Raw genomic sequence first — 57,671 nt, 5'->3', positions numbered from 1 at the left:
TGTGGGCCCAATGACGATCAACACCCTGATTTATCAATCCGTCGATTCAGGCGAAAAGAAAATACTCTGATCGGATTGAAAATACACAGGGGCAGCAAGATGCAAATCCTGCTGCCCTTCCTCCAAACCAACCACTACAGACCAACCGGCTCGGAGTCCCATTTTGACACCTGCGGAAACCCTTCCGGTCATCTATCAGGACCAGCACCTGATTGCTGTCAACAAACCCACCGGGCTGCTGGTACATCGCAGCGAAATTGACCGCCACGAGACCCGCTTTGCCCTGCAAATCGTCCGGGATCAAATCGGACAGAGAGTCTACCCAGTTCACCGACTTGATAAACCCACTTCGGGTGTATTGGTCTTTGCCCTGGACTCTTCTTCTGCTCGTTCAATCAGTCAGGCCATTGAAGATAAGGCCGTCCGTAAAACCTACCATGCGGTAGTCCGTGGTTATATCGACCATCAGGGGCAGATCGATTACGCGCTGAAAGAAGAGCTGGACAAGTATTCGGACAAGAAGGCACGTCAGGACAAAGCGCCACAAAGTGCGCAGACGGATTACCGTCGGTTGGCGACCATAGAATTACCCGTAGAAATCGAAGGCTACCCGCAAAGCCGCTACTCTCTGGTGGAATGTCTGCCTGCAACCGGCCGCAAACATCAGATTCGACGCCACATGAAGCACATCAACCACCCGATTATTGGAGATGCCAAACACGGGCGTGGTCGACACAACCGCTATTTCAAAGAAGCGCTCAATGCCGGGCGCCTCTTGTTGCACGCCAGTCAGATGCAGGTGCCACACCCTGAGACTGGCGAGACTTTGGTGTTCAACGCCCCCGTTGATGAAACACTACACCAGCTTCTGGAACGGTTTGACTGGCTAGAGGCTCTTCCCAAGCAATGGCACAAAGAACAATTAAGGAATTGAACCCATGCGTTTAGATAAATACGTCAGCCATGTCAGCGACCTGTCTCGCAAGGAAGTCAAACGCCTTCTTCGTGCTGGCTATATCACTGTTGATGGCGAGGCCATTAAAGACCCCTCCACTTACATCAGTGAAACCATGGAAGTCTGTGTCGACGGGGAACCCTTGGAAGCCCCCCGCCCTCGTTATTTTATGCTTCACAAACCCCAGGGGTATGTCTGTGTCACCAAAGATCAAGACCATCCCACGGTTCTGGAATTGATTGATGAGCCCAACAAAGACAAATTACAGATTGCAGGCCGGCTGGATATCGACACCACTGGACTGGTTTTAATTACTGATGACGGCAAATGGAATCACGCGATCACATCCCCGAAGAGGGAGTGCAAGAAAACCTATTACGTGACGCTCGCCAGTGATATCAGCAGTGATACCGGCGCGCAATTTGCCGCCGGCGTAAAGCTTGACGGCGAACTGAAACCCACCTTGCCGGCAGATCTGGAAGTTCTCTTTTCCAATGAAGCACGCCTCACCATTTCCGAGGGTAAATACCATCAGGTTAAGCGTATGTTTGCCGCGGTTGGCAATAAAGTGGAAGAATTACACAGAGAAAAAGTCGGTTCCATTGTATTGGACCCCGACCTTGAGCCCGGAGAATATCGAGAACTTACAGAAGATGAAGTTCTCAGCGTTAAGGTATAAGTCCCACTATGTCCGACACCAGCTTTCAAATTCTGTTGCCTTTTTTGCAAGACACACAACCCCACACTCTCTGGATAGCGGATGAAAATGTCTTGCTGGCGGGTAAAGCTGTCAGTCCACACGACAACCTTAAAGTCATCACCAATCGTTACGACGTGTATCAGGACTGTCTCAGACGCTCATTTGACATACGCTTTAATGATTATGATTTAAGTCATATTGAAGACAGCAGTGTGGATCAAATCGTTTATCGGATTTCTAAAGAAAAACTGGTGGTACATCACCTGATTAATGAAGCCTTTCGCACCCTCAAACCCGGCGGAAAGTTGATCATTAGCGGCGAAAAGAATGAAGGGGTAAAATCTTATATCTCCAAAGCTGGAAAACTGCTGGGAGAAAACGTTTCAGCCAAAAAGAATGGCAACGGGTATATTGGCATTCTCAGTAAGCAATCTTCATTCTGCCCAGACCATCTGCTGGATGATAAACACTATCCAAGAATTCGTGAGATTGGCACAATCAATGAACACGCCATTCAGAGCAAGCCCGGGCTGTTCGGGTGGGAGAAAATTGACCAGGGAAGTCAGCTGTTAATGGATACGGCCGATCAGTACTTTGCCTCCAGGTCTTATCCTGCCTCTGTGCTGGATCTGGGCTGTGGCTATGGTTACCTCACGCTGAGAACCCTAAACTGGCCCGGAGTCGATCGACGTCAAGCCACTGACAACAACGCCGCTGCAGTGGCCTGCTCTACAGCGAACTTCAATCACTTCAAGCTGGCAGTTACCGTATCGGCAGATGATTGCGGCTCCAGCATCACATCCCAGTTTGACTGTGTTCTGTGCAACCCTCCATTTCATCAGGGTTTTTCTGTCGACTCCGGCCTGACCACCAAATTCCTGAAAAACAGTGCCGCGCGATTAGCCCCGAGCGGCATTGCCCTGTTTGTAGTCAACCAATTTATTGGTATCGAAAAAAGGGCTTTAGAGTTCTTTAAAAAAGTCGAGCCCCTGGCCAGTGACAAGCAATTCAAAGTTCTGGCTCTGTACAAATAAGGCCTGCACGGCCTGATCCATCAGCCTTCGGAATTCCCAGGAACAAATCGGGGCCAAGTCACAAGGCGGCCCCGGCAGGGTTAGCCCCGAATAAAAATGCCCCGGGAAATCGGCCCAACTCCCCGGGTTAATTTTTCTTCTATAATTATGGAGAAATGATTAATTTCTGCTACGGGATGAGTTGGAATGCCATCAGTAAATCCGATTACGCGGCCTGCGGCTGTTGCCGGAAGTTTTTATCCGGCACAGGCGGATCGATTGCGCAGCTCCGTACAAGCTCTTCTCATGGATGCTCAGGGTCGAATTAACAAAGAGAATTTCAGCGACAATCCTCAGGCACTGATTGTGCCTCATGCCGGCTACATTTACTCCGGTAACATTGCTGCCTCTGCCTATGTCAGCCTACCGGCCCCTGAGAAAATCCGCCGGGTTTTACTGCTGGGTCCAGCACATCGTGTGAGCTTTCACGGTGTTGCGTCACCGGATTGTGATCGTTTTGAAACACCTTTAGGTGAAATTCAACTGGATACCCGTGCGCTCTACCAGCTCAAACAGCAGCTTCTCATTAAAGATGATAAAAAAGCCCATCATTCAGAGCACAGCCTGGAGGTGCAACTTCCCTATCTTCAGGAAACTTTGGGGAAATTTGAGCTGGTCCCCCTGCTTGTAGGTAATGTTCCTCCTCAGCATATCGCCCAGATTATTGACGATCTTGTCGATGAATACCTGCAGGAAGGCTTGAGTCTGGATAACTTTCTAACCATCGTCAGCTCCGATCTGAGCCACTTCCATGAATACCAGACCGCAAACATTAAAGACAAAAGCACTTCGGAAGCCATCTGCCAGCGCTCTTCTTCCCTAAGCGGTGATGAAGCCTGCGGCTGCAGGGCAATCAATGGACTGATGATGAGTAATTTTGCTGCGCAGCTTGCTGTTCAATGCATTGAACGTGGTAATTCAGGTGATACTTGTGGCAACAAAGATCGAGTGGTGGGATACGGTGCTTTCGCTCTGACAAGCAAAACCCGATCAGATTCAACCTCACTGACCAACAGGACTACAGCGGCCAAGAGACACCCAAGTGAAACCAACCCGAAGCAGCAGGCTCCCTCTGTTTTAAAACCAGAACCCACCGACCGAGAAACAGACCGCAGCTACCAACCGATTAAGCTGAACGCCTCCGAGAAACGTTTCCTGCTGAATCTTGCTCGCTCAGCTATCGAGCATCATCTGAATCCAGACATGAAACTGCTCTCTGGATCCATTCCTGAAATTGTCAACAACAACTGGAGCTGTTTTGTAACCCTGAAAAAGCATGGAGAACTGAGAGGTTGCATGGGGGCACTGCAAGCCTACCAACCCCTCTATTTCGACGTTATTGAACACGCTCAATCCGCCGCGTTTCGCGATTACCGCTACCAACCTGTGACAGAAGATGAATTGAAGTTGATCGATATCGAAATTTCTGTGTTGTCTTCTGAATACCCTATCGAATTTTCATCTGAGAGAGATTTCCTGCAACAGATGACCCCCGGACAAGACGGCATTACGATAGAATCGGGACACCACCGCGCTACCTTCTTGCCCACCGTATGGGATCAGCTTAAAACCGCTGACGAATTCTTACTGCACCTTAAACAAAAGGCAGGACTTACTGTAGGAGCCTGGCCAGATGATATCAAAGCCTGGCGTTACTCTACTGCGCAATTTTCGGAGAAAGATTTCAGCTGATAAATTGGGGCGTTAAAGGCTGTGCCATTGACGAAGTTGGTAGTTAAGACGGCAACTGGCTTTTGTTTGATCAAGCTCTTTAAAACTCATGAGATTTTGTCGAAACTCGGTCCGAGAAGTTGTCTGCTGTGTAAACAAAGTCACACAATTCGAATACAGCGGAGTCGTAAACTGATACACCTGTTGCCAGGGGTTAATACTTTTATCAAGCCAAAAACAGTTTGCCAGAGCTTTGTGAGTATCAAAATTCACAACCACAGAACCCTCTTCCGTCACATTCTGCTTTAAGGTGGCACACCAACTTTCATCAAGGGGTACCGCCCTGCAAGGCTCACCGCCCTCTTCCCCAAAAAGATCGTCAATAATCAAATCAAACGGCGGCCCCTGATATTGCTTTAACCATTGGACCGCATCAGCCTCGATCAGCTGAAAGGCGTCACCACGCACATGGAAAAAACGTTTTGCAACCTGCAAGTGAATCCTGTTCAGCTCAACGCCCATAACGAGCTCCGGCTGTAGAAAATACTCTAATTGCTTCATGACGGCACCACCACCCACGCCCAAAACCAATACTCGCTTGACACTGCCTAAAGGGTGGAAGAATGCTGGCAGCAACAGCAGATCCCATACCGACCCGGCGACGGGTCGAGAAGGGCTGTATTGGCTATGAAATACACCATTGGTGTAAAGACGTCGGGTACGTCCAGCGGAACGTACTTCGTAATGGTCAAGCTCGTTATCGCGGGAAACTTTTTTTTGCCAAACAATAGCCATAAATAACGGATGTAATGAATAAGTTCGTTTAGGTCAGAGGAACAGGCTATCAGGAGTAGTAACGCTTCAAGGTATCCAGAGCTCCGTTTAGCTCGGCCAACTGAGAATCACTGCCCCCTCGATCGGGGTGTAAAATCATGGCTTTTTCACGGTAGCGTTTTTTAATCTGCACCATCGTCACTGGCTCCTGTAACCCCATCAGCTCCAGCGCTTCGAGACGATCATCCTGAGCGCCATATCGCCTCCAAAAGCTGTTCAACAATTCATCCACTGATTCAGTGGATGCAGATGTGAAGGTTTCCCAGGATAGATAGTAATCAGCCAACAACGGACTGACCTCAGTCAGTTCCTGCTGGTTTTCATCCCATTCCTCCTGGAGTCCAGCGCGAGGAGTAAAAACAATCGATAAAGCAGAAATCGTTAAACAGCCTGCTTGCGAGTCTATAAACTTGTTTCGCAACTGGTAGAGGGCATTCATGACCAAAAAATGGGTCTGAAAAAGGCCAAGTGATTCCCGCCCATAATCGGGCGATAAATAGTTCAAATCGATCAAATGACGAATAACAGCGTGCTCTGTCCAACTAACGCCAGGCGAGGCGGTCAAAATTCGCTCAATCGGTGCAATTAATGGATTATCCAAAACGTCTCCTGCTGATTTGCTTCCAGCTTACCAGAGGAAAGGGGTTAACGCTGTTCATTCGTGTGAATCTGCCAGGCTCACCTTGTCGTCAAAAGCCATCTGGTCAAGGGTCTGGACGCTCAGTATAATTGCCGCCCTCCATGGGTACTTGCCGTATGGTACCTGTCGTTTTTTTATTTGAGGTTCACCATGTTCAAAACAAATCAATATTTCGACGGTAAAGTCACCTCCATCGCCTTTCAAACCGAAACCTTACCAGCCACCATTGGTGTGATGGCTCAGGGCGAGTATGAGTTTGGTACCAGTCAAAAAGAATATATGACGGTAACCAGCGGCAGCCTGACCGTTAAATTGCCTGGAGCTGATGACTGGGCCACGTTCAAAAAGGGTGAGACATTTATCGTGGAAGCCAATCAAACCTTTCAGGTAAAGGCCGATGTTGAAAGCGCCTACTTGTGCCTGTACGAGTAAGTACTTGAAACAAGGCTAACGCTCTGAGCCCCTGTAAACGTAAAGATTACAGGGGCAGAAGCTCATATTTTGGGCCATTCCAGCAATTCAGGTTTCCCCCACGGCTCAATCGAAGTAAAGAAAGCCGGATTCAGAAAATACTCCCCCTGCTCAGGCAAGGCCTTAAAACGCTTTGTTTCCCCATTCCAGGGAAAGCTTAACTGCCAGGCGTGTAAGTAGGTTCGGTCACTGTCCTCTCCGCCATAACGCTTGTCCCCGAGTATTGGGGCCCCCAGTGATCGCATGGCCACTCTTAACTGATGTGTCTTGCCCGTATGCGGTTTGAGAAGATAGCTTCGAACTCCAGGCGCCAGTGACTGACTGAAAAACTGGGTCACCGCCGGGTTCTTCTGAGTCGTCGTCAACTTCCAGCTGCCCCGACGCGCCTTTTCCATATCCCCTTTAATGCTGCCTTGCTTCTTTTTGGGCTTGTTAAAACTCAGGGCAAGGTAATACTTTTCCACTTCACGAGCTTGAAACAGGCCTGACAATACCTGATTGCTTTCCGGCCGGCAGGCCATCAATAAAACTCCAGATGTTGGCTTGTCCAACCGATGGACCGGGAATAGCTTCTCAAGGCCAAGATCAGAAGCCACCTTTTCCAGCAAGCCATGCTGTCCATCGTCCCGCTGAACCGTGACACCGGGAGCCTTATTAATCACAACAAAATCATCGTTACGCTCAATGAGGGAATATTGCAAAAGAGCCCACCTCCAATTAGATTTAATGGTATACGGGTGTCATTAGTTATAAGCTCGATAATATATCTATACCCTCAAGAAGTATTCAATTACCTCTGAGAATACAGTTAGAGCATAGAACTTTTTTAAGGAGCATTGATGAATTACGACAAATTTGAGGAAGTCTACGAACTGTTTCCCACTGGCCGCTACGAGGTCAACAGTTTGCAACTAAGGGATCTGCTCCTGCACAACAGCTGTGAAGGGGTTGCAGTGAGAGTGCTTCACATAGGCACGGTCCTACTGGACAGAGCTGACGTCATTGAACGACTGAAAACAGACAACCACCCCCGGCTGGACGGCATCAAGATAACCTGCCTGGATGGTACTGTCATTATTGATGAACCTTCCCATGGCGGTGGCTGAATCCTTGGTAAGAGCTTTTGCCAGAGCCTCCAGATACAAGCGGTGATTTCTGGCCGCTATCCGGTGGAACTGCAGAAAAACTCTGACATACCAGGCACGCAGCTTGGGAACTTTCGACCAAATCCTGTGGGTTTCAGCAATTTTTTTGTTATCACAGACCTCAGCCTGTACTCCGCCCTACTGCTGCTATACTGGTTTCAGGTGTCCGTGATATCGGCTAGTCGAAAGGGGAAACCCCACGAGTGCTTTATTAAGTACTCTCAACTAAGCGATGGCAACGATGATCATATGAGATCCGTTGAACCGAACCGCATATTAGTTAACTTCTTAACCTGGGTCGATATGCGGGCACCACTTTCTCCCTCCTGTTTGTCACTCACCTGAATTTATTTCTCGCCCAATTCCTTCTTAACCATTAATGCGTCTGGAACTCACTGGCATGAATACGCTGTGATAGACTTTGCGGGCCATTTATACTGAGTTAATCACACGGACGCCCGTCAATGAGCGATATGACAGAGGAATACCGCCAGCAACACAAGCGACGCCTGAGCTATATGCCATGGCTATATTATTCACTCAAGCCCAAACATCGTGTCTGGGCTGAAGCTTGGCAGCAAGAGGTACAACAGCGCTTTTGCCAACTGGAAACCATTGTCGTTGGACAGGACTGTTTTATCGCCCCAGAAGCCAATTTGTTTGCTGAACCGGGTCGCACTGTATCGCTTGGCGACAAAACCCATATTGCCGCCAACAGCTTTCTCCATGGCCCGATCACTCTTGGCAATGGCGTGAGTATCAATCAGTCGGTTACTCTGGATGGAGGAAGAGCCGGAATCGTCATTGGCGACAACACCAGAATAGCAGCCCAGGTCTGCATGTTTGCCTTTAATCACGGGATGTCTCCCGACCGATTGATCCAGGATCAGCCAGTCACGTCAAAAGGTATCCATATCGGTAAAGATGTCTGGATTGGTGCTAATGTCAGCATTGTTGATGGTGTAAACATTGGCGATAAAGCGATTATCGGTATGGGAAGCGTAGTCACCAAGGATGTTCCTTCTGGCATGAAAGTCGCTGGAAACCCTGCCAGAATCATCGGAGAACGCTAGAAAGAAGGGTCGCCTTACGCTCCTTTCCTGTTTGTCATCAAGCCAATTTCGACAGCATTTTGGTGATTCCCGCAAGAAGAATACCCTTACAGAAATTATCTAATTGCCCTTTCTGTGCAGCTGGTTTTTTCAGTGTTATTCTCATCTCCTGTCCAATAAGAACAGCCTTGAAGCTAAGGCCCAATGGATAAAAAAATGCTGAGATTATAAAAACTTCACTCTTGAAATTGCCTTAAGTCTTATTCATTAAAGCAGCTTCAATATTTAGATTACAGGTATCAATATGTCTTTACCCGATATTCTTAAAGGCCGCTTGTCTGTCCCTGCCGTTGCCTCACCCATGTTTATTGTCTCTAACCCCACCATGGTGATTGAGCAATGCAAAGCCGGTGTCGTTGGCTCTTTTCCCTCTCTGAACGCTCGCGGTAAAGGAGAGTTTGAACAATGGCTGATACAAATCACCGAAGCGCTTGATGCCTACAACGCTGAAAATCCAGACAAGCCTGCGGCGCCCTTTGCAGTGAATCAGATCGTTCACAAATCGAACGACCGCCTCGAAGAAGACCTCGCACTTTGCGTAAAGTACAAGGTGCCGATTGTTATTACCTCTCTGGGAGCACGTGAAGACGTCAATCAGGCGATTCAGTCTTACGGTGGCATTACCCTGCATGACATCGTGAATAATTCCTTTGCTAAAAAAGCTGTTAAAAAAGGGGCAAACGGCCTTATTGCTGTCGCCACAGGAGCTGGCGGGCACGCAGGCAACCTGTCACCGATTGCCCTGATTCAGGAAATCCGCGAGTGGTTTGACGGACCTCTTTTATTATCAGGCTGCATTGCCACTGGGGATGCCATCCTCGCCGCTCAGGCCATGGGAGCCGATCTCGGCTACATTGGATCAGCATTTATCGCCACGAAAGAAGCCAATGCCGTCGATGGCTACAAGAATATGATTGTCGACAGCGGAGCAGAAGATATTGTTTACAGTAATCTTTTCACCGGCGTACATGGCAATTACCTGAAACCATCAATCACAGCTGCCGGCCTGGATCCTGATAATCTGGCCGAAAGTGATCCTTCAAAAATGAATTTTGGCTCAGGAGGCAACCAGTCCAGCAAAGCCTGGAAAGATATCTGGGGTTGCGGTCAGGGGATTGGTGCCGTCCATAAGGTTCAAACGGTTGCCGAATTTGTTGAGCAACTCAAAGAGCAATACGCCGCTGCCAAAGCACGAATCAACCGGTGAAAAATCCCCCACCCAATACTAAAAAAGGCCCTAATGGGCCTTTTTTAGTATCCGCTTATACTCTGTTCACCATAACTCATCGGCCAAACAACGATTTCAGCTGATCCAGTTTTTCGCTGTCTTCTTCACTTAACTTTTCTTTCAGTTTCTCTTCGGCTTTCTCTTTGGCCAAATCCTGAAGCTCATCCTTAGCGGCTTTTTCAGCTTTCGCCAACACAGGTTTGATAATAGCCTGAGTCATTTCTTCAGGAGTAAGACCATTATCTCGTGAGCCCAGATTGGTTAACTGAAGAGGTGGCAGGGTCAAGGAACGCTCTCCCCATTCTGCAGTGATAATGCGCATATTAATTCCCTGAAGCGTAAATTTCTCTATCGCCAGTTTGGTTTCTTCCGCGGGCATAGACTCCGAGTCAGCCGCCTGTTCACCGCTTGTATTACTGCCTTTACCAGAAGCTGTGTTTTTCTTGACGTTATCCATCAGGGTCTGAACATTGATCTGGGTTAACGCCTTTTCCTCGACCAACAGATGAGCATCGCTGACCAGTACTTCGTTCAATACAATGACATCGCCACCGAGACTTTTAAGATCAATATCCAGTGCAATTTCACCCAGACTGAAGGCGCTGTCCTGGCTGAATCCGGGTGGATTGGCAATGGTCAGATTGTGTAATTCACCCCGCCCTTCTTTGAGGGTGATTTTCGAGCTTTCAAGCCGAACTTCAGTACCTAAAACCTCACTCCCTGATTCCTCGACCACGGTTTTAATCATCTGGTCGAGGTTTTGCAAAACCAAAACAACCGCCACAGCCGCAATGGCTATAACTGCGACGACAAGTCCTGCAACAATTTTAAATGCCTTCATTCTATCTCCTTATGATGTTGTGTAACGATGCTTTAGATCTGTTCGGGGCTCTTCGGAATGTCCTCAGATGCATCAGGCTCGGCGGGTGCATTTTGTGCCCCGCTATTTTGCTGTTGCTGCACCTTTTCACGTGCCTTTTTCAACTCGTTTTCGACACTGTTTACCAATGACTCCCAACCATCCAGTATGGCGTTATTGGCTTGCCTGACCAGTCCTTCAACACTGTTATCACCCAGTTTCTCTACCTGTTCACTGAGCGCAGCCACTTCTTTATTCAATAAGGCGAGCTGCTGTTCCAGTTGCTGACTTTGTAATCTGGCCTCTTTCAATTGCTGCTGACCGTCATAGTACATCCAGCCCATTCCTGCTATGACCACCACAAGCAGTGCTAATATTAACTTTTGCATGATGAAACACCTCTGACTTATTTATAAGAAATGCACCCCTCAATGGGATTGTTAATCGTCGCTGACAGAACCTGTCGTTAACTTTTGCATATGCTTGATTAACCTTAGCTTAAGAGGCGCAGGAATGTTGCGAATCGTTAAACTGTCATCATTTTTATCGTAGACGATGGTCTCACCCAGACAGTCCGCCGCAAAGCTCATACTCAGTTGATCGTTTCGACCACTGATACGGACATATTGCTTCAACTGACGTCTGTCGGGAATAAGTTGATCCGGGGTTTCATCGTTTCGTGACTTAACAAACTCAGCGAACTTCTCCGGAGCACTATCATTAACGTGCTCAGATAAGTCTCGGATCACAACCGGCTCACCCCGTTTATCCTGATCCAGACAATAATCGACGATTTTATTGCGATAGACCTGCACTTCCTCTTCTTCAAGGGTGTCGCTGTAGGCCGAGACCACATCCAGGAAAGCCGTTGTTTCGGCACTGATGTCACGCTGATCCGCAAAACCAATCCACTTCCAGAACTGGTCAGTCAGGTCTTTATCGCCACGGGCTCTCAAGACACTGAGGTAACTGCCATCACCTTCACTCAGCCAGGCCGTCATATCAATTTTAGCCCCCAAGAGGACACCTCGAACATCCAGAAAACGCGAAGTCTGTAATGTCAGGTCTCCGTCCAGGTAAACACCTTCATTATGCAAAATCAAAAATACATACAGAGAATCCGCATCGGCCAGACTTTCGATGGCAAACAACAGATGTCCATCGACAACGACTTCAGTGTCACTCAGCAAAGATTGTAAGTGCTCGGTCGCTTTAGCTGTAAAACGCTCAAAACTTAACTTTTCTTCACGAAACTCACGCAACCATTGGGACACTAACGAGATCGAAAGATCATGATGGAATTGTCCATATTGCTTTCCAGCTTTACCGACATACGAGTTTTTTAACTCTCGCACCAGCTCTTCCAGATAAGCGGTGTTCGACATAGGCTGCTCACGCAAAGTGACTTCTACGGGGGCTTCGGTTCCCGCACGGCGAATAGCGTGGGCAATACAATGGCTGAGAGGCATTTTTACTCCTGAGGGATTCTGGACTGACAACGAAAACAGCCATTATAAGCCGCCAACCGCCATAACCTGCAACAGGATTGACGGATTTCGCGGATAAGCTGCATCGGGACACAGCAGGCTCTATAATGCCCCTCGATTAATGCTCTACGACTTGTGTGACAACTTATTGCAACAACAGGCAAACTGACCATGCGCTCTTTAGCTCACTTTTTAATCATTCTTTGCTGTCTCTCCGCTCCCGTCTGGGCCAACAGTGACGGTCCCGTCGAGATCACCGACTTGAACTGGTTGCAAAACCAGCATACAGAACAGCAGATCAAGCAGATCGACGAAATCACACGAACCAACTTTGGCGAGCCAATCCGGGGAACCAAGGCCGATCTGGAATTGCTCCAGAGGATCATCAACAAAGGTCTGATCAGCAAAGAGGACCACCTGGCTCAACAGGCTCTGGGCGCCGTATTAGGTGATGTGATGGTGAAAGACATGGGACTGGAATGGAAAAGCTACAAAGACAAACTGGGGAAGAGTCGAGCTGCCTGTGCGCCGGGCACAGAACAGTGCCTTTTCCCGATTACCATGCTGTCACGCCGCATGGCGGTTGGAATTTTGCCAAACGTCGCAGATCTGTACCAGGAAACCTCTGAGATGATCAAACCCTATCTGCCACAAAACCCTTATGATGCGGCAGTGCTCAAGACGCAAGCGACTCAAGACTAGAATGACGAGCAGCCTGAGTCCTGGTTGGCGAGAGGTAATGCCCCAAATCGCGGGATAAACGCTGCTTTGCAATCCGTATTTCACTGCGGAAACCGCTATCGTTAGACTCGCAAGCATCGACTCCCAGTATGGCGCATCGCTCTGCTGAGACGCTCGACAAGTACACCGTCAGGGACTTCTCCCGCGCGGTCGCCGCACCAAACAGGATTTCCACCCACTGATCGACACACTCTATGTAATCCCGCTCATTAAGGACTAGTACCGGCTTAAAGGCATTGTCCATTCCCAGCAATGTTTTTTCTCCGGGCGACCTTATCCCTTTAGGCAATACGAGAGTTCGGTAATATCTGAAGGGAAAACTGACCAGGCTCCAGAGATAACGCAACAGCCCGCCAAGAAAAAACAATGGCCAAATCAAGGTCAGACACAGCCCCTGCAAAAAACGACGCCAACGGACTTCAGACCAGGCCAGATTCCTTAAAGGCCTGGGCCAGAATACACTCCTGAAGGAAGTAAGGCGTCGCCTTAATGCCCGCTGTCTCAAGTGCAGTGCAAAATCCAGACAATTCCGCTCTTTAGGGGTAAGCATAGAAACCAATCTGCTCATAAGCTTCCCCATAGAGGCATTACTGCAACCACACGTCCTAATGCCGCATGATCGGTTATAGCCACACCTAAGATGCCGTTTAAACTACCTGCCACTTCCCTACCCATAGATTCTTGAGTGCAACCCCAAACTACGAATTCACTGTTACTAAGTTTAGATGATTACGCGCCAAGTACATTAAATGGTACGTGGCCTTGCAATATTTGCACCGTATTTGAGACAAAAGTACGAATTTTACGCGTCTGGGACCAAAAAGAAAGCACTTCCAGCTGCAATTGATCCCTTGGGTAACAACGACTTTTGCTACAAAAAACAGTAGGATAAGACAACCTTAAAAGGCAAAAGGGTCAGGCTTTGATTATTAGGCATCAGGATAAAATTCGCTCTCCCGAGGAGATCCGTAAAAATTTTGAAAAGCTGGGTTATATCTGCAGTGATTCCATCGCAACGGCGGTATACCTCGCCTGCCAGCTGCAAAAGCCCATCTTGGTAGAAGGCCCTCCTGGTGTTGGCAAAACCGAGCTGGCCAAAAAGACCTCTGAATATCTGTCTTCGCCATTAATTCGTATGCAGTGCTATGAGGGGCTCGATGAAGCCAAAGCGCTCTACGAGTGGAAATATGGCAAACAACTCCTTTATACACAGTTACTAAAGGATCAACTCGGTGATGTAATGCGTGGCGCCAAAGGACTGGATGAATCGGTTGAGCGCCTGCATCAGTTTGGGGATATCTTCTATTCTGAGGAATTCCTTGAAACACGCCCTCTTCTACAGGCCTTGAGGGAACCTGAAGGCGCCATTCTGTTGATAGATGAAATTGACAAGGCCGACCAGGAATTTGAAGCCTTCCTGCTCGAATTATTGTCCGATTATCAGGTTTCCATCCCTGAGATAGGCACCGTCAAGGCGACTTCACGCCCTATTGTTATCCTCACCAGTAACAATACCCGTGAACTGGGGGATGCCCTAAAACGGCGCTGCCTGCACCTCTACATTCCCTTCCCTGACCCCAAACTGGAGCAGAAAATCATCGCCAGTCAGGTTCCCGACATGGGAGAGGCGCTGCGCAAACAAGTGGTTGAATTCGTCAAGCAGCTGCGTCAGATGGCTCTGAAGAAGGTTCCGGCAGTCAGCGAAAGTATTGACTGGGCCAGGGCGCTTTTACTGTTGAATGTGGAGAATCTGGACCGCGACTGGATAGAAAGTACCCTGAACCTGTTGCTGAAATTTCAGGAAGATATCGAAGTGGTTGAACCCGAGCTTAACCAGTTACTGCAAAAGATGCGTCAAGCTGGAGCCTCAGGTCCCTAATGCAACAGGTTATTGGCGATTTTATACATTCGCTGCGACATCATGGTTTGCCCGTTTCACCGGCGGAAACCCTGGATGCCTTGCATGCCGTCAAACTGATTGGGTTTGAAAACCCTGATCAGCTGAAGTCGGCGCTGGGGATGACTCTCGCCAAAAACCTGCCCCATCGCCTTCAGCTGGAAGAGCTCTTCGACCAGTTCTTTCAACTGAATACAGAATCCCCGGATGCCAGCGAAGAGAGCTTAAGTCAGCCGCCCACTGACACTACAGATGACACTGATGGGTTAAAGAACGATTCTGAAATCCACCGGGATCTTGAACACAGTGAGATAACATCCCCGCTTGGCCAAATGTTGCTCAACGACGATCAAACTGCGATACAGGTGACCATCGCCGGCAATGGTCAGGCTGCCGGTGCCAGCGAAATGAAGCTGTTTACTCAAAAAGCACAGGTCAGCTATCGTATTCTCCAGCAAATGGGAGATCGGGAGCTCACTCGGGAGCTCTCCGAGCTTGCAGACGACGCTCAGAACGCAGAACTGATTGAAGACATCAAACAACGTCGTCAGCGACTGCTGGAACAGATTAAAGACTATGTGGAACAGCAATATCTGCTGTTCAGCGAAAAGTCCGGACAAAACCTCCGAGAATTCAATCTGCAAAAAGTGAAGCTGACCAACGTGGATCACAGCCATATGCATCAGATGCATCGGCTGGTACAAAAAGCAGCCAAACAGCTCGCATCCATGCACAGCCGCAGACGGAAAGTGACCAAACGGGGTTTGCTGGATGTCCGCAAGACCATTGCCGCCAATGCGGCATACGATGGCTTTTTGTTCCATACGAAATGGAAATCTACTCGCATCGAACGCCCAAAGGTCATGGTGCTCTGCGATGTCAGTGGTTCTGTCAGCCGGGTCGCCCGATTTTTACTGTTGTTTCTGTATAGTCTTCAGGACGTCTTGCCGCGCGTGAGATCTTTTGTATTTGCTTCCAATCTGGGAGAAGTTACCGATGAATTCTCTCGCCTCGATATTGAAGACGCTCTGGCCCATATTATGGATGAATGGGCGAATCGCCCCACTGATTATGGCTGCGCACTTGAGGATTTTAAGCAGCTAGCCATGAGTGATATCGATAATAAAACCACCGTGATCATGCTGGGAGATGCCCGTAACAACAACAGTGATGGTAAAAACCACATATGGTCAGAGGTGTATCGACGCAGTCAACGGGTCATCTGGCTGAATCCGGAAAGCCGATACAGCTGGGACAGTGGCGATTCAATCATGAAGGAATACGCTCCCTATTGTTCCGTGATTGAACCCTGTAATTCTCTGCGGGACCTTAGCCGCATTCTTGGATCGCTGCTGAAAAACAGTTAAGAAATAACTTTACATAACCTTCATAATATATTGTTTTAAAAGGACTATACTGTGGACGAACAACTAGGAAAAGAGCTGGAACAAGCTCAGGAAATTTACAAATTGGTGGTCGAGTTCTTTGTTAACTACAGCTTCCAGATCCTGGGGGCACTGCTCATTTTCATGATTGGACTGCTGGTCGCTAGAAAGGTCAGCGCGGTCATTTTTAACTTCTGCCAGAAAAAAGAGCTGGACATTACCCTCAGCCGCTTTATCGCCTCTGCCACGAAAATCGTCGTTCTTGTCATGGTTGGCATCATTGCCCTGGGCAAAATAGGCATCAGTATTACCCCCTTCCTCGCTGCGGTGGGTGCACTGTCTCTGGGGGCTGGTTTGGCCGTTCAGGGATTGCTCTCCAACTACGGTGCCGGTCTCAACATCATTCTCACCCGCCCATTTGTGGTGGGCGATACCATCAGCGTCCAGGGCGTGTCAGGACAGGTTAAGGAGGTACAGCTTGCTTTCACCGTCCTTACCAATGAAGACGGTGAGCAAATCACCATACCCAACCGACACATTGTGGGAGAGATCATCCACAATTCGTTTGAATACACCCTGGCAGAACTCTCCATCGGTATTGCCTACAGTGAAGACCCCGAAAAGGCTATCCGCCTGATTACGAACTGCCTGTCGGATCTCGACAGCGTTACCGATGACAAGCGTCCTCAAGTCGGTATCGAAGGCTTCGGCGACTCCAGTATCAATATTGGCATTCGGATATGGCTGCCCACGCAGCACTATTTCGCCCTGCAATACGAGGCGAACCGAAGGATCTTCGCTGCCCTGCAAAAAGACGGTGTGGTGATTCCTTTTCCCCAGCAGGAAGTCAGAGTACTCAACGAAACGATCCAGACTTCGGTTTCGGCCAATTCCTGAATCGGTTGAAATCAGGGGGCACATCTTTCTGTTTTTCAACCAGCTCAGAGCGGTGTCCATTTAGCATCAGACGTTGTCTCGTTTGGACAAACTTGTGTCGGCTTTGCCGCTTGCTCCAGCATTGGCAAAGCCGCAGAATGATTCAAACAATAAGAATTAAAGATTGAATTATGTCAGAACAGCAAAACACATCGCATGGCTCTCCAACCGCACCGGCGCATCCAGCGGCCACTGTAATATTGTTACGACCTGCCGGTGACGCTTTTGAAGTGCTGCTGCTGTTACGTGCTGAATCCATCAAATTTGCTGGTGGCAGCTGGGTATTTCCAGGTGGGCGCATTGAAGCCGATGACGCACCCGGGCAACCACTTGATAGCTGGGAAGCAGCACGACTGGGCGCTGCCAGAGAATGCCTGGAAGAATCCGGTTTAACAGTGGATCCGGCAAGCTTTATTCCCTACTCCCACTGGACCACTCCCGAGAACTCATCCAAGCGTTTTTCCACCTGGTTTCTTATCGGCAGTCTGGATCAAGAGGCTGAAGTGATAGTCGATGACGGTGAAATTGTTGATTACCAGTGGCTGACACCAGCCCAGGCACTGGAAAAGCACCGCCAGCAGCAACTGTCCATTATGCCGCCGGCCTATATCACACTGCTGGAGCTATCAAAGGTGCATAGCATCAAGGCAGCCAAAGCTTTTGCCGAATCACGCAAACCACCCTTTTACCATCCGAAAATGGTCAAGGAGAATCGGGAGGTCTGCATCCTTTACGGTGATGATGCGGGCTATGAGAGCGGTAATCCTTCAGCGCCAGGGGCCCGCAATCGAATCACTCAAAGCGATCACGGATGGCAACATATCTTACGAAGTTAAGGCCGGAACTAACGTCCGACCTCTTCCTCAGATCGGGCTAGAGCCGGAGCCTGCTGGATTATCAGCGCTTTCAGTTCAAGAATTTCACGATGCAAATCCTGTACGGTTGCCTCACCCGCGGCTTCAGCTTCTTCTTTGGCAATACGCTGGTGCTCTTCTTCAAGCACGTTGACCACAATACCAATGATCATATTGAGGAAGGCAAAGGCCGTAAAGAAGATAAATGACAGGTAGTAAATCCAGCTGAGCGGATACTCCTTCATGGTTTCGTACATGACATCGGTCCAGTCTTCAAACGTCATGACCCGGAACAAGGTCAACAGGCTGACAGCAATATCGCCCCACAACTCTTTATTCACCGAGGCAAAAAACGTGCTGCCTATGGCTGCATATATGTAGAAGATGATAAACATCATCAACAGTACATAGCCCAATTGAGGCATAGCCTTGAGCAAAGAATTCAACAGCATACGAAGCTCAGGAATAATCGAAACCATCCTGAGAACCCGGAAAATACGGACCAACCTTCCTATCAGTGCCATTTCACTGTCTTCGATAGGAATTAAACTGACCACCACAATCAGAGTATCGAATATATTCCAGCCACTGCGGAAGAAGCGCTTTTTATCAGGTTCACCGAGGAAGCGAATGACGATTTCCACCAGGAAGATCACCGTAATCGCCCAATCCATTACGATCACGGCCTTAAGCAAGGCATCGGGCAAAGGATAGGTTTTAACCCCGATGACCAGCGCCGAGAAAATAATAATTCCTACTACAAACAGCTCAAAAGCTTTGTTGGAACGCAGCCTGTAAAAAGCTGCCTGCCACTGTGCATTATTGTCCATTACGGTTGTCATACTGTCTTTTTCACTCATATCAGGCTCTTATTTACCTCTGGCCACCAGTCCTAATGAAAGGCGGCTCTTAATAATTCACCAAAAATACAACTATCAATACACTTAGTCAGATCGAAACACTCAGTCAGATCGAAATTTATTCAACCTCCTCCAGAAAATCCAACGATGCCTGCTGCCGGATGGTTCGCCGGTGGTTGGCCATCAACGCAGCAATTTTTTCTTTGTCACACTGCTGACGATCCACCAACACCCGTGTATTCAGCTCACCGACCGGTTCCGCAGTTGGACATTTACTGAAAATAAACTGGTTGCTGATAAGATCCATAAAGGGTCCGGACTTGCTGGATGGCATGATAAACATCAACTGTAATCCCAGACTCTCAGTCAGGTAATTTATAACCTCTTTGGATCGATGTTCATCCATCTTCGAAAAGGCTTCATCCACCAGCACCATTCGCAGGTGGGACTTACCTTCACTAAAGCGAAACGCCGAAGTAATGGCGGCACTGCGAATGATATAAGCCGGCGTCTCCAGTTGCCCGCCTGAACCGGTGCCATACTGACTCAAGGCGATGGGTGTTTTACCCTCTGGCTTTTTATAGATTTCGTATCGACGGTAGTTACGATAGTCCGCAATCCGCGCCAATTCGCGCAGAGCTTTGGTTTCGTCTTCATCCAACAGCATTGCCATCAAGCGGTTGCGAACCTTTTCGTGCTTGCTGCTCAATTCCATATCAAACAGAGTTTCGCCGTCTCCCAGACTGGGGCTGTCAATCACAGCCTTAAAAAACTGCCAGTACTCTTTGAACTCCGGCAACCAGTCCCAGCCAAATTCAAAGCTTTCACGATCGGCACCAAAACGATGGTGCTGTAGCTCATCATTTAGGCTGGTGAGCGTCTTCTCACCATCGTTAATAGCCTGATAAATAGAATGGCAAAGGTTCGTGACGAAGGCGTTATTAAAGCTCTCTTTCAGACTCGTTAACTCTTCGTAACGCTTGGCCAGAATGTTGTTTTTGTAACGGTTATAGAGCTTATCCAGCTGCCGCTGCAAATCACAAACGCTTTTGAAATTAGCGCGCCCGAGGCTGTTGGAGAAATCCAGATCGAATGCCAGCGCATCGGCACCCTGGCACAGTTGATTATGCTCCAGAATACGGCGCTGCAGACTATTGAGTTCACTGTTGAGTTCAGCTGACAAGGTTGCTGAAGCTGCCTCAAAGTATTCCGTACTATGAACTTCAACACGCTCATCGGCGACAGCCAATTGCTGCTCAACATTAAACTCGGCCCAGATAGAAGACAGACTTCGAATATTATCTTCCGCCGTTTCCAACTGTTCCAGGTTGGAATCCTGCTCTTCGTTCAATTGTTTGCAGGCCCGATCGGCTCGGTCAAGTTTTGCTCGGATGTCTACACGGGAATTCTCCAGCTCAGCCAGGCGCTGCTCCTGGGTCTGCTCATCAGCTTTTAACTGATCCAGCTGCGCCTCCAGCTCATCAAAGTCAGACAAATCAAGCTGCTTTAAACTGGCCTCTGCATTCTGTAATTTACGCTGAATGGACAACATGGCCTGCAGCTGATCTGCGTAAGTAACTGGTTTCATCTGATCGACAGACTGCAACAGCAAGTGGCTCTCATTGGCGTAGTCAGAGCTTTTCTGCCATTCGATCTGCAAAGCTTGCAACTCATTCTGCTTGGCCAGCATGGCTTTTTCACGGGCAGCTTGACCAAATACCAGCTCACTGTCATTAACATCACAACGAAACATGGCATAGTTACCAGACCCGAGACAATCCCGGGTGACCCCTCGACGGGTGGAACGCAGCGCGTCCGCATCCTCAACCCGCTGAACCTGACCATAACTCGATTTAATGTAAGCCTCGGCGGTAGAGTGGCCAAACTCCATCACATCAATGATCGAATCCTGAGGTATGTGGGTCAGCTTGTCAGCATCTCGACGCGCTTTTTGCCCCTGAATAACCCGGGCTTTGCTGCCACCGGACATTTGCCGAACCAGTCGAATAGCCTCAGACTCATAACCCTCTTCCACAATGATGCCAAAACGTGCACCACCGATATAACCTTCAATGGCAGATTGCCATTCAGGATCCACGACTTCGACATAGTCACACAATACCCGCGCATCAGCTTCCGGTAACTTGGTATTCAGGACTTCCAAAGCCTGTCTCACATAGTGTGGGTAAACCGCTTGACGCTGCTCCAGCAATTGAATCTCGGCATCCTTGGTGGCGACCTGTTTTTTCAATCGTTCGCTGGACTGGCGTCGCTTGTCTCGCTCCTGCGCCAGAAGATCTCGTAAACTGGTTTCCCTGGCGCTGGTTGAAAACCATTCACCGTTCAAACGGTTATGCAACTGCTGCTGCGTCAATGCTTCATCGAGATGACTTTCCAGTGGTGTAATATCAATCCAGTCGCGATTAAACAGTGACTGAAAATCCACACTGGCCTGCTCGGCACTGACGGAAGCTGTGAGTTTAGACAGCGACTTGTCGGTTAGCTCCGGAATTTCCAGCGACAGGGAGGTTTGCTGAAGATTCTTCTGAATCTGACCTGCGGCCTGACGATTGCGTCTAAGCTGTTCATCCTGTGCCAGTAGAGGCTGCACCGATTTTGCTAATTGTGCTTCTAACTCAGATACATTTTTTTCCAGTTGGTCTTTATCGCGTAACGCCGGCACTTGCAGACGGCTGACTTCGACCTCAAGCAAACGTTCGCGAATATCCCGACGTCGGGATTCAGCCAGATCCTTGTCCCGCTCGTTGGCTTGCAACTGCTCCTTGAGGCTTTGCTGCAGTCCTTTTTCCTTCAGGTAACGACCCTGGCACTGTGTATAACGAGCTCTTGCCAGACTGTAATCCAACAACTGTTGCTCCAGCCATTGATCAATAAATCGGTTGGCACTGTCACGGCCACCCTGCAGTCTGGCTGTGGCTTCACGCAGTTCCCGGGCATCGCTTTCCATGTTGTGGATTCGCTTGAGCATGGCCGACACATCACGAATCGCGTCCCCCAGATCGCGGGGTTCAAGGACTTCCTGAGCAACGAATTCATCAATGCCTTTTATTGGCTTGTAGGCCATAAAACGCGAAAACGCCCGTGCGGCGTTCATCGCCTCACGTTCCGAAACTGCGTCAGTGCGCCCCCGCAAAACACCGTACAAGCGGCAAAGATACGCCTTTTTCTTATCGTATTTTTCAACTGCTGCAGCACCAAATTGCTTGCGCAGTAACGTGTAAATACGATCCATGGGTACGACGTAGCGACCACCGGTGTCTTCTTTGACCAAATCCTTTAACGACAGACTGACATCCGGAAGAATAAAGAATTGACTGTGATCCAGGCGCGCCACCTTTTGCTGACCGGCAGATTCAACAAAGGCACGCATGGCCAGCAAGGCGGTAAAAGCTTCTCCATCCTCCCCGGGAGTTGGATGAAAGACCGCAGCCAAATACCCATCACAGGCTTCCGGTCGGGCATAAGCGCCGTCATCACAACCCAACACATAGGACGCCAGGGTGCGAACTTGTTTACCGCCCCGCCCTCGCTGGGTGGATTCATCCTGTCCCGGGTTAAAGTGAAACAGATTATCGTGCGCCGCCGTCATCACGGTTTGTATTGCATCCGCCGCGGTTGTTTTACCGGAGCCATTCCCCCCGGAAAACAGGTTGATGGGACCAAAATCGAATTCAGCGTGAGGGATATTGCCCCAATTAACGTATATGAACTTCTTTAAATACATTCTTATGCGTCCTCGTCCGATTCTTCAAGGTCATCCCGATCGGACGCAAAGAGTGAACTGCCCCCCGTGTGAGCAAGCCCTTCATTGTCACCGTCATGATCTTCATGCTCTAACGCTGGACCAACGACAGACTCATCATCAGAATCTTTTGTCATATCCGACAGGGAGTGTTCAACCAGCTCTGATGCGTCCAACAGACGATCGATCAGATCATTACTGACAAGATTGACGACCATGGGTCTGATTTTGATCCAGCTATCACCACTGAGAAGATCTGCCTCAGCACCGAAACGTATCACCCTGAGCTGGCGTAACCGTTTAAATAATTGTTTGCGCTCTATCTGGCTGTCAGGCAAAGAACGTGACAGAAGATTTTTCAGGGAGAGCGCCAGGGCTTCAACAGATAAATTCACACAACCGGCTTCATCCACCTTGCCTTCTCGCAGTGATTTATCGTATTCCGTCCGCAGTGTCAGAATGACCGCCACTTCATGTTGATTAAGGCGTGATCGCAGCCCCCCATTGAATGGCGTATCCGTTTCATCATCAATTCCGGGTACTCGCGCACCCGGAGGAATTAACCGCACATACTGGAAGCGTGCATCGTGATGCAGTCGAACTCCCATCAGCGAAAGGTAATCATCCACCAGGGTTTCGATCCGTACAAACCGGTCATATAAATCAGCTTCTACCCGGCTCTCATCACGGCACAAGACTCCGTAATCCAGCAAACGCTGAATCAACTCCAACCAATCGCTGTCCTTCAGGTTTTCAGCACTGAGTGAATCAAACAGGGTTTCCTGCAAACTAGACATGCTGATCGACCTCAATCAATTCAATCACAAATTCGTCACGACGAGAGAAATAATCCCCATCCGTAATACCGGCTTCTTCAGGTAGCCACTGCTTTCCTTCTGAATCCAGACTGACCGGATGTACGGCAAAGCGGTATTCACTGGATAAATTATCCGCAGCCCCCACTTCAATCGCGTGGGCGATGGATAACAGATCCCTGGCTGTGTGCACGGGCAAATGGCGGGTATTGATCCGACCAGAATTCGTAAGGGCACTAGTGATATACTCGCGAATATCTCCACCCTGTATGGTAAATGCCCGATCAAGAGCTTGCTGGACAAACAATTCCCGCCGGGCTTCACTGTCGATCTTTTGCCCCTCGTCAACACGACTCCTCACCACACGTTTACCCGCTCGTGTTTTGAGCTGTATCTGACCCGGATCAATATATCCCAGACTGACGCCTGAAAGGTTCTCTGAAGCTCCCAGTAATCTTTTATCCTGTTCCTGTGGCGACAGACTTGTTAACTGCTTGCAGGCGTCCAGCAGACCATCATCCCCTTGAGAATGGATATAGCTCAGTTGTCGCATGATGATATCTGCCCGCTGAGTAAAGCTGTTCAGTGAACGACGCAATGCTGGCAGCATGCCTTCACACGCGCTGCGCAACCGCTCTTCAATACCGGTTAACAGATTCTCCAGAATGGACTGCCCTGCGACCACTTTATTGGGCAACAAACGTCTGAGCCTGACCTCCATGACCGCACGCCAGTCCTTATCTTTATCGTCGCTGTCGCCCCCATACTTACGTTTACGACGAATCTGCTTGATCAAGGAGGCAATCTGATCGCGATACTTTTCAACGCTATCCGCGGAGAGACGCACTTCCAAGTCCGGCTTGAACGTATTTTCCATAAAGTCAAAGAACTCATCGGTAGCCTGTTGAATCAATTGACGGGCTTCCACTTCCTTGACCAGCTGTCTCTTACGATCCTCCAGCTCCGAGATCACATCGGTGAAATCGCTGATAATACGTTCGGAATATTCATAGGCATCCAGCAGGTCGTGAATTTCTCCCTGTTCAAGAAAAGCCTGCAGGCTGTTTCGGGTGTTGCGAGTATTGCGATTGCGGGTACGAAAACGACTGCTATCGCTTTCGATGAAAGGCTGCGTAAAGAGGCGTCCTACTTTACTGAAGGCATAGGAGCTTTGTAAGGTGGCTTCATCCAGTTGTTTTTCCAGCCAGCCATACTCGATAAGGATATTGAGGATAAATCCGGCCAGTTCCCGCTGATTGCGGAAACGCCCTTCCTCTTCGCTTTCGATATTATCTGATTCCAGAACCGGAGCTCTGGCAATGGCCTCCTGGAAAATATCGACGACCTGATCGCGATTACGGACATGGCCAAAATCGCTGAGATCAGTATAGAGACGCTGGTATAAAAGACGCAGGCATTCCACAACCACTTCACGGTATTTTCCGGTCAGGGGTTTAAAAAAATGCGGGCGGGAGTCTGAGAAAAACATGGGCAGGCTATATCACTGATCGTAATGCCATTGAGCTCTTCAACCATCCCTGGTATCAGAAGCGTTTTGAGTTGGTAACGCTTGAAACGCTACTCTTCCTCACTATTGTAAAGGCAGGCTTTGGCAAAACTGCGTGTCTCTGCGTCTGTCCATTCCCCGTTCGGCTTATCCACCATGGCATCACACCAGGCTTCTCCTACCAATTCCGGAGCCTGTTGACTTTCGATCATGGTCAAGCCCAGGATGAGAGCAATAACGCCCACAAGCAATAGACACAGAATGCCCAGGTATTTCTTCATTCGAACCTCAGGGTTTATTTAAAAATACAATGCTCAGCGTAGGCAGAAGCATCATTGGTACTCCAATCACCCTTGGGCTTTTCCTTCATGGATTCGCACCATGCCTCACTGCCAACCTTGGGCGCGCACCCCATCAGGCTTAAAGACAAGACAGCTACGCTGATCACACTCAGAGCTTTTATCATTTTCATTGTTCCTTCTCCTTACAGCTGTATAACGTCGATTACATCACTTTGTTTTTAAACGGTTCCGAGATTAATCGGATCCTTCGGCTAGCCAATCGGCAATCTGCTCGGCGTAATATGTAATTATCAGGTCACAACCTGCACGTTTAAACGCCATCATGGTTTCCATGACGATCGCCTGCTCATCAATCACACCTGCTGCGGCGCTGGCCTTGATCATGGCGTACTCTCCGCTGACATGGTAAACAGCCAGTGGGCGCTCGCTGTGCTGACGGATATTGGCGATCACATCCAGATAAGCCAAACCGGGCTTGACCATCAAAATATCGGCACCTTCCATCTCGTCCTGCATGGATTCAGCCAAAGCCTCACGACCATTAGCAGGATCCATCTGATAGGTTGAACGCGTGCCTTTAAATGTGCTGTCTACAGCATCACGAAACGGGCCATAAAACGCCGATGCAAACTTGGTTGAATAGGACATGATCGGAATATGTTGAAATCCTGCCTCATCCAAGCCCTGACGAATGGCGGCAACCATACCGTCAATCATGGTAGATGGTGCGATCATATCGACACCCGCTTCCGCGGCGACCACAGCCTGCTTCTGCAAGTTGGCCAGTGTCAGATCATTGTCAACATCCAGTCCTTCGTGTGATCCTTCACACAGCACACCGCAGTGGCCATGATCGGTGTATTCACAAAAGCAATTGTCGCTGATCACAACCATTTCAGGCTGAGCCTGTTTGGCAATTCGGATACAACGAGCCATTAGACCGTCTTGATTCCAGGTGTCCGATCCGACATCGTCTTTATGGGTGGAGACACCAAACAACAAGATAGCGCGAATACCCTTGGACCACGCTCGCTGCACAACTTCAGCAAGTTGCGACTCGGGATAACGGACGACACCCGGCATACTGCTGATCGCTACCGGCTCAGAAATCTCTTCTTCAATAAATAACGGCAGGATCAAATCTTCGGCCTGCACGTGGTTTTGTCTCACCAAGCTGCGTAACACTGAAGTACGACGCAGACGACGAAAACGAAATTCTGGTGTAATGGTCGCCATTACTGATCTTCCCAGTTATCGATAATTTCCCTTGCCGCGCGCATGGCCTCAAGTGCTGCAGGAAACCCACAATAAGCGGTAGACTGCATGATCACCGCGCGAATCTCTTCTTTTGTGCAGCCATTTCTCAGTGCTCCGCGAACATGGCCTTTAAGCTCATTGGTCGCCTTTAAAGCAATCAGCATGGAGATGGTTACCAGGCTGCGAGTGCTACGCGGCAGGTCATCACGAGTCCAGGGGCCGCCCCAGGCATTTTCCATGACCAGATCCTGTAATGGCTGATCAAAATCGTTGGCATTATTGAGAGCACGATCAACAAATTCGTCACTCATTACTTCACGACGTATGGCTTCGCCGGCTTTCTGATCTTCGATACTCATAATTCTTTAACCTGTAACCTGTTGTATTACTCTCTTCGCTACTTTCCCTCTTCGCCGCCTATTCTCTTCGCCATTTGGTGCCTTCACGGGAGTCCTCAAGCACAACTCCCTGCGCTTTCAGTTCTTCACGAACCTCATCGGCACGGGCGTAGTTTTTATCCAGCTTCGCCTGCACTCGCTCGGCAATAAGGGCTTCAATGTCTTCAGCAGAGATTTCACCGGCATTACCACTATCGGTAAACCACTGCTCTGGATCCTGCTGTAACAGTCCCAGCAGCTCACCCGCTTTCAAAAGGAGCGATTTGAACACGGGTTTGTCTGCCACTTCGGCTTTGTTGAGTTCACGGGCCAGCTGACGCAACTCACCCAAGGCAACCGGGGTATTCAAGTCGTCCAGCAGCGCTGCGTAAAATGGCTGGGCCTTAACATCCACCTCAACCATCGGAACATCTTTTGCCTCGCGCAATGCACTGTAGAACGCATCAAGGCGAGACTTGGTTTCCTCCAGCAAATCAGTGGAGAAATCCATTTCCGAGCGATACTGGGCAGACAACAAGGCCGCTCGAATCACTTCACCTTTATATTGAGTCAGTAATTCACGGACGGTGCGGAAGTTGCCCAGAGACTTGGACATTTTTTCACCACCAATATTGATATAACCGTTGTGCATCCAGTAGCGAACATACTGTTTGCCATCGTGGGCACAGCAGCTTTGCGCAACTTCGTTCTCATGGTGAGGAAAAACCAGATCCCGGCCGCCGCCATGAATGTCGATGGTTTCACCCAAATGGGTTTCAATCATCGCACTGCACTCCAGATGCCAACCGGGGCGACCATATCCCCAGGGACTTTCCCAGCCGGGCTCTTCACTGCTTGAAGGCTTCCACAAGACAAAATCACCGGCATACTTTTTATAGGGGGCAACTTCGACCCGCGCACCATCCAGCATATCGTCCAGTGAACGGTTTGAGAGCTTGCCATAGTCTTCCATCGACTGGACCGCAAACAGCACGTGCCCTTCGGCCTCGTAGGCGTGACCTTTTTCAATCAGGCGCTTCACCATATCGATCATTTGATCAACATGATCTGTGGCATAAGGAACAATGGTCGGCTGCTGATTGTTGAGCTGCGCCATATCGTCTTCGAACTCTTTGGCATAGCGTGCAGCCAGCGTGGAAATAGCTTCACCATTCTCCGCTGCGGCTTTCATGATCTTGTCGTCAATATCCGTGATATTGCGTGCGTAAGTCACTTCGGCGTATTCACTTTTCAACACCCGAAACAACGTATCAAACACCACTACAGGACGGGCGTTGCCAATATGAACCAGGTTGTAAACCGTAGGGCCACACACGTACATTTTGACCTTGTTGGGCTCCAATGGCTCAAAGGCTTCTTTCTGACGGGTCTGGGTGTTGTAAACGTGTAAACTCATTAAATTTCCAAATTCTTTTGTGATAACAACATTGTTGGCTACAACCAATGTGCGCTGCGATTAAACCTTGTTCGCCCAGTTATCTTTCAGACCAATGGTCTGATTGAAAACCGGTTTCACGGCAGTAGCGTATTTGCTGTCCAGACAGAAATAGCCTTCCCTTTCAAACTGATAGGCTTTTTCAGCTTCCGCAGTCAGCAAACTTTTTTCTGCCTTACAGCCATTCAGAATTTTCAGTGATTCCGGATTCAGTACATCCAGGAAGTTTTTGTCACCGGCGTCCGGAGCTGCATCACTGAACAGACGATCGTAAAGTCTCACTTCACAGTCAACACAATCGTTGGCATCAACCCAGTGAATAACACCGCGGGGCTTGATACCTTCTGGCGGGTTTTCACCGACGGTGCCTTCCACCAGTGTGGCAATGACTTCAATGATATTGCCGTCTTCGTCTTTGACAGACTCTTCCGCCTTGATCACATAGGCACCACGCAGGCGGACATATTCACCCAGCACCAAGCGCTTGAACTTCTTGCGAGACAAGGTGGTATCTTCTGTAAAGTCTTCACGATCGATATAGATATCGCGGCTGAACGGCAGCTCACGTTCGCCCATTTCCTCACGGTTGGGGTGCACGGATTGCGTCATCACCTGCTTCTCACCTTCAGGCATATTGGTGATCGTGACTTTCAAGGGATTCAAAACACACATGGCTCGTGGCGCAGTATTGTTCAAATCGTCACGCACACAATATTCCAGCTGGCCCATATCGATGGTACTGCCGGATTTGGTAACACCAATCATCTCACAGAAGTTGCGCAGTGACGCTGGCGTGTAACCGCGGCGACGCATGCCGGAAATGGTTGGCATGCGCGGATCATTCCATCCGTCTACATGCCCTTCATCCACCAACTGTTTCAGTTTGCGCTTGGAGGTCACTGTATAGTTCAGTTCCAGACGAGCAAATTCATACTGAACCGGCTTGGCAGGCACAGGCAAATTCTCGATAAACCACTCGTACAGAGGACGGTGGTCGGCGAATTCCAGGGTACAGATTGAATGGGTTACGCCCTCAATCGCGTCTTCCTGCCCATGAGCAAAATCGTACGTGGGGTAAATACACCACTTGTCACCTGTCTGATGGTGGCTCTGCTTGCGGATCCGATACAGCATCGGGTCGCGGAGGTTCATGTTCGGGCTGGCCATGTCAATTTTGGCTCGCAGGGAGCAAGCACCTTCGTCGTATTCACCGGCGCGCATTTTTTCAAACTCGGCCAGGTTCTCTTCCACACTGCGATTGCGGTAAGGGCTCTCTTTACCCGGCTTGGTCGCCCAGCCGCGATATTCTTTGGATTCTTCAGGGTTCAGATGACAAACGTAAGCTTTACCCTCATTGATAAGATGAAGAGCCCACTCGTAAAATTTATCGAAGTAACTGGAGGCATAGCGTACGTCGCCAGCCCAATCGAACCCAAGCCAACTGACGTCCTCTTTGATGGCCTCGACATATTCCAGCTCTTCTTTGGCCGGGTTGGTGTCATCAAAACGCAGATTACACTCGCCGCCAAAGGTCTGGGCCAGACCAAAATTCAAACAAATGGACTTGGCATGTCCAATATGAAGATAGCCATTAGGCTCAGGGGGGAAACGGGTAATGACCCGGGAGGTTTTGCCGCTCTCCAGGTCTTGTTTAATGATTTGCTCAAGAAAATTCAAAGGCTTGCTGGTGGCTTCACTCATGCTGTTACGTCAATCCCCTATTGGCTGTATGCAGCCCTGTCTCTGATATTCATTCCGGCGGTTGATGGATAACGGTCCAAAATGGCAGCTTATTCGCCACGGAAGACTCATACTCCCGCCGGGAAATCGTGTATTATAGCCGTCTCGACGTGCTCTAAGCACCCATCAAATAAAGATTTTTTGCTCTGCCTCACTGCCCTCGGGCTATGTCGGAGCAACAATACTCAAAACCTGATCACAGGTAAGATTCTCAGGAGCCAAACATGATTACACTGCACACAAATTACGGCGACATTAAGTTGGAGCTGGACTTCGAAAAAGCCCCTAAAACAGCTGCCAACTTCAAGCAATACGCCGAAGACGGCTTCTATGAAGGCACCATATTCCACCGCATTATCGATAACTTCATGATTCAGGGCGGCGGTTTTACTGAAGACATGGTGCAAAAAGAAACCCGCGAGACCATCGAAAACGAAGCCGATAACGGCTTAAAAAATGATCAATACACTGTTGCCATGGCACGCACCATGGATCCACACAGTGCCACTGCCCAGTTTTTCATCAATGTGAAAGACAACGACTTCCTGAACCACAGCGGTAAAAATGCTCAGGGCTGGGGTTACTGCGTATTCGGTAAAGTTGTAGAAGGTACCGAGGTCGTCGACAAAATCAAAGGCGTTAGTACCACTATGGTTGCCGGTCATCAGGATGTCCCCGCACAGCCTGTCACCATCGACAAGGTAACTGTTGAGGGCTAAATCAGGCCTTTCTTCACGGGGTTCAGGTGATACGCCCGAACCCCTGCTACCCCTCCCCACTCCCCGCAACCATCACCAGCCAGCCATGACCACACTGTTTATTTCTGATTTACATCTCGATGCCAGCCGCCCGGAAATTACCGCCGCGTTTGAACGCTTTATGACCCAAGTGGCACCAGGCTCAGAAGCCCTTTATATCCTCGGCGATTTCTTTGAAGTGTGGATCGGCGACGACGACCGGAGTGACTTTAACCAGACGATCATTAACCTGTTGAAAGCCTACTCTGACAGCGGTAAGGCCCTGTATATCATGGTTGGCAACCGGGACTTTTTGATGGGTGAGGAATTCGCCAGCCAGTGTGGCGCCACCCTGTTAAACGACCCGACAGCGATTGACCTCTATGGCACACCCACCCTGCTCATGCACGGTGACAGCATGTGTACCAAAGACGAAGAATATATGGCTTTCAGGCAGCAAGCTCGCTCACCACAATGGCAACAACAGCTTCTCGCTCAACCCATTGAAGCCCGCCGCGCCATTGCCAAGCAGCTGCGCGAACAGAGCAAAAGCATGAGCAGCATGAAGGCAGAAGACATCATGGATGTCACTCTGGAGGAAGTTATCCGCGAGATGACGGAACACCAGACCACACGCATGATTCATGGCCACACCCACCGCCCGGCCCGCCATCAGGTCGAATTGGGAGATGGCATCGGCGAGCGAATCGTTCTGGGTGACTGGTATCACTACCTGTGGTGGCTGGAAGCAGACAATCAAGGCTACATCGAGCAACACAAGCGCCCTATCAATCAGGAAAACCTGCTTGAACCGGCCCGATAAGCTCTCGCCAGCAGACTCAACACCATGAGCGACAAGACATACCACTTCGACCCCGTCGGCTGGGTTCACAGTCCGTATAAAGAGAAGTTTGCCATACCTCGCCAACCCGGTCTCGTGACCGCGGCACAGTCACACATAACCTTAAGCAACAGCTGCAATCGGGAAGAAATTCTGCGCGGGCTTGAGGGATTCAGCCACATCTGGCTGGTTTTTGTCTTTCATGAAGCCCTCCGGGAAGACTGGAAGCCCATGGTTCGCCCCCCTCGTTTGGGCGGGAACCAAAAAGTGGGGGTGTTTGCCAGCCGCAGTCCATTCCGCCCCAACCCTATTGGCCTCTCCGTGGTGACACTGGAAGGCATTACGCAGGAAAAAGGCCAATGGCAGGTCCACATCGGCGGTGGCGACCTGCTCGATAAGACCCCGATTCTGGACATTAAGCCCTACATCCCTTACGCCGACTCACACCCGCAAGCCAGCGGCAACTACGCCGAGCTCGCACCGGAAACCTGCACCACGATTGAGTTCAGCCCTCAGGCCCTGGAACAAGTACGCGCACTTGAAACGGCTTACCCCGCCCTGGAGACGCTGATACAGCAGGTTTTAAGCCAGCAGCCGGAGCCCGCATTTCATAAGGCTTCAGACCGGATCTACGGGATGACCCTCTACGACCTGAACATCCAGTGGCAACGACAAGACGACAAACTGATCGTTACCGACATCGGGAAACCGTAGACCCGCAAAAACCTGTCAGGCCTGCATGACCTCAATGGCTTCTGCAATCGCCAGTGTGCGCTTCGCCTCTTCCACGTGAAGGTTTTCCACCAGCTTGCCATCGACTACGACAACCCCTTTGCCTTCCGATTCAGCCTGGGTAAACGCATCGATAATACGACCTGCGCGCTCGATCTCATCCGCCTTTGGACCAAATACCTCATTGGTGACTTCAATCTGGTTGGGGTGAATCAGGGTTTTACCGTCGAAGCCCAGGTTACGCCCCTGTTCACACACCAGGCGTAAACTGTCCTGATCCTTCAAATCAAGATGAACACCATCAAGAGCGTCCAGCCCGTTCAGTCGGGCCGCCAGAACACATTGACTCAGCGCCGAGATAAACCCTATTCGGTCCGGCGTATGCGGCAATCGCATTTCCTTGGCCAGATCCGAGGTACCCATCATCAACAGACTTAGACGCGGGTGAGCAGCCGCAATGGCCTGCACATTCACCACCCCCTTGGGGGTTTCGATCATGGCCCACACCGTAACCGACTCTGGAGCGCCGCCCTGATTTAACAGCTCAACCACTCGCAAAACCTGATCAGGTGTCTCTACCTTGGGAACACACACTGCGGCCACAGGAGCAGTCGCGACGGCCAGAATGTCATCTTTTGCCCACTGGGTCTCCAGACCATTGACCCGGATCACCATCTCACGATAACCATAACCACCGGCTTTTACGGCTTCTACGACCTGGGCTCTGGCGGCCATTTTTTGATCAGGCGCTACCGCATCCTCCAGATCCAACACCAGGGTATCGGCGGGTAGCCCCTTGGCTTTTTCCAATGCCCGGCTGTTGGAACCTGGCATGTAAAGGACTGAACGGCGCGGTCGCAAACTCATATCTTTTCCTATAAAAATCAATCAATTAAAAAGGTTTCTTAAAGCAATAAAAAACGACAAGTTAAAGTAATTTCTAGTCTTTATCTGCACTCGCCGCCCATAGTATTTCACGTCTTAGCCAGCGCAAAGCCATATCGCCTTCCGTAAACGGATGCCACAACATATCAATACTGAACTGTCCGGGATCGAATTCCAGCGGCAGTGCTGACAAGGGCAACCGTTCACTGAAATACTCAGCGTAACTGCCCGCAATGACCATACCGTACTGACTCTCAGCCACAAGCATGGCTCCCGAGGTATAGGTACTGACTACCACGGAGATATCACGCTGTGCATTTTGCCGATCCAGCCAGTGATCTACCATCCCTCTTCGCCCAGTGTTGCTCACCCAGACAAATTGAAGCGCAAGGAATTCCTCCAGCGACAAAGACGCCCTGTTTTCAGCCTGATCAGATGCCAGCAGACACACCAGCTTTTCGGTACGCAAGGATTGACGATTAAAACGCGAGGGGACATCCAGAAAACGACCAATGGCCAGATCCACTGTCCCCTGTTCCAGTCCTTTTTCCGGGGTGTCGGGCCCCAGATGACGAACACTGATAGTGACATCGGGGGCAATACCTTTCCAGCGAGGCATGAGTCGACTCAACAGTTTCACCGCGATAAAGTCCGGCGCTGCAATGGTAAACCGCCGATTACTGCCCTGAGGATCAAATGAACTGGCCGGAGCAATCGCACCTTCCAACTGACGCAACCCCTCCTTGACCGGAGTTTTAAGTGAAAGCGCTCTTTCTGTGGGTTCCATACCATACTTGGTACGCACCAACAGCGGGTCATCCAGCAAGCGTCGCAACCGCGCAAGAGCGTTGCTCACAGCAGGCTGGGTCAGCGACAACTGCTGTGCCGTCAGTGACACGCTTCGAGTTTCCATAAGACTGTCGAAGGTCTTTAATAAATTGAGATCAAACGATTGTAGAGACATGGGGCCTTAGCTCTTGTAACGCTCACTACCGAGAGTCTGGATAATCAAAGCCCCATTCACTCAAATGATAGCTGTATTTGCAATATAAATTTTTAATATATTGTGCCACTTGGCACAATGTCGCCAGCCTGCATCAGGCGATGCTCTCACCACACCATTGCACACTATGGTCTGAATAATTTGAGAAAACACTATGAACAGTTTCAGCTTTACTACCACCAAGACACTCATTAACGAAGCTGGCAGCCTTCAGGCACTGGCAGCCCACTGCCAAAGCCTTGGCATTCAGCGCCCGCTGATCGTAACCGACCAGGGCATTGTGGGCGCAGGCCTGTTAAGCAAGCTTGAAACCGTGATCGAAGCAAGCACACTGAAACACGCCGTGTATGCGGATGTGATTGCCGATCCACCGGAATCCATTGTACTCGCCGCTCTTGATGCCGCCAAACAACACAATGCCGATGGTGTTATCGGTTTTGGTGGTGGCAGCTCGATGGATACCGCCAAACTGATTGCTCTGCTGGCGAATTCCGACGAGCAGCTAAGTGACATCTATGGCGTTGATCAGGTCAAGGGCACCCGGCTGCCACTGATACTGATTCCAACCACCGCAGGTACCGGCTCCGAAGTTACCGCTGTCGCCATCATCACAACCGGGGAAACCACCAAAGCCGGCGTGGTCTCTCCGGTTTTGCTTCCCGACGTTGCGCTGCTGGATGCCGAACTGACCCTTGGCCTGCCAGCACACGTCACCGCTGCCACCGGTATTGACGCCATGGTTCACGCCATTGAAGCCTTCACCAGCGCCCATAAGAAGAACCCCTATTCCGACATGCTGGCCAAAGAAGCCCTGCGACTGATGGGTGACAACATTGTTACCGCGGTAAAAGACGGCAGTAATCTGGAAGCCCGCCAGAATATGCTGCTCGGAGCCTGCATGGCAGGACAAGCCTTTGCCAATGCTCCCGTGGCTGCAGTTCACGCGCTGGCCTATCCGCTCGGCGGACACTTTCATATACCTCATGGATTGAGTAATTCACTGGTATTACCTCACGTACTGCGCTTTAACGCCTCGGCTGCAACCCCTCTTTATGCTGAACTGTGCGACGTACTGCTACCTAGCAACGGATGTGATTCGGAAGGCGAGAAAACCGATGCATTGATTGGCTATCTGGAAGATCTGATCAACACAGTGGGTCTGCCCGCCACCCTCAAAGAGGCTGGCGTTTCCGAAGAGTCACTGACAACTCTGGCTTCAGACGCCATGCTGCAACAACGCTTGCTGGTCAACAATCCCCGTGAAGTGTCTGAAAGTGATGCACTGGCCATTTATCAAGCAGCCTTTTAATCAGCACCAACGACCTGGCTTGACCCAACTACACAGGAACTGCACATGAGCGACATATCGGGCCGTGACAACTTCGGCTTCTTTTTACCCATTACAACCCGCTGGATGGACAACGATCTGTACGGCCACGTTAATAATGTCACCTATTATTCCTACTTCGACACCGTAGCCAACACCTACCTGATTGAAGAAGGCGGACTGGATATTCACAATGGCGACACCATCGGCTTTGTGGTGAATTCACAATGCAACTATCACAGTGCAATCGCCTACCCTGATCAGCTGGAAGGCGCGCTTCGGGTTAACCGCCTGGGTAACAGCTCAGTGGAATATGGGATTGGCATATTCAAGGCGGGTGAAGAAAAACCAAGTGCCACAGGTACTTTCACTCACGTCTTTGTCATGCGGGACACACAACGGCCGACACCGATTCCTGATAAAATCCGCGCAGCGCTGGAAAAGCTGGCAGTTTAAAACTGCACTGGCATCCGTACAAAAAAGGCCGAAAGAGCTACTCTTTCGGCCTTTTTTGTATCAGATATACATCCCAATAAAACGACATCACACACAGCAATGAAAGAACTTTTCCTCCTATAAGCGTCTGCGAATAGCACCTTTATGGCTTTAACAAAACAGAGTTCCTCATCTAATCTGAGTAATTATAAAAACCACAACAACTCAGTACAGGAGCATCTTTGCCATGATTAATTGGGAGCTTAACGCGACTTCTTTTACGAATTGCAACTGTGATTACGGCTGTCCCTGCCAGTTTAATGCCCTGCCCACCCATGGCAACTGTGAAGCAGTGCACTCAATGGAAATCCACTCGGGACATTTTGGAGATGTTGATTTAAGTAATATCCGGGCCGTCACGTCACTCTGGTGGCCTGGTCCCATCCATGAGGGTGGCGGCAAGGTATTTATCATTATTGATGACTCTACCAATGAAGCTCAACGTGCGGCCTTGCTTACAATCATGTCCGGCCTTGAAACTGAGCCAGGAGCAACTATCTGGAGTGTTTTTTCCGCCACTTTCGCAGAGGTCATGGAACCTGCTTTCCTGCCCATTGAGTTCCATGTAGATATCAAAGAACGTAAGAGCCAGATTCGCGTGGGAGACAAGATTGACATTCAGGGTACGCCCATTCTTAATCCTGTCACCGGTGAAGAGCACAAAGCACAAATACACCTGGAAAATGGGTTTGAATATCTGGTCGCCGAAATGGGAAGCGGTACCAGCCGTGTTGATGGTCCGATTGCCTTATCGCTCAAAGACAGTTACGGACAATTCAATGAAATTCATTTAAACAATCAGGGAGTTATCCGACATTAATGCCAATCACAGTTTTCGAGCGTCTGGCCACCCATGAACAAAAGCTGACAGTTATTGCACTGACCTGCCTTTGTGTCTCTGCCTGGTGGTATTTATGGCAGGGTGCAGGAACTGGCATGAACGTGCTGGCAATGAGTGAATGGCAATTCCCCTTGCCATCAATGGGCAAAAGTTCCGGCAACGGTAACTGGAGTTTCCACTACAGCCTGGTAATGGTCAGCATGTGGTGGATTATGATGATAGCCATGATGCTGCCCAGTGCCTCTCCCATGATCCTGCTATACGGACGCTTTTACCGCCATCACTTTCCAGAAGCGTCAGCATCAGCATCCGTGGGATTGTTTACCTTGGGCTATCTGCTGGTCTGGCTGTTATTCAGTCTGGCCGCGGCTGGCACCCATTTCATATTGGAGAGGTCGGGCACAGTGCATCATATGATGATGTGGATAACCCAGCCTCACATTTCAGGGGTCTTGCTTGTTTCGGCAGGCATATACCAACTTACGCCACTGAAAAAAGCCTGCCTCCGCCACTGCCACTCCCCCGCTGTTTTTCTGAGCCACTATTGGCAAACCGGACTAGACGGAGCCCTGAAGATGGGATGCCGACACGGGCTTTATTGTCTGGGCTGCTGTTGGTTTCTGATGCTGTTGCTGTTTGTTGGCGGCGCCATGAATCTCTACTGGATCATAGGCTTGTCCATTTGGGTATTGCTGGAAAAAAGTCTTCACCAATCAAACGTTCTTTTGAACACTTCAGCAGCCCTGCTTATCGCTAGTGGATGCTGGCTTATACTTTAAGCTTTCCAACTGCCAGCGTTGCAGCATCCCTGCCTATGACCACCAGGCGATTGGCCAAGTGGCCGGCAAACGTACTCAGTGCTCGGCAACTCTCTTCATCACACCAGGCTCATCTTGCGGTGGCTCAGGAGGTGATACCAGCATATCGTCGTGCTTCTCCATCCTCCAGGGAAGAATGGCTGGTGATATATGCAAAAAGTGTAGATGCTTTTCAAATTGATCAAGAATATCGTTAATGATGTCTTGTTGTTCCAGCCCGAAAATATCGTATGACTGACCACCACGACGCAAAAATACTTCAGCACGGTAATAATATTTTTCGGGGTGATTTTCTCTTGGCATCTCAGGGTATGCATAGTCAGGCAGAGCATGCTCCAGCAACCGGATCTCATAAATAAAATCCACCTGCTCTTCTTTTACCACTTCAAGATAGATACGATTGAATTCATCATCGTTGTGAACAGCGGCCTGCCAACCCTCTTTAATCAGCTCACGCTCAACTCGATGCATGGCTTTGCTGATGGTCGTGTCAATAAATTCTCGCACTTCAGTACGAGTCGGAAAAGTGACAAGACCATGCAGACGGCGGCGCCATACTCCGAGCATATTGCCAGAAGAAGTGCGATGCTGAACTTCGGTCTTCAAACTGGTTTGGTGATGACCTTCGATTATCAAAGCTCGCCACATACCGATAGCCGCAATCACCATAATGACACTGAAAGGCAAGGCACTGACGATAGTCATGGTTTGTAAGGCACTTAACCCACCCGCCAACAACAAGGTGGAAGCGACAATCCCCTCTGCAGAGGCCCAGAAAACCCGCTGCCATACAGGAGTATGCAACGAACCGCCAGAAGCCAGAGAATCAATAACCAAAGAGCCTGAATCCGACGAAGTTACAAAGAAGGTAATAATCAATAAAACTGTGAAAAATGACAGAATCGACGTTAACGGCAAGATCTCATAAAGCTTAAACAGCGCAATGGCTTGATTATTCTGCACTTCACCAATAAGCGATACGTACCCCTCATTCATGATTTCGTTAAGCGCGGTGCCGCCAAATATGGAAAACCATAAAAAAGTAAACAGCGAAGGCACCAACATCACACCTACAACGAATTCGCGAATAGTGCGACCACGACTGATTTTGGCGATAAAAAGCCCGACAAACGGTGCCCAGGCAATCGTCCAACCGAAAATGAACAACGTCCAGTTACCAATCCAGTCTCCGTGGGAATAGGCTTCAAGGTTAAATGTACGCTCAAAGATATCATTTAGGTAACTGCCGGTGTTTTGCAGAAATGTTTCCAAAATATGGACACTCGGGCCAACGATGAAAACAAACAGCATTAAGCTAACAGCCAAAACCATGTTCAAAATGGATAAATTTTTGATCCCTTTATCCATACCCGCAACAACTGAAAAAATGGCCAGGCAGGTTATCAGTCCAATGGCTACAATTTGTACAACATTGCTGATAGGTATCTCTGGCCAGAGATAATTAAGACCTGTATTGATCTGCGTTACCGACAAACCAAGCGTTGTCGCAATACCAAACATGGTTCCCAGAATGGCAAAAACATCTACGGCATGCCCTATCGGACCATAAATTCTATCGCCGATCAGTGGATAAAGCGCCGAACGAATGGAAAGAGGCAAACCGTGGCGGAACGCAAAATAGGAAAGCACCAGCCCTACCAGGCCGTAAATGGCCCAAATATGAAAACCCCAATGAAAAAAAGCGATTTGCATTGCCTGCATCGCAGCATCGACGGTCTCTGGCGATCCATGCGGTGGTGACGAGTAATGTAACACTGGCTCAGCCACACCAAAAAACAATAAGGCGATGCCATAACCTGCAGAAAACAACATCGCAAACCAGGCGGGAAAACTGTATTGAGCATCGGCGTGGTCAGGGCCCAGCTTGATGTGCCCCCACTTGGTGAAAGCAATACCGACAATAAACATGAGAAAGAAGGCTACGCACAGCATGTAAAACCAGCCGAACGTATTTGTGATGTAACTGAGAGTTTGCTGAAAAGCTTTTCCGGCCAATTCTGGATTACTGATCGTTCCAACAACCAGCAATACAATCACCACTACGGCAGGAATAAAAACGGGAATCAGCACCGTTGAACCGGCCTTGGCGGTTTTTTCTAACATATATCCATCCCAGGTCTGGTAGCAATTTGCCTACTAGCCTAGCATTTTAGATCTCAAGGTGCACATTTGACCCGGATGGCGTTGTTACAGGCATCTTTTACCATCCCTTTGTGGGAAAAAAGTGCAGATAGCATAGCAACACAATGACGCTGAAGACTTTTTGCTTTGTATGCCGCGCATACAAAGCTTTAAACACTATTTCTATTGATGTACGTTTTGCAGTATCTGAATTAACGAATCCGAATTGGCTTCATTAACAGAGGGATAAACGCGATGATTCCCACCAATATCGACATCGCGTAGAAATTATTCAAATAGGAAATCATTAACGCCTGCCTGTTGACTTCCGCATCCAAAAATTGGAGAAAAGCGGTGCCATAACCTCCGAGACTGTTAGCAAATTGAGCTGCATCAAATCCAAGCAGTGCATCGGCTGTGACATGCTCTGACAGCCCTGCATGAGTTGACTGCTGACTGCGGGATAACATGGTAAAAATAGCGGAAATACCAAAACTGCCGCCCAGATTTCTCATCAGGTTCAACAGGCTGGAACCATCCGGCCGATCCCTCTCGTTAACCGTAGCGAATGCCGCAACATTCATTGGCATGAAAATCAATCCAAGTCCCAAGCCCTGGATAAATCCGGCGATCAGAATGGGGGTTTTCCCCATATCCAAAGACCAGTGAGACATCATCACCAACCCCAAGGCAGCCAACAGGTAACCACCAGTGACCATATAACGCACATCCATGCGTTGTGATAAGTGCCCGGCAACCATCATAGTCGCCATAACACCAAGACCACGAGGCATCATTAACATACCGGTATCAATGGCTGTGTAGCCGTATACCGACTGAAACATGGTTGGCAAAATGGATGAAATGGCGATATTTGCCACACCCAACATAAACATCGATCCCATTGCCCCAAGGAAATTGGGATTTTTTAGCAATGCATTCGGAAACAAGGGGTTACGCGTCATTTTCGTATGGACATAAAATATCCAGAACGCCGAAAGCGCGATAATCAACTCAATAATGATTTCCCAGGAACTGAACCAATCCTTGTGATTGCCACGATCAAGCAATAACTGCAACGAAACAAGACCTACAGCAAGAATCAGGAATCCGAAGCGATCCAGCTTTCTCTCAGAGACAGGACGACTGGGCAACAGCCAAATCAACAGCAAAAGCGTCGGGATACCAATAGGCAGATTCACATAAAACACCCAGCGCCAACTTAAGGTGTCGGTCAAAATGCCGCCCAAAACCGGGCCGGTGATCGGACCAATCATGATCACCATCCCCCACAAGGACATTGCCGCTGCCTGTTTACTGGGCTTGGAGGTGTCAAAAAGGATGGTTTGGGACATCGGTCCAATCATTGCGGCACAAACACCCTGCAAAGATCGAAAAATAACCATTTGAGTCAGAGAGGTAGCGGCGCCACAGAGCATTGAGGCAACCAGAAACCCCACCACAGCCCACAAAAACAGACGACGCGAGCCCAACCGATCAGACAACCAGCCAACCACTGGCGTCACCAAAACACCGGCAATAATGAAACTTGTCAGCACCCAGCTGATATTGTCCGTTGTCGCTCCGAGACTTGCCTGCATATGTGGCAACGCAACATTGGCAATGGTGATGTCCAGTACCTGAATCAGCGACACCATCATCACCGCAAACATCAGCAAGCGTGGATGAGAAGTCTCCAGCGATGGCTTATCCAGACCTTTAGAGGCGTCTGGACGCGACTCCGGAGCGGAATCAGCTGCGGGTATCGATTCGGACATGCGCCGACAATCCAGTAATTAATGGCCGATCAGAGTCTCCATCAATGGCAATTCGAACCGGGACCCTTTGCGTGATTTTGACCCAGTTACCGTTACTGTTCTGGGCAGGCAAAATCGAAAATTCAGAGCCCGTTCCCGCACCAATACTTTCAACCTTGCCGGAAAATGACACACCGGGATAAGTATCCAATTCAATATTCACAGACTGCCCAACACGCATGTTTTCAAGGTCAGTTTCTTTGAAATTGGCCTCTACCCAGCTTCGGTCAGCTTTCACGATATTCAACGCTGATAAGCCTTGCATCAGAAACTGCCCAACCTGCAAGCGGCTGGTCTGAGTCACAATACCTGCCGAAGACGCACGGACTTCAGTCCGGGAAAGATTAAGGCGAGCTTTGTCCAGCATGACTTTGGCGGCGAGAACTCTTGGGTTCTCTCCAGACCTTGATCCTCCTGACGACAAAGCAGCTTTAGCCTTGGCAGCATCTGCTCGAGCTGTCTCCAGGCGTGAACGCGCCACAGACAGATCGTGTTCAGCAGCCTGTACAGCAGCTTTGGTGCTGACCTGTGTTTTACGGAGCTCTTGCTGACGGTGAAGCTCTTTTTCGAAATAGGCTATATCCTCCAGCGCACTCTCAATATCGACATTCGAGGTGCTGTAGGCAATTTCCAGCTCTTCCACTTGTGCCCTGGCATTCGCCAGAGAAGCCTCGGCCTCAGCCACAGCCAACTCAAACGGCTCAGGGTCGATACGGAACAGCAAGTCCCCCGCTTCTACGTGCTGGTTCTCTTTAACCGCCACTTCAACAATACGTCCACCGACTTCAGCCCCTACTGCAAGCACATCCTGTTTGATGTAGGCGTTGTCCGTTGAAACGTAGTTAAGCGTGGTCAGGTAATACATTATGCCGCCGGCTATCAGCAGCGCCGGCACAACCAACATCATCGTCAGACTGCGGATTGATCGAGACAACTTAATTACTCCATAACAACTTTGGGTGCGCTAAAAGCACCTTCAATGACAAGGGGCCAAGCGATTATCGGCTCACTCAGCAAACTTATGAGGCTGTGGTATCCAGTCCCCTGTCCTGATGGCGGCGCACCAGGTTTTTTCGAATACAACTCAATGACTCAAAAAGCACATCCCTGTCCGCTTCAGACAACCCCTGCATTGAATCAGAGAGCACTTGTTGCCCAAGTGGTTTGAGTTGGGCTGATAGTTCTTTTGCTTTTTCTGTCAGAAACAAGCGCCAGACCCGGCGATCATTGGGATCTTTTCGTCGTTCAATCAAATCGGCTTCTTGTAGACGATCGACCATGCGGCATAAGGTAATGGGCTCTACATCCAGGTGTTCTGCCAGCCCCCCCTGATTAATCCCTTCATGACGCTTTAACACCGACAGGACCTGCCATTGGGGACGTGTCACGCCTATTGTGCGTGCCCGCTCATCAAATGCCCTACGCATCATGCGTGATACATCAGCCATTAGTACCGCAATGTTTTCGTTCACAATATGAAACCCGAAAGATCAATAGCCTTAATTTATAGGCCTACAAATGATAATGTGGCATTTTATAAGCATAGTTATATTATTGCCAATGAATACTTTCACCAACGATGATTTTCGACGGTTAGATGGCTACTACCAAAGAATGATGCGTTCAGCTAAAGGGGTAGGAAGTTAAAAACAGAAAAGATATCGAGCTAACGGAACTGTTCCAGAGCGACGCCCTGCCAACCCAATAAACGGGCGGACAGCTCAAGCGAAGCCCCCTGACCCTCCAGTCTCAACGCCATCCAGGGCTTCAGTTGATTCAACAATGCTGGACTGCTTGAGATCAGACTGAGATCAACACTCAAGACATCCCCGGCACCATTGAGCCGAACCAGCTGAACACTGCCGGGCGACTCGGAAACCACAGTCATATCGGGCCAACTAACGCGAACGCCGTAACGTTGCTGCCCCTGAATACCCTCAAGCAAATTTTTAATCTCACCAAACAACTGCACACAAAGCCTGCGAACTGCGCCAGGGTTATCACGTGGCTGAAAGCTCAAGTGAATCCCCTGGTAAGAACACACCGGCCCATCCGCAGTAAAAATCCAGCTGGGTTTAACGACATTTTTACCGGACGGGCCTGCAGCCTGTTTGTCAGCCTTTTCTGTCACAGCCGTGGCAAAATCGGTGCTTCCGGTGAGCTCAGCACAATCACGCAATTGACAGAACTGGGTCAATACAGCCAACTCGTAGGCAGATTGCTTTTCAGGTCTGGGATGAGACAACATCACCTGCTGACCACCAACATCCAATACGGCCTCAGTTACGGGAGATTTCGCCAGAGATACCGGAATTCCACTTTCCACACTCATCTGAAAACCATAAAGCTGATTCGCATAACGCTCCACAGACCAGGACCATTGAACTTCCTTTTCGGCCTCTTTACTGGACTTGCGCTCACCAGCAGAACTATTTGTAGAATATCGAGCGAGATCCGCCTCGGCGTAGTAGGCATCAGCAAGCTGCGTCAGTGCAATAAGCGCAAAATCTGCTCTCCACTCCTCAGGAGCTGATTGTAACGCGAGAAGTGTACGCTCATAGCGAGTCGACGAGGCTTCAACCAAAACACCGCTACCTGATACAACCAGTAACAAACAACACAACACGGCCTTACCGAAACTCATCAAATACACCCTTGCACATGACCAACGCCGCGGAGACACACGGTTATGCAATCATAGACGAATTCCGGCCTCTCTCCTTTCTACCTTGTCGCACCTTGGGGTTTTCGGGAGCCGTTGAACTGGTTTTATGGGTTCGGACTTTTATCGGATTTGTCTGTCATCGGCAAAATCAACAATTTCAACGACAAACCTGAACGTTAGTCCGTTTGCAGAAGCGCCTGGCAGATTAGCTGGACGGATAGTTTGTTTGAGCTGCCAGCACAAACTCTTCCACCACAATGTCATGGCGGCTTGCTCCAGCAAAAAAACAGAGTTTTTTAAAGTCGTTAATCATCGCCCCCTCGCCACACAAATAGACTTTGGCGCCTCTTAATGAGGAGTGATGCTTTTTTACAGCATCCATCAAAGTCTGAGCTTCAGAGGCAGGATTCGGAGGCGTAGCGGCTTGAACAGGGGCGGCCTGAACAATATTTACCTGCAATTGACCGTGATGCGCCGCCAGCCCCAAAAGCTGTTCACAGAGATAAGGCTCAGCGTGCGGACTGGCACACAGATAGACATCTATATTGCCACTGTGCCCCTGTGCCAGAGCTTCCTGCAGCACACCATACACAGGCGCCAATCCCGTTCCCACAGCCACCATTAAAAGGGACCTGTCAGAATCCTGAACATCATAGACACAATACCCACTAGGCTCAGTCAGACGCAGCCGATCACCGACTTTTACCTCCGCATGACACCATCGACTGACAACGCCACGCTGATGAAGAGCAATGTGCAACACCAACTCACCATCCCGATCGGGATGACTCACAATCGAATAAGAACGTGCATTCAGATCATCTTTCCACAACAGCACATGTTGCCCGGGCTGCCAGCGACCCTCGGCTTTCATGCGCAATTCCAACACCGTCGGAGATATCAGCTCATGGCCAGTCACCTCAACCAGCCAATCCATGTTGCGATCTGGTTTTTCAGCGAACAATTCCCCTTCCGGATAGCAACAGCAGGATAAAAAGTGATGACTTTGGATCTGTTGATCACTCAGCCCCTGCTGGGCATTTTCACGCACGAGGTGATCCTGTTTGAGAAAAGATTCATCACTCTTTAACAAACATGACTGACACAACCCCACGCGGCAACTGTTGGGAACCTTGTGTCCAACACGCAAGAGGGTTTCCAGGACAGACTCTTCGCACTGCATTTCGGCCGTTTGATCCTGAAAATGAACTACAGCTAGCGGAGAGGTTTTTGTCACTTAGCTGGCAACCTTCGGATAAACAGGCTCGACCGGCAATCCAGAATGCAAACGAAACAGCTTGTCTGGCCGAGTGATGGCCTTTTCTTCTTCATCCAAAAAGAAATCCACCCGCGGCTGGATGTCTTCTTCGGAATACGATTGCGCCAGAGTCAGATAATCCTTGAAATGACGGGCTTCGGACTTTAGCAGCGAGAGGTAAAACTTTTTCAGCTCATCGTCCAGATACGGCGCCAGGGCATCAAACCGCTCACAGGAGCGTGCTTCAATGATCGAGCCTACTATCAATGTATCGATAAAGTTTTCCCGCTGCTCTTTGCGAATATGCCTGGACATTTTGGAGGCGTAAGTGCTGGCCTTTAATGGACGGTAGGTAATGCCGCGTTTTTTCAGAATCTTCAGCGCCTGCTCGAAATGCACTAATTCTTCACGGGCCAGACGGCTCATTTTATTCAGGAGATCAATCTTGGAGGGATTTTTTGCCATCATGGTCATGGCTGATTGAGCAGCCTTCAACTCATTGGCAGCATGATCCAGAAGAATGGTTTCCAGATCCTCAAGTGCGCGGTCGATCCACGCCTGCGGGGTACGACAACGCAGAAAATCCAGGATGGGGGAAATTGAAACAGCACTCATGAAATTCGGGATCCGTTTAATATTTACTTTAAGTCAAACCGCTTCAGGAAAGACTAGGCCGCCGGGAAATATCGGTCGTAATGGGCACAGGACAAGGTGTAATAGTCCTGATCGATAGCTGTTTTGATATCAACTAGTGACACCCCCTGCCAACCAGGCTGATAGGCAAGCCCGTAGACAGACAGGTCATGGATTTGACTGGCCCCGGCTTTCAGAAGGCTGAACACCCAACAGTAGGGATCCAGATCTTCATTGAACTGTACTTGTTGATGTTTGATCGCTGCCAGCAATTGAGCCTGATCGGTAATTCGCAATTTGTTGCCAACCACCTGGGCCAGAAAGCCTTCCAGGCGTTCAGCAATCAGAAGTCGCTGTTCATTAGAGTAAGCATTCCAATTGACCACTTCGTGCGCATAGCGTTTACAGCCACGACACACCTGATCCCCTATTCCTGTGGAGCATACGCCCACACACGGTGTTTTTACCCGTTTAAACATGCGCTTCTATCTATCCCGTTTCCATTCAGCCATGAGCAAGATCCACTCGACACTCACAACCCAAGCCATAGCTCACCCAAGAGAGATCATTTTTTAGTCAGGCACAAACCGTTATGCACCCTGCTTGATCTGCCTCAACGATGAATCGTAGGATTATATGGCATCGTAGAGACGATATCAGCCGCTTCTCGTGAGGACCCATCATGGCCGGTGAATTTTTGATCGCTCAGGAACACATTCAAAGTGCAATATCTAAAGCGGATAATGACAGAAGCATGAGCACAGAAGCCATGAGCCGTGCCCTTCTCACCGAATTACTCACTCAACTCGCCAAGCATCACTCACCGGAAGAGCTCAAGGCGCTGTTGCTTTACCAACTGGAGCAGGTTGCCGAAGATGAATTCGTCATTACTCGGGGCTGTTGAACTTAATAAGGTTAACACCGGCCTGAAATTGACCCGTTTTTCGTCTTGCAGTGCCACACAGATGCCATAAAAGGCCTGTATTCTTAGTAAATTGTGAGTAGAACCGACCCCTTACCAGAACGCCTAAACAGCCAACCCAGATAGATCGTGTTGATTTCTAGCACTGGCACACAGGTCATTATTCGTCCCACTTATAATGATTATAAGTAGCTGATTTCCAAGAGATCTTAACTAAAGCAAGGGTTTCGTGTACAATTCGCGCCCCGTTAAGGGTGGATTTTGTAGTCAAACTACCTAACGATCGGCCAATATCCCCACCGGATTGTCAGCTGATGGTAGCAGCAATCGATAAAAGCAAGCTACGTAGTAACTAGCGATGTAGCAACAAACACCCCCTTAACCATCGATGTGGGTCATCGATAGCCTCATGGTCCAGAGATCCTGGCCCCGTGAGTAAACAACGACATATTAGAGGCATCAACCGTGCCAGCAGCCTTCAGGAGGTTTGAATGAGCTTATATTCAGAATACTTGGATGAAATCGCCACCCGTAAAAAGGATCTGGGGTTGAACCCTAAGCCAATCGACAGCGCTGAACTGCTGTCAGAAATCATTGCCCAAATCAAAGATACTGGTAATGAGCACCGTGAAGATTCTCTGAAGTTCTTCATCTATAACACCCTCCCCGGCACAACCCCTGCTGCAGGCGTAAAAGCCAAGTTCCTGAAAGAAATCATTCTCGGCGAAGCTGCTGTCGCAGAAATCACCCCTGAATTCGCTTTCGAACTGCTCTCGCACATGAAAGGTGGCCCTTCTATCGAGGTTCTGCTGGACCTGGCCCTTTCTGCTGATGAAGCTGTTGCCAAACAGGCTGCTGAAGTTCTGAAAACTCAGGTATTCCTGTACGAAGCCGACTATGATCGCCTCGAAGCTGCCTATAAAGAAGGCAATGCTATCGCCAAAGAGATTCTGGAAAGCTACGCGAAGGCCGAGTTCTTCACCAAGCTGCCAGAAGTTGAAGAAAAAATTGAAGTGGTTACCTATATCGCCGCCGAAGGTGATATCTCTACTGACCTGCTGTCTCCTGGTAACCAGGCTCACTCCCGTGCCGACCGTGAACTGCACGGCCAGTGCATGATCACCCCGGAAGCTCAGCAAGAAATCGTTGCCCTGCAGAAGAAGCATCCAAACGCCAAAGTCATGCTGATTGCCGAAAAAGGCACCATGGGCGTAGGTTCTTCCCGTATGTCCGGTGTGAACAACGTCGCCCTGTGGGCCGGCAAGCAAGCCAGCCCATACGTTCCTTTCATCAACATTGCGCCAGTAGTAGCGGGTACCAACGGTATTGCTCCTATCTTCCTGACCACAGTTGATGTAACCGGCGGTATTGGTCTGGACCTGAAAAACTGGGTTAAGAAAGTAGACGCTGACGGCAACACTGTGACCGACGAAAACGGCGATCCAGTACTGGAAGAAGCCTACTCTGTAGCCACCGGTACCGTTCTGACCATCGATACCAAAGCCAAGAAGCTGTACAACGGCGACAAAGAACTGGTTGATATTTCCAGCGCTTTCACTCCTCAAAAAATGGAATTCATGAAAGCAGGCGGCTCCTACGCAGTGACCTTCGGTAAGAAGTTGCAAACATTTGCTGCCGACGCACTGGGTATTGAAGCACCACAGGTTTACGCACCTTCAAAAGAAATTTCTCACGAAGGTCAGGGTCTGACCGCTGTTGAGAAAATCTTTAACCGTAATGCCGTAGGTGTTAACTCCAAGACCCCACTGCACGCTGGCTCCAACGTTCGCGTTAAAGTAAACATCGTAGGCTCCCAGGATACTACCGGTCCTATGACTGCTCAGGAACTGGAAGCGATGGCCGCTTCTGTTATCTCTCCTAGCGTTGACGGTGCCTACCAGTCTGGCTGTCACACTGCCTCTGTTTGGGATGCCAAAGCCAAGGCCAACATCCCCAAATTGATGTCCTTCATGAACAACTTCGGCCTGATCACTGCCCGTGATCCAAAGGGTGTCTACCCGGCCATGACCGACGTAATTCACAAAGTTCTGAACGACATCACTGTTGACGATCGCGCCATCATCATCGGCGGCGACTCCCACACCCGTATGTCCAAAGGCGTTGCCTTCGGTGCCGACTCCGGTACTGTAGCCGTTGCACTGGCCACTGGTGAGTCTGCCATGCCAATTCCTGAGTCTGTTAAGGTTACCTTCAAGGGTCACATGCAGCCACACATGGATTTCCGTGATGTTGTACACGCGACTCAGGCTCAGATGCTGAAGCAGTTCAAGGGCGAGAACGTGTTCCAGGGTCGTGTTATCGAAGTACAAATCGGTACTCTGATGGCTGACCAGGCCTTTACCTTCACTGACTGGACTGCAGAAATGAAGGCTAAAGCCTCTATCTGTATTTCTGACAATGAAACCATGATCAAGTCTCTGGAGCTGGCCAAGTCCCGCATCCAGATCATGATCGACAAGGGCATGGAAAACCGCGACAACATGTTGCAGCGCCTGATCGACCTGGCTGACAAGCGTATCGCTGAAATCAAGTCTGGTGAAACCCCTGCTCTGGCTCCGGACAACAATGCCAAGTACTACGCAGAAGTTGTTGTGGATCTGGATCAAATCGACGAGCCAATGATCGCTGACCCGGACGTCAACAACGAGGACGCTTCCAGACGCTACACCCACGATACTATTCGCCCTGTTTCCTACTATGGCGGCAACAAGAAAGTTGACCTGGGCTTCGTCGGTTCTTGTATGGTTCACAAAGGCGACATGCAAATCATCGCTCAGATGCTGCGTAACCTGGAGAAGAAAGGTGACATCACCTTTAAAGCGCCACTGGTTGTTGCACCACCAACCTACAACATCGTCGACGAGCTGAAAGCCGAAGGCGACTGGGCTCTGCTGCAGAAGTACGCTGGATTCGAATTTGACGACAACGCCCCTAAAGGCGCTGCTCGTACCAAATACGAGAACATCCTGTATCTGGAACGCCCAGGCTGTAACCTGTGTATGGGTAACCAGGAAAAAGCTGAACCTGGCGATACTGTACTGGCAACCTCTACCCGCCTGTTCCAGGGCCGCGTAGTAGCTGACACCGACGAAAAGAAAGGTGAATCCCTGCTGGGCTCCACCCCTCTGGTGGTTCTGTCTACCATCCTGGGTCGTACGCCTACTATCGAGGAGTACAAAGAAGCCGTTGAAGGTATTAACCTGACTGACTTCGCGCCACCATCTGCTGACCTGGCCGTAGAAGCCGAGCCAGTGAGAATTGTTGGCTAAGTTCAGCTGGCTTTAAGCTGATTGGCATTCGCTAATTGGCTTGTGCTGAAACTGCACTTAACAAAAAGCCCTGCAGACCAAGTCTGCGGGGCTTTTTTCGTCTTGCCCCCGTAATGTAGTCCTAGCCCTGCTTATATCCGGTCACTTCGATGAATCTGAGGAAGCCAGAGCCCTCAGGCACCCCTCGATTATTTCACTAGCTGCTATATTTACCTGACCACAACTCATCAAGTGGCGGCAGGTATGTGTGTCGTCACACAACATAGAGGATACCGCCGTGCTAGAAGCTTACCGTAAACACGTCGAAGAGCGTGCGGCCGAAGGTGTGCCGCCCAAACCACTGAATGCCGAACAAGTTGCAGGTCTGGTGGAACTGCTGAAAAGTCCGCCAGCTGGTGAAGAAGACGCCATCCTGGAGCTTCTGACCGATCGTGTTCCCCCCGGTGTCGACGAAGCTGCTTATGTAAAAGCCGGATTCCTGTCTGCTATTGTCAATGGCGAAGCCTCTTCTCCACTGATCGATAAAGTTTCGGCCATCAAATTGCTGGGCAACATGCACGGTGGTTACAACATTGAGACTCTGGTTGCCGCTCTGGAGGATGCCGATTTGGGCGCCCTTGCAGCCGAAGAACTGAAACACACTCTGTTGATGTTTGACGCTTTCCACGATGTGGAAGAGAAAGCCAAAGCCGGCAACGAGAACGCCAAAGCGGTTATGCAGTCCTGGGCCGACGGCGAGTGGTTCACCAAGCGTGACAAGGTGGCTGAAAGCATCAAAATGTCCGTCTTTAAAGTCACCGGCGAAATCAATACCGATGACTTGTCCCCTGCTCCAGATGCCTGGAGCCGCCCGGACATCCCGCTGCATGCACGTGCCGCCTTCAAAATGACTCGTGAAGGGCTGACTCCTGAAGAGCACGGCGTTACCGGCCCCATGAAACAAATCGACGACATCAAGGCCAAAGGCCTGCCTGTCGCGTTTGTTGGTGACGTTGTGGGTACCGGCTCTTCCCGCAAGTCCGCTACCAACTCTGTACTGTGGTTCTTTGGTGAAGACATCCCTGGCGTGCCGAACAAGCGCAGCGGCGGGGTCTGTATCGGCGGCAAGGTCGCCCCTATCTTTTACAACACCATGGAAGATGCTGGCGCTCTGGTTTTCGAAGCCCCCGTTGATGAGCTGAACATGGGTGACGTGATTGAAATCCGACCATACGAAGGCAAGATTCTGGCTGAAGACGGCTCCGTCCTGTCTGAATTCGAACTGAAGTCTGACGTCCTGCTGGACGAAGTTCAGGCTGGTGGCCGTATCAACCTGATCATCGGCCGTGGCCTGACCACCAAGGCGCGTGAGTCTCTGGGACTGCCTGCCAGCGACCTGTTCCGTGTACCGGAAGCCCCAGCCGATTCCGGCAAAGGCTTTACCCTGGCACAAAAAATGGTTGGCCGTGCCTGCGGTCTACCCGAAGGTCAGGGTATCCGCCCCGGCACCTACTGCGAGCCCAAGATGACCACCGTGGGCTCTCAGGACACCACCGGGCCCATGACCCGTGACGAACTGAAAGACCTGGCGTGTCTGGGCTTCTCTGCTGACCTGACCATGCAGTCTTTCTGTCACACGGCGGCCTACCCCAAGCCTGTGGATATCGACACCCAGCACACCCTGCCAGACTTCATCATGACCCGCGGCGGAGTTTCCCTGCGCCCTGGCGACGGAATTATTCACTCCTGGTTGAACCGCATGCTGCTGCCTGACACTGTCGGTACCGGTGGCGACTCCCACACCCGCTTCCCAATGGGCATCTCTTTCCCGGCAGGTTCTGGCCTGGTGGCTTTCGCCGCCGCTACCGGTGTTATGCCACTGGATATGCCTGAATCTGTACTGGTGCGCTTTAAAGGCACGATGGAGCCAGGTATCACCTTGCGCGACCTGGTACACGCGATTCCTTACTATGCCATTCAACAAGGTCTTTTAACCGTCGAGAAGAAAGGTAAAAAGAACATCTTCTCCGGCCGCATTCTGGAAATTGAAGGTCTGGAGCATCTCACCGCCGAACAGGCATTTGAGCTGTCTGACGCCTCTGCAGAGCGCTCTGCAGCAGGTTGCACCATCAAGCTGTCCGAGACCTCGGTAGCCGAGTACCTGCGCTCCAACATCACCCTGCTTCGCTCCATGATCGCCGACGGCTATGGTGATCCTCGTACGCTGGAGCGTCGCGCCCAGAAGATGGAAGAATGGCTGGAAAACCCAAGCCTCATGGAAGGCGATGCCGACGCGGAATACGCTGCGGTTATCGAAATCGATCTGGCCGAAGTTAAAGAGCCCGTTGTCTGCTGTCCGAACGACCCGGACGATGCCAAACTCCTGTCTGAAGTGGCTGGCGACAAGGTCGACGAAGTGTTCATCGGCTCCTGCATGACCAACATCGGTCACTTCCGCGCTGCCGGTAAACTGCTGGATCAGCACAAAGGCGGTATCACTACCCGTCTGTGGTTGTCTCCTCCCACCAAAATGGACGAACACGTACTGATGGAAGAAGGCTATTACAACATCTTCGGCCGCTCTGGTGCTCGCATGGAAATGCCAGGCTGTTCCCTGTGCATGGGCAATCAGGCACGTGTAGCTCCGAACAGTACCGTTCTGTCTACTTCTACCCGTAACTTCCCCAACCGTCTGGGTGATGGTGCCAATGTGTACCTGACCTCGGCAGAGCTGGCTGCGGTTGGTGCCATTCTCGGCAAACTGCCCACGCCAGCGGAATACATGGAGTACGCGAAAGATCTTAATTCCATGTCCAGCGAAATCTACCGCTACCTGAACTTCGACCAAATCGCCGAGTTCCAGGCCAAGCACGACGAAGGCAAGAAAATTGCCGCCTTGCAGATAGAAGATGTTGCGGTGTAACACTCAACAACTGCCAGCAAAACCCCGCTCCTGCGGGGTTTTGTAAGCCCCAAGGCTCACCTAGCGCCCCTGCACTCTCCACCTTGATTGCCCCTCATGTCGGCAAACGCTCAATTCATCGCTACTTTCATCCGAAATAGCAAAAAAAATTGAAAAAAAATTAACTGAATAAAGCCTCAAAATAAGCCGAAAAAACACTCAAAAAAAAGCCGATTTTTCTATAGATATCAGTCAGTTATAAAAAATCAAAAAGTGCCCGCTTGAACCGAAAAACACAACAAAAAAATCCACTGCAATTTCAGGCGCCCAAAGCATGAAATTTTTCTGGCAGGGTTATTTTTTTTACTTCAGAATGCGCGCCGCTTGACTGGTCGCCCTGAAATAACGCGCCCATTCGGCCAAAAATATTGGCGCTTAAGCCAACCACAGCCAGCTGCTTCAGGAGAATCCGATTGACTCAGCGACCCAACCAGGAATGGACCACCGAAGATTCCAACCAGCTCTATGGCGTAGATCGCTGGAGTAACGACTATTTTGGCCTGGACGATAAGGGTCAGGTAACTGCTCGTACGCTCAATGCCGAAGTGGCATTGATGGACATCGTTAAGGGTATGGCTGAACGAGACCTGCAAATGCCTGTGGTCCTGCGAATTGAAAATATTCTGGACGCACAATTGTTTCGTCTGAATGAAGCGTTTCGCTCAGCCATTGAAAGTTGCGAGTATCAAGGTGTCTATCGCGGTGTGTACCCGATCAAGGTGAACCAGCAAGCTCAGGTTGTTGAAGAAATTGCAGCCTTTGGCGCTCGTTACCAGCATGGCTTCGAAGTTGGCAGCAAACCGGAAATGATTGCCGCACTGGCAACTCTCACAGAACCCGGCAGCCTGATTATCTGCAATGGCTACAAGGATCAGGAGTTTTTCGATCTGGGGCTGAACGCCATCAAACTGGGCTTTAAGTGTTTCTTTGTTATTGAAACACCCACTGAGCTGCCAATTTTAATTGAACGCAGCCGCGCCCTTGGTGTGACTCCGTCAATTGGCGTGCGGGTAAAAATGACCACACAAGTCAGTGGACACTGGAACTCAACCAGTGGTGACCGCAGTGTGTTTGGCCTGACCACCAATCAGGTGATCCATGTGGTCGACACACTGAAGCAGGAAGGCATGCTGGATTGCCTGCAGTTGCTGCACTGTCACCTGGGATCACAGATTCCTAACATCCGTGACATACGCAATGGCATCGTAGAAGCCTGTCGCTACTACACTGACCTTGTGAATGAAGGCGCCGCCCTGTCACACATCGACCTGGGTGGTGGTCTGGCTGTTGACTACACTGGTAGCCGTGGCAATGACGAACAAAGTCGTAACTACAGTCTGAAAGAGTATTGTCTCGACATCGTTGAGACCATTAAAAACACCCTGGATCTGAGCGATATTCCCCATCCGACTATCGTTACCGAGTCCGGTCGTGCCACGGTGGCTTACTCGTCTGTACTGTTGTTTAACATTTTGGACGTGAATCACTTTGAACCCTCTGAAATCACAGAGGCCAAAGCAGAGGAGCCAACACAACTGGAAGACCTGCGCTATACGCTGGCGGAATTAAAACCGGGCCGTGAACAGGAATCCTTTAACGACGCGCACTATTACCGAAACGAAGTGCGTGAGCTGTTCAAACGAGGACAAATCGATCTTCGCAGCCGGGCTACTGCTGACAATTTGTTTCTGGCAATTATTCACCGCATTGCCGGCATGATTGACGATATGGAACAGGTGCCGACAGAACTGGAAGGTCTTAAATTGTCTCTGGCCGATATTTACTACGGTAATTTCAGCCTGTTTCAGTCATTGCCGGATATCTGGGCAATTGATCAGTTATTCCCGATCATGCCCATCCACCGGTTGGATGAAGAACCAACAAGGCAAGCTGTACTGGCAGACATTACCTGTGACTGTGACGGCAAGATTGATCGATTTATTAACCCACAACAGGGTTTCAACAAAACACTGGCACTGCATCAACTGAATGCCAATGAAGAATATTATTTAGGTGTGTTTTTGGTAGGTGCTTACCAGGAAACTCTGGGCGACTTGCACAACCTGTTTGGAGATACCAATGTGGTGAGTGTACGGATCAACCGTGATGGCAGTTATGACTTCGTCAAGGAGATCCATGGGGACACAATCGCAGACGTACTGGACTATGTGGAATACGAACCGAAAGAATTACAGCTTCGTTACCGCAACACTGCTGAAAATGCCGTACGTGAAGGACGCATCACAGCAAGAGAAAGACAACACATCATTCAGACTTTTAACGCCAGTCTGAATGGTTACACCTACTACGAAAAAGAAAACAACTGACACTTAAGAAATTACTGATGGGAAAACGTCAGTCACTGAGGACTCATAACATGGCAAAAGTTATTATCATCGGCGCCGGCGGTGTCGGACAGGTTGTTACCCACAAATGTGCACAACTGCCAGAGGTCTTTACCGAGATCGTTCTGGCCAGTCGCAACGAAGAAAAGTGCAAGAAGATTGCCGACCAGATAAAAACGCCCATCAGAACTGCTCAGGTTGACGCTGATAATGTGCCTGAGCTGGTGGCGCTGTTCGAGCGTGAAAAACCCTTCATGGTTATCAACGTCGCGCTGCCCTATCAGGATCTGACCATTATGGATGCCTGTCTGGAAGCGGGTGTGCACTATATGGACACGGCCAACTACGAGCCACTGGATACTGCCAAGTTCGAATACCACTGGCAGTGGGCCTATCAAGAGAAATTTGAGCAGGCAGGCCTGATGGCATTATTGGGTTCCGGATTCGACCCTGGCGCAACCAATATGTTTACTGCCTATGCCGCAAAACATTACTTCGATGAAATCCACACTCTGGATATCATTGACGTAAACGGTGGTGACCACGGTTACCCGTTCGCGACCAACTTCAATCCGGAAATCAATATTCGGGAAGTGACTGCAGAGTGCCGCCACTGGGAGAATGGAGAGTTTGTAGAAACGCCGGCCATGTCTCTCAAGCAGTCATTCAGCTGTCCGGACGAGGTGGGAACCTATAATATTTATCGCATGTACCATGAAGAGCTGGAGTCACTGACCAAGCACTTCCCGAGCCTCAAAAAGGCTCAATTCTGGATGAGTTTTGGTGACAGCTACCTCAAGCACCTGGAGGTGCTGGGCAATGTCGGCATGACCGGTATCGAGCCAGTCAATTTTAACGGTGTCGAGATCGTGCCCATCCAGTTTTTGAAGGCACTGCTGCCAGACCCGTCAACTCTGGGCCCTCGTACCGTAGGAAAAACCTGCATTGGCTGTGTGGTAAAAGGCGTCAAAGACGGCAAGGAAAAGAGCGTTTACGTGTACAACGTCAAGGACCACCAGGACTGTTATAAAGAAGTCCAGTCGCAGGCCATCTCCTACACCACCGGTGTACCGGCAATGATTGGTGCCAAGATGATGGTCGAAGGCAAATGGATGAAAGCCGGTGTCTGGAACATGGAGCAACTGGATCCAGATCCGTTTATGGAAGCTATGAATGCCTATGGCTTGCCATGGCAAGTGATTGAAGAACCTGACTTCAATCTAATTTAATTGATAAGGTAAATAGTCTAACAACATGAAAAGTAAAAGCTTTTACTCGTTTGACCCAACTCGTGTTCCCTCCCCCTGTTTTGTGGTGGACGAGGTTGCCGTGCGGAAAAATCTCGAAATTCTGAACCGGGTTCAGCGCGAGTCAGGGGCCAGGGTACTCTTGGCCCTGAAAGCTTTTTCCATGTTCAGCCTCGCACCGACCATTGGCCAGTACCTCAGCGGCACCTGCGCCAGCGGGTTGCATGAGGCAAAACTGGGCCGTGAAGAATTTAAGGGTGAGGTCCATACCTTCAGCGCGGCCTTTACCGAAAAGGATCTTCCAGAAATCCTGGAACTCTCCGATCATGTGGTGTTTAACTCTTTTAATCAGTGGCAACGTTTCCAGCCATTGATCAAAGCTGCCAAAGAACAAAGGCCACAACTGGAGTTTGGTTTAAGGGTTAATCCCATGCATTCGGAAGGTGCAACACCGATATACGACCCTTGCGCTCCGGGTTCTCGTCTGGGCATCCCTAAATCGGCATTTGCAGGCCAATCCCTGGAAGGGATCAGTGGCTTACACTTTCACACCCTCTGTGAACAGGGATTTGCCCCCCTGTCCCGAACCCTGGATGCAGTGGAAGCCCAGTTTGCGGAATACTTTCCGCAATTGAAGTGGATTAACTTTGGCGGTGGCCATCACATT

General features: G+C 49.9%; 54 protein-coding genes (2 of these 54 only partly in view). 27 read left to right on the top strand and 27 right to left on the bottom strand.

All coding sequences use genetic code 11. From position 1 onward, the window contains the following. From folD to amrB, 5 genes are all read left to right on the top strand, one after another. On the top strand, window positions 1–70 hold the final stretch of the coding sequence (gene folD / locus KOI40_RS09520; protein WP_216097273.1) for a bifunctional methylenetetrahydrofolate dehydrogenase/methenyltetrahydrofolate cyclohydrolase FolD. 776 nt of this gene lie to the left of the window's left edge; the window shows 70 of its 846 coding nt (coding positions 777–846); its start codon lies off the left edge, out of view; it ends in the stop codon at window positions 68–70. Between the two features lie 93 nt (window positions 71–163). Further along, a complete protein-coding gene (truC, locus tag KOI40_RS09515; protein WP_216097272.1) occupies window positions 164–934 on the top strand; it encodes a tRNA pseudouridine(65) synthase TruC in 771 nt (256 codons plus the stop codon). Window positions 935–938: 4 nt separating this feature from the next. Next, window positions 939–1,634 carry a 16S rRNA pseudouridine(516) synthase RsuA gene (gene rsuA, locus KOI40_RS09510; RefSeq protein WP_216097271.1) on the top strand — a complete coding sequence of 232 codons (696 nt, stop codon included), beginning with the start codon at window positions 939–941 and terminating at the stop codon, window positions 1,632–1,634. Between the two features lie 8 nt (window positions 1,635–1,642). Next, entirely contained in the window at window positions 1,643–2,689 is a 1,047-nt protein-coding gene (locus tag KOI40_RS09505; RefSeq protein WP_216097270.1) for a class I SAM-dependent methyltransferase, read from the top strand. Window positions 2,690–2,875: 186 nt separating this feature from the next. After that, entirely contained in the window at window positions 2,876–4,420 is a 1,545-nt protein-coding gene (gene amrB / locus KOI40_RS09500) for an AmmeMemoRadiSam system protein B (protein ID WP_216097269.1), read from the top strand. 12 nt (window positions 4,421–4,432) lie between these two features. Here amrB and KOI40_RS09495 read toward each other — a convergent pair whose 3' ends face one another. Continuing rightward, the gene (locus KOI40_RS09495; RefSeq protein ID WP_216097268.1) at window positions 4,433–5,194 is read right to left on the bottom strand and encodes a spermidine synthase; all 762 of its coding nucleotides are present in this window, start codon (window positions 5,192–5,194) and stop codon (window positions 4,433–4,435) included. A gap of 49 nt (window positions 5,195–5,243) precedes the next feature. Continuing rightward, window positions 5,244–5,834, bottom strand: coding sequence for a DNA-J related domain-containing protein (locus tag KOI40_RS09490; protein ID WP_216097267.1), 591 nt, complete (start codon window positions 5,832–5,834; stop codon window positions 5,244–5,246). 189 nt (window positions 5,835–6,023) lie between these two features. Here KOI40_RS09490 and ppnP point away from each other — a divergent pair, with 189 nt between their 5' ends. Beyond that, window positions 6,024–6,305: a pyrimidine/purine nucleoside phosphorylase gene (ppnP, locus tag KOI40_RS09485; RefSeq protein ID WP_216097266.1), complete on the top strand. Its 282-nt coding sequence runs from the start codon at window positions 6,024–6,026 to the stop codon at window positions 6,303–6,305. A gap of 62 nt (window positions 6,306–6,367) precedes the next feature. Here ppnP and KOI40_RS09480 read toward each other — a convergent pair whose 3' ends face one another. Further along, window positions 6,368–7,045, bottom strand: a complete 678-nt coding sequence (locus tag KOI40_RS09480; RefSeq protein ID WP_216097265.1) for a TIGR01621 family pseudouridine synthase — start codon at window positions 7,043–7,045, stop codon at window positions 6,368–6,370. Between the two features lie 138 nt (window positions 7,046–7,183). Between KOI40_RS09480 and KOI40_RS09475 the strand changes: the two genes are divergently transcribed. From KOI40_RS09475 to KOI40_RS09465, 3 genes are all read left to right on the top strand, one after another. Further along, window positions 7,184–7,450 carry a hypothetical protein gene (locus KOI40_RS09475; protein WP_216097264.1) on the top strand — a complete coding sequence of 89 codons (267 nt, stop codon included), beginning with the start codon at window positions 7,184–7,186 and terminating at the stop codon, window positions 7,448–7,450. A gap of 503 nt (window positions 7,451–7,953) precedes the next feature. Then, complete coding sequence (locus KOI40_RS09470; protein WP_216097263.1) at window positions 7,954–8,562, top strand: acyltransferase; 609 nt, start codon at window positions 7,954–7,956, stop codon at window positions 8,560–8,562. A gap of 283 nt (window positions 8,563–8,845) precedes the next feature. After that, the gene (locus KOI40_RS09465; RefSeq protein WP_216097262.1) at window positions 8,846–9,808 is read left to right on the top strand and encodes an NAD(P)H-dependent flavin oxidoreductase; all 963 of its coding nucleotides are present in this window, start codon (window positions 8,846–8,848) and stop codon (window positions 9,806–9,808) included. A 76-nt stretch (window positions 9,809–9,884) separates the two neighbouring features. On the opposite strand, the gene KOI40_RS09460 is transcribed toward KOI40_RS09465, so the two are convergent. From KOI40_RS09460 to KOI40_RS09450, 3 genes are read right to left on the bottom strand one after another with little or no spacing between them, the layout of a single operon-like run. Then, window positions 9,885–10,670, bottom strand: coding sequence for an AsmA family protein (locus KOI40_RS09460; RefSeq protein WP_216097261.1), 786 nt, complete (start codon window positions 10,668–10,670; stop codon window positions 9,885–9,887). Window positions 10,671–10,702: 32 nt separating this feature from the next. Continuing rightward, window positions 10,703–11,077: a hypothetical protein gene (locus tag KOI40_RS09455; RefSeq protein WP_216097260.1), complete on the bottom strand. Its 375-nt coding sequence runs from the start codon at window positions 11,075–11,077 to the stop codon at window positions 10,703–10,705. 51 nt (window positions 11,078–11,128) lie between these two features. Then, window positions 11,129–12,157 carry a nucleoid-associated protein gene (locus KOI40_RS09450; protein WP_216097259.1) on the bottom strand — a complete coding sequence of 343 codons (1,029 nt, stop codon included), beginning with the start codon at window positions 12,155–12,157 and terminating at the stop codon, window positions 11,129–11,131. Between the two features lie 189 nt (window positions 12,158–12,346). On the opposite strand from KOI40_RS09450, the gene KOI40_RS09445 reads away from it, so the two are divergent. Beyond that, window positions 12,347–12,877 (top strand): DUF3806 domain-containing protein, encoded by a 531-nt coding sequence (locus KOI40_RS09445; RefSeq protein ID WP_216097258.1) that lies wholly within the window; start codon window positions 12,347–12,349, stop codon window positions 12,875–12,877. Here KOI40_RS09445 and KOI40_RS09440 read toward each other — a convergent pair. Continuing rightward, complete coding sequence (locus KOI40_RS09440; protein WP_216097257.1) at window positions 12,852–13,160, bottom strand: hypothetical protein; 309 nt, start codon at window positions 13,158–13,160, stop codon at window positions 12,852–12,854. The genes KOI40_RS09445 and KOI40_RS09440 overlap by 26 nt on opposite strands. Before the next feature lie 678 nt (window positions 13,161–13,838). Between KOI40_RS09440 and KOI40_RS09435 the strand changes: the two genes are divergently transcribed. The 4 genes from KOI40_RS09435 to KOI40_RS09420 all read left to right on the top strand — a co-directional run bounded on the left by KOI40_RS09435 (window position 13,839) and on the right by KOI40_RS09420 (window position 17,970). Further along, window positions 13,839–14,795: an AAA family ATPase gene (locus tag KOI40_RS09435; RefSeq protein ID WP_216097256.1), complete on the top strand. Its 957-nt coding sequence runs from the start codon at window positions 13,839–13,841 to the stop codon at window positions 14,793–14,795. Continuing rightward, the gene (locus tag KOI40_RS09430) at window positions 14,795–16,180 is read left to right on the top strand and encodes a vWA domain-containing protein (RefSeq protein WP_216097255.1); all 1,386 of its coding nucleotides are present in this window, start codon (window positions 14,795–14,797) and stop codon (window positions 16,178–16,180) included. The genes KOI40_RS09435 and KOI40_RS09430 overlap by 1 nt, the downstream gene beginning before the upstream one ends. A 51-nt stretch (window positions 16,181–16,231) precedes the next feature. Next, window positions 16,232–17,095 (top strand): mechanosensitive ion channel family protein, encoded by an 864-nt coding sequence (locus KOI40_RS09425; protein WP_216097254.1) that lies wholly within the window; start codon window positions 16,232–16,234, stop codon window positions 17,093–17,095. Between the two features lie 170 nt (window positions 17,096–17,265). Beyond that, window positions 17,266–17,970 (top strand): NUDIX hydrolase, encoded by a 705-nt coding sequence (locus tag KOI40_RS09420; protein WP_216097253.1) that lies wholly within the window; start codon window positions 17,266–17,268, stop codon window positions 17,968–17,970. 8 nt (window positions 17,971–17,978) lie between these two features. Here KOI40_RS09420 and KOI40_RS09415 read toward each other — a convergent pair whose 3' ends face one another. The 10 genes from KOI40_RS09415 to KOI40_RS09370 form a co-directional block, all read right to left on the bottom strand. Beyond that, the gene (locus KOI40_RS09415) at window positions 17,979–18,848 is read right to left on the bottom strand and encodes an ion transporter (protein WP_233710135.1); all 870 of its coding nucleotides are present in this window, start codon (window positions 18,846–18,848) and stop codon (window positions 17,979–17,981) included. Between the two features lie 118 nt (window positions 18,849–18,966). After that, on the bottom strand, window positions 18,967–22,593 hold the full coding sequence (locus KOI40_RS09410; RefSeq protein WP_216097252.1) for an ATP-binding protein: 3,627 nt from the start codon (window positions 22,591–22,593) through the stop codon (window positions 18,967–18,969). A gap of 2 nt (window positions 22,594–22,595) precedes the next feature. Then, window positions 22,596–23,408: a DUF4194 domain-containing protein gene (locus tag KOI40_RS09405; protein WP_216097251.1), complete on the bottom strand. Its 813-nt coding sequence runs from the start codon at window positions 23,406–23,408 to the stop codon at window positions 22,596–22,598. Further along, the gene (locus KOI40_RS09400; protein ID WP_216097250.1) at window positions 23,401–24,915 is read right to left on the bottom strand and encodes a Wadjet anti-phage system protein JetA family protein; all 1,515 of its coding nucleotides are present in this window, start codon (window positions 24,913–24,915) and stop codon (window positions 23,401–23,403) included. Before KOI40_RS09400 ends, KOI40_RS09405 begins: the two co-directional genes overlap by 8 nt. A gap of 89 nt (window positions 24,916–25,004) precedes the next feature. Continuing rightward, a complete protein-coding gene (locus KOI40_RS09395; protein ID WP_216097249.1) occupies window positions 25,005–25,214 on the bottom strand; it encodes a DUF3012 domain-containing protein in 210 nt (69 codons plus the stop codon). A 14-nt stretch (window positions 25,215–25,228) separates the two neighbouring features. Then, entirely contained in the window at window positions 25,229–25,405 is a 177-nt protein-coding gene (locus tag KOI40_RS09390) for a DUF3012 domain-containing protein (protein WP_216097248.1), read from the bottom strand. A 64-nt stretch (window positions 25,406–25,469) separates the two neighbouring features. Continuing rightward, on the bottom strand, window positions 25,470–26,471 hold the full coding sequence (gene hemB / locus KOI40_RS09385) for a porphobilinogen synthase (RefSeq protein WP_216097247.1): 1,002 nt from the start codon (window positions 26,469–26,471) through the stop codon (window positions 25,470–25,472). Then, window positions 26,471–26,851: a carboxymuconolactone decarboxylase family protein gene (locus KOI40_RS09380; RefSeq protein ID WP_216097246.1), complete on the bottom strand. Its 381-nt coding sequence runs from the start codon at window positions 26,849–26,851 to the stop codon at window positions 26,471–26,473. Before KOI40_RS09380 ends, hemB begins: the two co-directional genes overlap by 1 nt. A gap of 58 nt (window positions 26,852–26,909) precedes the next feature. Beyond that, complete coding sequence (gene cysS / locus KOI40_RS09375) at window positions 26,910–28,286, bottom strand: cysteine--tRNA ligase (protein ID WP_216097245.1); 1,377 nt, start codon at window positions 28,284–28,286, stop codon at window positions 26,910–26,912. 60 nt (window positions 28,287–28,346) lie between these two features. Beyond that, the gene (locus KOI40_RS09370; protein ID WP_216097244.1) at window positions 28,347–30,026 is read right to left on the bottom strand and encodes a glutamine--tRNA ligase/YqeY domain fusion protein; all 1,680 of its coding nucleotides are present in this window, start codon (window positions 30,024–30,026) and stop codon (window positions 28,347–28,349) included. 263 nt (window positions 30,027–30,289) lie between these two features. On the opposite strand from KOI40_RS09370, the gene KOI40_RS09365 reads away from it, so the two are divergent. The 3 genes from KOI40_RS09365 (at window position 30,290) to tsaA (ending at window position 32,357) form a co-directional block, all read left to right on the top strand. After that, a complete protein-coding gene (locus KOI40_RS09365) occupies window positions 30,290–30,784 on the top strand; it encodes a peptidylprolyl isomerase (RefSeq protein ID WP_216097243.1) in 495 nt (164 codons plus the stop codon). A gap of 85 nt (window positions 30,785–30,869) precedes the next feature. Further along, on the top strand, window positions 30,870–31,625 hold the full coding sequence (locus tag KOI40_RS09360) for a UDP-2,3-diacylglucosamine diphosphatase (RefSeq protein ID WP_216097242.1): 756 nt from the start codon (window positions 30,870–30,872) through the stop codon (window positions 31,623–31,625). A 24-nt stretch (window positions 31,626–31,649) separates the two neighbouring features. Continuing rightward, the gene (gene tsaA / locus KOI40_RS09355; protein ID WP_216097241.1) at window positions 31,650–32,357 is read left to right on the top strand and encodes a tRNA (N6-threonylcarbamoyladenosine(37)-N6)-methyltransferase TrmO; all 708 of its coding nucleotides are present in this window, start codon (window positions 31,650–31,652) and stop codon (window positions 32,355–32,357) included. Between the two features lie 15 nt (window positions 32,358–32,372). Here the strand turns inward: tsaA and KOI40_RS09350 are convergent, their stop codons facing one another. After that, complete coding sequence (locus KOI40_RS09350; RefSeq protein WP_216097240.1) at window positions 32,373–33,242, bottom strand: HpcH/HpaI aldolase/citrate lyase family protein; 870 nt, start codon at window positions 33,240–33,242, stop codon at window positions 32,373–32,375. A gap of 73 nt (window positions 33,243–33,315) precedes the next feature. Next, window positions 33,316–34,224, bottom strand: coding sequence for a LysR family transcriptional regulator (locus KOI40_RS09345; protein ID WP_216097239.1), 909 nt, complete (start codon window positions 34,222–34,224; stop codon window positions 33,316–33,318). Window positions 34,225–34,417: 193 nt separating this feature from the next. Here KOI40_RS09345 and KOI40_RS09340 point away from each other — a divergent pair, with 193 nt between their 5' ends. The 4 genes from KOI40_RS09340 to KOI40_RS09325 all read left to right on the top strand — a co-directional run bounded on the left by KOI40_RS09340 (window position 34,418) and on the right by KOI40_RS09325 (window position 37,705). Next, a complete protein-coding gene (locus KOI40_RS09340; RefSeq protein WP_216097238.1) occupies window positions 34,418–35,572 on the top strand; it encodes an iron-containing alcohol dehydrogenase in 1,155 nt (384 codons plus the stop codon). Window positions 35,573–35,617: 45 nt separating this feature from the next. Next, entirely contained in the window at window positions 35,618–36,046 is a 429-nt protein-coding gene (locus KOI40_RS09335) for an acyl-CoA thioesterase (protein ID WP_216097237.1), read from the top strand. 226 nt (window positions 36,047–36,272) lie between these two features. Then, window positions 36,273–36,905 (top strand): DUF1326 domain-containing protein, encoded by a 633-nt coding sequence (locus tag KOI40_RS09330; RefSeq protein ID WP_216097236.1) that lies wholly within the window; start codon window positions 36,273–36,275, stop codon window positions 36,903–36,905. Beyond that, on the top strand, window positions 36,905–37,705 hold the full coding sequence (locus KOI40_RS09325) for a DUF2182 domain-containing protein (RefSeq protein ID WP_216097235.1): 801 nt from the start codon (window positions 36,905–36,907) through the stop codon (window positions 37,703–37,705). Before KOI40_RS09330 ends, KOI40_RS09325 begins: the two co-directional genes overlap by 1 nt. A 75-nt stretch (window positions 37,706–37,780) precedes the next feature. Here the strand turns inward: KOI40_RS09325 and KOI40_RS09320 are convergent, their stop codons facing one another. From KOI40_RS09320 to KOI40_RS09285, 8 genes are all read right to left on the bottom strand, one after another. Next, entirely contained in the window at window positions 37,781–39,868 is a 2,088-nt protein-coding gene (locus KOI40_RS09320) for a BCCT family transporter (RefSeq protein ID WP_216097234.1), read from the bottom strand. 230 nt (window positions 39,869–40,098) lie between these two features. Continuing rightward, window positions 40,099–41,664 carry a DHA2 family efflux MFS transporter permease subunit gene (locus KOI40_RS09315; RefSeq protein WP_216097233.1) on the bottom strand — a complete coding sequence of 522 codons (1,566 nt, stop codon included), beginning with the start codon at window positions 41,662–41,664 and terminating at the stop codon, window positions 40,099–40,101. After that, window positions 41,639–42,637, bottom strand: coding sequence for an HlyD family secretion protein (locus tag KOI40_RS09310; protein WP_216097232.1), 999 nt, complete (start codon window positions 42,635–42,637; stop codon window positions 41,639–41,641). Before KOI40_RS09310 ends, KOI40_RS09315 begins: the two co-directional genes overlap by 26 nt. Before the next feature lie 85 nt (window positions 42,638–42,722). Then, on the bottom strand, window positions 42,723–43,175 hold the full coding sequence (locus tag KOI40_RS09305) for a MarR family winged helix-turn-helix transcriptional regulator (protein WP_216097231.1): 453 nt from the start codon (window positions 43,173–43,175) through the stop codon (window positions 42,723–42,725). 194 nt (window positions 43,176–43,369) lie between these two features. Then, window positions 43,370–44,347 carry a hypothetical protein gene (locus KOI40_RS09300; protein ID WP_216097230.1) on the bottom strand — a complete coding sequence of 326 codons (978 nt, stop codon included), beginning with the start codon at window positions 44,345–44,347 and terminating at the stop codon, window positions 43,370–43,372. Window positions 44,348–44,573: 226 nt separating this feature from the next. Further along, window positions 44,574–45,605, bottom strand: a complete 1,032-nt coding sequence (locus KOI40_RS18875) for a 2Fe-2S iron-sulfur cluster-binding protein (RefSeq protein WP_216097229.1) — start codon at window positions 45,603–45,605, stop codon at window positions 44,574–44,576. Then, window positions 45,606–46,241 (bottom strand): MiaE family protein, encoded by a 636-nt coding sequence (locus tag KOI40_RS09290; RefSeq protein ID WP_216097228.1) that lies wholly within the window; start codon window positions 46,239–46,241, stop codon window positions 45,606–45,608. It lies immediately after the preceding gene. Window positions 46,242–46,294: 53 nt separating this feature from the next. Beyond that, entirely contained in the window at window positions 46,295–46,738 is a 444-nt protein-coding gene (locus tag KOI40_RS09285; protein ID WP_216097227.1) for a DUF1289 domain-containing protein, read from the bottom strand. A gap of 203 nt (window positions 46,739–46,941) precedes the next feature. Here KOI40_RS09285 and KOI40_RS09280 point away from each other — a divergent pair, with 203 nt between their 5' ends. From KOI40_RS09280 to nspC, 6 genes are all read left to right on the top strand, one after another. Next, entirely contained in the window at window positions 46,942–47,163 is a 222-nt protein-coding gene (locus KOI40_RS09280) for a hypothetical protein (protein WP_216097226.1), read from the top strand. A 509-nt stretch (window positions 47,164–47,672) separates the two neighbouring features. Then, a complete protein-coding gene (locus tag KOI40_RS09275; protein ID WP_216097225.1) occupies window positions 47,673–50,471 on the top strand; it encodes a bifunctional aconitate hydratase 2/2-methylisocitrate dehydratase in 2,799 nt (932 codons plus the stop codon). 277 nt (window positions 50,472–50,748) lie between these two features. Next, window positions 50,749–53,373, top strand: coding sequence for a bifunctional aconitate hydratase 2/2-methylisocitrate dehydratase (gene acnB / locus KOI40_RS09270; RefSeq protein WP_216097224.1), 2,625 nt, complete (start codon window positions 50,749–50,751; stop codon window positions 53,371–53,373). A 452-nt stretch (window positions 53,374–53,825) separates the two neighbouring features. Continuing rightward, complete coding sequence (speA, locus tag KOI40_RS09265; protein WP_216097223.1) at window positions 53,826–55,739, top strand: biosynthetic arginine decarboxylase; 1,914 nt, start codon at window positions 53,826–53,828, stop codon at window positions 55,737–55,739. A gap of 50 nt (window positions 55,740–55,789) precedes the next feature. Then, on the top strand, window positions 55,790–56,986 hold the full coding sequence (locus KOI40_RS09260) for a saccharopine dehydrogenase family protein (RefSeq protein ID WP_216097222.1): 1,197 nt from the start codon (window positions 55,790–55,792) through the stop codon (window positions 56,984–56,986). A 25-nt stretch (window positions 56,987–57,011) separates the two neighbouring features. Further along, window positions 57,012–57,671: the 5' portion of a carboxynorspermidine decarboxylase gene (gene nspC / locus KOI40_RS09255; RefSeq protein WP_216097221.1), read on the top strand. It continues 507 nt past the right edge of the window; only the first 660 of its 1,167 coding nucleotides appear in the window; it begins with the start codon at window positions 57,012–57,014; its stop codon lies beyond the right edge, outside the window.

The sequence above is a fragment of the Pseudomaricurvus albidus genome, assembly GCF_018863235.1.
In the GTDB taxonomy this organism is placed as follows: Bacteria; Pseudomonadota; Gammaproteobacteria; order Pseudomonadales; family Cellvibrionaceae; genus Pseudomaricurvus; species Pseudomaricurvus albidus.
This window is presented reverse-complemented; position numbering and strand designations above follow the sequence as displayed.

Coding starts and splice junctions, on each gene's coding strand:
- rsuA (WP_216097271.1), top strand. CDS start 939: ATGCGTTTAGATAAATACGTCAGCCATGTCAGCGACCTGTCTCGCAAG.
- KOI40_RS09370 (WP_216097244.1), bottom strand. CDS start 30,026: ATGAGTGAAGCCACCAGCAAGCCTTTGAATTTTCTTGAGCAAATCATT.
- KOI40_RS09430 (WP_216097255.1), top strand. CDS start 14,795: ATGCAACAGGTTATTGGCGATTTTATACATTCGCTGCGACATCATGGT.
- KOI40_RS09325 (WP_216097235.1), top strand. CDS start 36,905: ATGCCAATCACAGTTTTCGAGCGTCTGGCCACCCATGAACAAAAGCTG.
- KOI40_RS09345 (WP_216097239.1), bottom strand. CDS start 34,224: ATGTCTCTACAATCGTTTGATCTCAATTTATTAAAGACCTTCGACAGT.
- KOI40_RS09390 (WP_216097248.1), bottom strand. CDS start 25,405: ATGAAAATGATAAAAGCTCTGAGTGTGATCAGCGTAGCTGTCTTGTCT.
- KOI40_RS09445 (WP_216097258.1), top strand. CDS start 12,347: ATGCGCTCTTTAGCTCACTTTTTAATCATTCTTTGCTGTCTCTCCGCT.
- KOI40_RS09405 (WP_216097251.1), bottom strand. CDS start 23,408: ATGTCTAGTTTGCAGGAAACCCTGTTTGATTCACTCAGTGCTGAAAAC.
- amrB (WP_216097269.1), top strand. CDS start 2,876: ATGCCATCAGTAAATCCGATTACGCGGCCTGCGGCTGTTGCCGGAAGT.
- KOI40_RS09290 (WP_216097228.1), bottom strand. CDS start 46,241: ATGAGTGCTGTTTCAATTTCCCCCATCCTGGATTTTCTGCGTTGTCGT.
- KOI40_RS09475 (WP_216097264.1), top strand. CDS start 7,184: ATGAATTACGACAAATTTGAGGAAGTCTACGAACTGTTTCCCACTGGC.
- KOI40_RS09420 (WP_216097253.1), top strand. CDS start 17,266: ATGTCAGAACAGCAAAACACATCGCATGGCTCTCCAACCGCACCGGCG.
- KOI40_RS09465 (WP_216097262.1), top strand. CDS start 8,846: ATGTCTTTACCCGATATTCTTAAAGGCCGCTTGTCTGTCCCTGCCGTT.
- KOI40_RS09450 (WP_216097259.1), bottom strand. CDS start 12,157: ATGCCTCTCAGCCATTGTATTGCCCACGCTATTCGCCGTGCGGGAACC.
- KOI40_RS09360 (WP_216097242.1), top strand. CDS start 30,870: ATGACCACACTGTTTATTTCTGATTTACATCTCGATGCCAGCCGCCCG.
- KOI40_RS09415 (WP_233710135.1), bottom strand. CDS start 18,848: ATGAGTGAAAAAGACAGTATGACAACCGTAATGGACAATAATGCACAG.
- KOI40_RS09340 (WP_216097238.1), top strand. CDS start 34,418: ATGAACAGTTTCAGCTTTACTACCACCAAGACACTCATTAACGAAGCT.
- KOI40_RS09400 (WP_216097250.1), bottom strand. CDS start 24,915: ATGTTTTTCTCAGACTCCCGCCCGCATTTTTTTAAACCCCTGACCGGA.
- KOI40_RS09365 (WP_216097243.1), top strand. CDS start 30,290: ATGATTACACTGCACACAAATTACGGCGACATTAAGTTGGAGCTGGAC.
- KOI40_RS09350 (WP_216097240.1), bottom strand. CDS start 33,242: ATGAGTTTGCGACCGCGCCGTTCAGTCCTTTACATGCCAGGTTCCAAC.
- KOI40_RS09330 (WP_216097236.1), top strand. CDS start 36,273: ATGATTAATTGGGAGCTTAACGCGACTTCTTTTACGAATTGCAACTGT.
- KOI40_RS09335 (WP_216097237.1), top strand. CDS start 35,618: ATGAGCGACATATCGGGCCGTGACAACTTCGGCTTCTTTTTACCCATT.
- KOI40_RS09395 (WP_216097249.1), bottom strand. CDS start 25,214: ATGAAGAAATACCTGGGCATTCTGTGTCTATTGCTTGTGGGCGTTATT.
- KOI40_RS09320 (WP_216097234.1), bottom strand. CDS start 39,868: ATGTTAGAAAAAACCGCCAAGGCCGGTTCAACGGTGCTGATTCCCGTT.
- tsaA (WP_216097241.1), top strand. CDS start 31,650: ATGAGCGACAAGACATACCACTTCGACCCCGTCGGCTGGGTTCACAGT.
- KOI40_RS09440 (WP_216097257.1), bottom strand. CDS start 13,160: ATGGACAATGCCTTTAAGCCGGTACTAGTCCTTAATGAGCGGGATTAC.
- KOI40_RS09260 (WP_216097222.1), top strand. CDS start 55,790: ATGGCAAAAGTTATTATCATCGGCGCCGGCGGTGTCGGACAGGTTGTT.
- KOI40_RS09505 (WP_216097270.1), top strand. CDS start 1,643: ATGTCCGACACCAGCTTTCAAATTCTGTTGCCTTTTTTGCAAGACACA.
- ppnP (WP_216097266.1), top strand. CDS start 6,024: ATGTTCAAAACAAATCAATATTTCGACGGTAAAGTCACCTCCATCGCC.
- KOI40_RS09470 (WP_216097263.1), top strand. CDS start 7,954: ATGAGCGATATGACAGAGGAATACCGCCAGCAACACAAGCGACGCCTG.
- cysS (WP_216097245.1), bottom strand. CDS start 28,286: ATGAGTTTACACGTTTACAACACCCAGACCCGTCAGAAAGAAGCCTTT.
- KOI40_RS09275 (WP_216097225.1), top strand. CDS start 47,673: ATGAGCTTATATTCAGAATACTTGGATGAAATCGCCACCCGTAAAAAG.
- KOI40_RS09455 (WP_216097260.1), bottom strand. CDS start 11,077: ATGCAAAAGTTAATATTAGCACTGCTTGTGGTGGTCATAGCAGGAATG.
- KOI40_RS09410 (WP_216097252.1), bottom strand. CDS start 22,593: ATGTATTTAAAGAAGTTCATATACGTTAATTGGGGCAATATCCCTCAC.
- KOI40_RS09460 (WP_216097261.1), bottom strand. CDS start 10,670: ATGAAGGCATTTAAAATTGTTGCAGGACTTGTCGTCGCAGTTATAGCC.
- KOI40_RS09285 (WP_216097227.1), bottom strand. CDS start 46,738: ATGTTTAAACGGGTAAAAACACCGTGTGTGGGCGTATGCTCCACAGGA.
- KOI40_RS09495 (WP_216097268.1), bottom strand. CDS start 5,194: ATGGCTATTGTTTGGCAAAAAAAAGTTTCCCGCGATAACGAGCTTGAC.
- KOI40_RS09315 (WP_216097233.1), bottom strand. CDS start 41,664: ATGTCCGAATCGATACCCGCAGCTGATTCCGCTCCGGAGTCGCGTCCA.
- KOI40_RS09280 (WP_216097226.1), top strand. CDS start 46,942: ATGGCCGGTGAATTTTTGATCGCTCAGGAACACATTCAAAGTGCAATA.
- hemB (WP_216097247.1), bottom strand. CDS start 26,471: ATGGCGACCATTACACCAGAATTTCGTTTTCGTCGTCTGCGTCGTACT.
- KOI40_RS09380 (WP_216097246.1), bottom strand. CDS start 26,851: ATGAGTATCGAAGATCAGAAAGCCGGCGAAGCCATACGTCGTGAAGTA.
- KOI40_RS09300 (WP_216097230.1), bottom strand. CDS start 44,347: ATGAGTTTCGGTAAGGCCGTGTTGTGTTGTTTGTTACTGGTTGTATCA.